We start from the raw sequence: 57671 nt of genomic DNA on the forward strand, positions 1-57671 counted from the left end.
TTGCCTCTCGCTAAAGGTGATCGTTCCGCTGATCCCTGGTACGGCCAACTCTCCGAGGTCGTAACTGGAAGTCATTCCAGTCAATTCATTTCCCCCAATATCTCCCTGGGCCACAATTACACCCAATTGATTTATGGACAAGTGTACGTTCACATATCCGTCGATGGTCAACAAATCTTCATACATAAGGGGAGTACCGTCGTCCAATCCTCGAATGGTCGTTTTACTCATCCCAGAGCTTCCGTCCACCGGATTGAAAGAAACGATAATTCCTCCGCCCTCGGCCGCAGAATTGGCATGAATGTGAGCCGGGTGAATTCCGCCATCCGGAGTATTGTTTAGTTGTATGGTCGCCAGGGTAAAACCATTCATTCGCTCTTCAAAGGTGATCGATCCATCGATGCCAGGAACTGCCCGTTCATTCAAGGAATACATTTTCATTACCCCGGTCAATTCATTTCCACCAATGTCTCCCTGAGCTACAATTACGCCCAGCTGATTCAAGGAAAGATGCACGTTTACATACCCGTCCATCTCCATGATTTGCTCATAAGTAAGCAATTCTCCTGAGTCTTGTGAGCGAATGGTGGTTTTGCTCATTCCACTTGTACCATCAACGGGGTTAAAGGAAACCAAAATTCCTCCGCCTTCAGCAGCGGAATTGGCATGGATATGGGCCGGATGAATCCCTCCATCCGGGGTATTATTTAGCATGATGGTGGCCAAGGAAAATCCATTTTTTCGCTCTTCAAAAGTAATGGACCCATCAATACCGGGAACAGCTAGTTCGTTAAGTGGATACATTTTACTTACTCCTGTTAATTCATTAGCACCTATATCACCCTGGGCTACGATGGTACCTAGTTGGTTCATGGACAGATGCACGTTTACATAACCGTCCAGTTCAAGAATTTGATCATACATTAAAGGTTGTCCGTTGTTTAATGCGCGAATGGTAGTCTGACTCATTCCGGTTGTTCCATCTACAGGGGTAAAGGAAACGATGATTCCACCACCTTCGGCTGCAGAATTTGCATGGATATGGGCCGGATGCGTACCCCCTTCGGGTGTATTTTCCAATTGAATGGTGGCCAGAGTAAATCCATTCATACGTTCTTTAAATGTAATTGAACCCGAGATTCCCGGTACCGCTAATTCATTCAATGAATATTCTTTAAAATTTTCAGTGAGTTCATTACTTCCGATATCACCTTGCGCTACGATCGTTCCCAAGTCATTTGCACTCAGGTGGACGTTGACATATCCGTCTATGTTGAGTATATCTTCATAGCTAATGGGATTTCCCGCATCATCGGTTCGAATAATGGTTCGGCTCATGCCAGTGGTACCATCCACGGGATTGAAGGATACAAGAATTCCTCCTCCTTCGGCTGCAGAATTAGCATGTATATGGGCTGGGTGAGAACCTCCTGAGGGTGTACCTTCTATTTCCAGCGTGGCCACTGTGAACCCACCAACGCTCTTTTCAAATAATATGGTACCGCTGATACCATCTACATCTTTGGTAAGCAAGTTATAGCGTTTGGAATTACCATCCAGCGCGTTTCCGCCAATGTCTCCCTGCGCTACTACCGTTTCCAACTGCCCGTAGGCTAAATGCACATTAACATACCCTTCAAAAGCAATCAGTCGTTCGTAATCGATAAAAGTGCCATCGTCTAACTGATTGACCAGGGTAACACTGGTTCCCGTTGTACCATTTATCGGTTCCAGCGAAATGGCAATATCCCCTCCCTCAGCAGCGGAGTTAAAATGAATGTGAGCCGGGTGGGCTCCCCCATCGGGAGTTCCGCTCAAGTTTATCGTCACTTTGGTATATCCGCCTTCTCCTTCTTCAAAAACCACATTTCCGCTTATTCCGGAACCATCTACAGCATTTAAAGGATACCCCCTGCTACCACTCAATAATTCCAGAGCATCTGTAGGGCTTTGTTCGTCTACACAGGATTGCACGAATAAACTTCCAGCAATGCCCAGCATGAGAATCAAAAATTGATAATACTTTTTCATAACTTGTTTAAGGACTAGGTTAAAATTCGTTTACTTGTTGATTTGTTAACCAATTCTATGGTAATATGTTTTACGTCTGTGAAATTTTTTGGTTGATTTACAATATGATAGCTTTTATATTTTGCTTATTTACCGTTTTCTGGCATCTTTTTTGAAGTTTTGAGGACATTCTTCAACGTCGATATTATGTTCAAAAAAATTATTACATTTCTTTTTATAGGTCTTATTGCCTACAGCTGTGCCACCGTTCCATTTAGCGGCCGAAGACAGTTGAACCTTGTTAGTAATGCCGAAGTGTTGCCGCTTTCCTACGATCAATATGAGAAGGTGCTGGAGGAAAGTGAGGTAATAACCAATAGCACTGAGGGAAAGCAAGTAGTAAATGTGGGGAGGAAGATAGCTGCTGCCGTAGAAAAATACCTGGAAGAGAACGGACAATCCGATATGACTGAGGGATTTTCCTGGGAATTCAATTTGCTGAAAAACGAACAGGTAAATGCCTGGTGCATGCCAGGTGGGAAAGTGGCTTTTTATACAGGGATCTTACCCATATGCCAGGACGAAACAGGAATAGCTGTGGTCATGGGGCACGAAGTAGCGCATGCCATTGCTAACCATGCCCGGGAACGCATGTCGCAAGGAATGGTAGCCAATGGGTTATTGGGAGGAATTCAGGCTGCCATGGGAGAAAACCCTACCCTGACCCAGACTATCTTTTTACAGGCCATTGGTTTTGGTGGGCAAGTGGGTATGTTGAAATTTTCCCGGGATCAGGAATTGGAAGCGGATCAGCTTGGATTGATTTTTATGGCAATCGCTGGATACGACCCTCGGGAAGCACCTGCATTCTGGGAAAGAATGAACGCCCAGGCAGAGGGTCCCAGGCCACCCGAATTTCTTTCCACTCACCCAGGTCCGGAAAGAAGAATTGATCAATTAAACGATCAAATGAACGAGGCTATGGAGTATTACAGAGAAAACCAACCCTAAACCAAATAGCTACTGATTATTCAATTCCTTTTAAAATAATGGTTTGACTGGAGGCGGTGAGTGCTACCGTCACACTGGGAACAGCTGCACAAATCTGGAATTCATGTTCGCCAACGGGCAGGGGATCATATTCAGCTATTTCATCCAGAAAGGCAACGTTGTTACGGTCCATTTTCACCCGATTTCCTTCGATCTCAACCTGGTGGTCTGGGAATCCATGAAAGTATATCTTAGCGGTGCTGTATTCACTTGGAAAATCTCCCTCTTGAGGCCCGATTTTTAAAATTCCATGATCGTGATCCATTTGAATCGTTCGTTTAGCCCAGTACCCATTCTGGTAGGCATTGCTAGTCCCATCATCTTCGTACATGATTTGCTCACGGACTCCTTTCCCCTTGAAAATGTGCCATTTAATCCTGCCATCCGAGACTTCGTCGGAATGCTGCCGGGTGCTTTGCATGGGCAAGACACCTCCAGCAGCCACAAATACAGGGAGGTAGTTCAAGGGACATTCCCAGAAAACTTCATTCCCTCCTTTTAGCTTTTTGCCTGAAAATAGGTGGTACCAGTCGCCTTCCGGAAGGTAGATTTTGGTAATGGTCTTATAGCTCTCTACCGGTACGATCAATAGCTGCTCACAAAAAAGGTACTGGCTGTCGTAAGCGCTATCGTAAATGGTGTCATCAAAAGGATACTCCAGCGCCAGGCTTTTGGCTACCGGCAATCCTGTTTCCTGGCTTTTGAAAAATGCGGAATAAATAGCGGGCATCAGTTTGTACCGAAGCCGAATGTAATTTCTCGCAATGGCTTCAACCTCTTCCCCAAACGACCAGGGTTCGGAAGCATGGCTGTTAACCATGGTGTGTGCACGAAATAGTGGGCAAAAGGCAGCGATACTGATCCACCTGGCAAAGAGTTGAGGGGAGCAATTCCCAACAAATCCGCCGATGTCGTAACCGGAAAAAGGTACTCCGCTCATTCCCATGCTGTTAACAAGCCGGATGCCGGCCATCATGTGCTCATCACTGGATACATTGTCGCCTGTCCAGACGGCCGCATATCGCTGAATTCCCGCAAATCCCGAACGGGTTAAAACAAAGGGTCTTGAATTAGAATGCGCTTTAAGTTGACCTTCCCAGGTGCTTCTAGCCATTTGCATCCCATACATGTTTCTGCCTTTTTTGTGGTTGGCGCCAGCACCTTCGAAGTCAAATTGTACGAGATTAGGCACTGTCTGGCCCCAGGTAGCCGGTTCATTCATATCAGCCCAGAACCCGTCCACTCCCAGGTCGGTATAAAATTGAAGCTTTTCTCCCCACCAATCTCTTGCTTGCGGAAGGGTAAAATCAGGGAAGGTACACCAACCTGGCCAAACCTTTCCCTGGTAATGATCTCCATTTGGGTAGCTTAAAAAAAGGGATTTCGATTTCCCCTCGACATAAATAGGATAGGTTTCATCGGCTTTTATTCCAGGATCAAGAATGACGATTACCCGAAACCCGAGTTGCTTTAAATACTGGATCAACCCTTTCGGGTCGGGAAAGGTCTTGTTGTCAAAAGTGAATACCTTATATTTCTCCATGTAGTGGATATCCAGGTAAATCACATCCCCGGGAATAGCTTTTTCCCGAAAGGTTTGGGCCAGGCGAATCACTTCCTTATCTGGATAATAGGAATAACGGCATTGCTGATAACCAAGGGCCCATTTTGGGGGAAGCGGGGTATTGCCGGTCAACCCGCCATAGGCAGAAAGAACCTGCGAAACCGAATCGTCGTGTATAAAATAATAATCCAAATCACCGTCTTCTGCCGAAAAGTAAGAAAACCGGTTATTCCCTGCCCCGAAGTTAAAGGTGGTTTTGTGGGTATTATCAAAAAATATTCCATAAGCCAGTCCATGATGAAGCCCCATGTAAAAGGGAATGGAAAGATACAAGGGATCGTCATCAACTCCGTAGCCAAAGTGATCTGTATTCCAATGCGTATAGCTTTGGCCGTAGCGGTTCAGTCTGCCCGTCTTTTCTCCCAATCCAATAAACTTCTCCCATTCTTGTAGCTTTTTGTAGGTACTGACTTCCGTGCCCAGCCAATTTATCCCGAAATCGGGATCGTCTTCAGAGATCGTCAAGCCAGAACTAGTTTTGAAGATAAGGGATAAATTTTCCTTGCGTAGAAACAGATGGATTTTACTTGTTTTTAGAATCAAATGCCGATCGTCTTCTTCAAACCCATAACTATTTTCTTTTGGAGAAGCGGTGACCGAATAGGGATTGCCGTCCAATTCCTTTTGCTTTCCAACCCTGATTCGAATGCTGTTTTCCGCAAAAACCTGAATTTCAAAAGTACAAGCGGTAGTGGTTCCGACCAGCCCGGTGGGCGTTAAATGGTAAGAATCAATCTGTCCGGGAACTACTGGTAGGGAGTTGTTTTTTTTCATTTCCTTGGCTACTTTTCTTTTTCAATGTAAGCATGATAAATTGGTTAGAAAAACGCTTTCGCCGATGCAGTCCGAATATGCGGTTTATTTAAATATAAAAGTTACACTTTCCCTAAGATCATAAATTGTGCCGTTAAGAGGAATTCGGTAAATTAGATATATGAAATCGAGCCTGCCTTAGATAGGCATGACGCATGTGGCACACGAAGGGATGATTACAAAGAACCTGCCTACCGGTAGGCAGGTGCGAGATTCTCCCAATTTAACATCGGGGCAGGCTATCCGGACCTTCGGTGCGGGACAAGTTATGACCATCAAAAGAAAACTATAAACAAATGAAAATAACCATTATTATTTTGATGGCATTTCATGGGTTCATTCATTTCTTAGGTTTTTTAAAAGCCTATGAGTGGATGGAATTAAAGGAATTGCCTCTTCAAATCTCCAAAGATACGGGCATGCTTTGGCTGCTTGCTGGCATCGGTATTTTAGTTGTCACCATTGGGTATGCCTGGCAGGTAAACTACTGGTGGTACCTCGGAATGGCTCTGGCTATTTTTTCTCAGGTTTTGATAATCCTGTATTGGGGAGAGGCAAAATTCGGGACGTTACCCAATTTGGTCTTGTTTTTCCTATCCTTGGTGGCCGGAGCTAATGCCAGTTTTGAAAAACAGGTGCATAAGGAAGTAACTGGGTTGTTTAGCCAATCTCCAGAGTCATTCGGAAAGACAGATTCTCAATCGGTTTCTTCCTACCCGGCACCGGTTCAGCGATGGCTTGAACGAACAGGAGCTTTGGATGCACCCTTGCCAGGGCAAGTATTGGTAAAACAGGATTTTCAACTAAAACTCAAACCTAACCAAGGAGACTGGTATCAGGGAACAGCCCGTCAGTATTTTAATCCGGTCAATCCTGGTTTTGTGTGGTCCTTGGATTTAAAACTAAACCCGTTGATTCAGGTAAAGGGAAGGGATAAGTTGAAAGATGGGGAAGGAGAAATGTTGATTAAAATCTGGTCACTCATTTCCATGGTCGATGAAAAAGATAATCCCAGAATAAATGAGGGCACCTTGCAGCGCTTTTTAGGCGAAATAGTTTGGTTTCCCGCTGCTGCCAAGAGCCCCTACCTGATCTGGGAAGCCCTGAATAATAACGAAGCAAAGGCCATTTTAACTGTTCAAGGAACCTCAGTATCCGGAGTTTTTACCTTTGACGAGATCGGTAGATTTGAGAAATTCCGCACCGAAAGGTACATGGGTGGGGAGGCAGATGCCACCCGAAAGCCCTGGATCGTGGAAGCAAGGGAATACAGCAGGTTTGAAGGGGTGGAAGTCCCCTCGCTTTGTGAGGCAAGTTGGATTCTGGAAGAAGGCCCTTGGACCTGGGCGAAAATCCGTATTTTATCAATTGAAAATAAGTCCCGACCTACTCTTTAGGTTTAGTTTCCCTTTTCACCAAATAATGACTGGCAGGTTTTTCATTAAGGTCCTTTCTATCCATTAGTTTCTGACCAATCTCTGCGGGGAGGGTGATTTTTATAATTTTAAAATCGCGGTAGTTGCCCATGGGTGGGCCCGGAACAGGTGATTTTTGGTAGTTCAAATCTTTGGCAAGGAAAGTAGTGGTAGATACTTCATCTGGACTTACAGCTTCAAACTGAAGGGCTTCGAACTCTTGAAAATGATACGTTTTGTCTTTGGTTTTCCGCTCTGTTTCCAATTCCTCCTGAGCTTGCACTTGGATAGTAAATAGAAACGCAATACAGGCAAGTAGTACAAAAGGCTTCATATCATTTCGGTTATTGGTTACGCTATCAAAGTAAACAATTCCCTTTTCAATTCCCAATTTAATTAAAAAAAGAAAGCAAATAATAGTAATCTGACCGGTTAAAATGGAGTACGATTGGTCTACGGGTGATACGAAAGGTTCCGATGTTCATCGGCGGTGATTGCAGATCCCCATTCCGACGAACACGCATCCGGCAGATAGGGGAAAAAAGGCAGCACAAACAGGTGCTGTTTGTCAAAAACGGTGATAGGCCTAATTCTAATGCGCCACCTGTGAGATTCTCCAATCAAATTAATCCCGCTTTATTTTGAATTCATCCATTGGATATAGTTTCTTTATATAAAATAATTGCTTCGGGAGGGCAAAATCCAGTCATTTTGTTGTTTTTAATAATCTATATCCTTACCTGAAAATGAGAATTTTACTTTTTATAGCGGTAGCCGCATTTGTTTTGAATCAGAGCCAGGCACAGGATTTTCCCCTTCGGGTTTATTCAGATAAGGATAGCAGTTCGTATGCCGGTCTCAGGCTTACTGGCCAGGTGTGGATGCGCTATAATGAAAATAATCCGGGTACCCTGATTAATGGAGAGCCTGCTACGTCTTTTTTTGACATATCGGTTAGGAGGCTTCGGTTTCAGGCCTATGCCCGAATCAGAGAGAAAACCAACCTCACGATGACCCTGGGCCAGAACAATATTAACTATCTCTCTGCCCGATCGGGTGAAATTCGGTTGTTGGACTTCTACGTAGATCACCGATTGCATCGGCATTTGACTGTAGGAGGTGGGCAGTCCGGATGGAATGGAACGTCCAGGTATGCAGCACCACTTACTAGCAAGTTGTTGACCCTGGATATTTCTCCATTTTTGATACCCACCGTGAACCAAAGGGATAATATTTTGCGCAAACTGAGTGCATTTATAGCGGGTCAGGCCGGTCCCTGGGACTATCGGGTAGTTTTCAGCAGGCCCTATGCACCGGTTGATAAAAGCCAAATAGGGGTTGATTCAGGCTTTGCCAGTGTCAAGCCGGGTATTCAGACAGCAATGTATTTAAAATACCAGTTTTTTGATCACGAAAGCCTCAGTCCGTTTCATGCCGGGACGTTGGGTGGGCAAAAAAAAGTGTTGGCCCTTGGCCTGGGCATGGAAAGACAAAATGAGGCAATGTGGCACCTTAATAGCGCATCCGACACCCTGACTACGGCTATCACCCTGGTGGCCGCAGATCTATTTGGGGAAATCCCCCTTTCCGGAGAAAAGGCCTGGACCTTTTACCTGGGGTATTTTTACTACGATTTTGGGCCCAATTACCTAAGGGTTATCGGCTTTAATAATGTCGGCAGCGGCTTGAATTCACAAGGTACCTTCAGTGGTACCGGCAATGCCTGGCCTGCCATTGGTACAGGGCAATCTGGGTATTTTCAAGTTGGACATTCCTGGTCGTTGCCAGGAAGAAACGAGCGGATCCAGCCCTTTATCTCCGGACAATATTCCGATTATGACAAATTACAGGAGCCGGTTACTTTTCTGGAAGCAGGGATCAATCTACTAATGGACGGGCAACGGTCTAAGTTGACCTTGGCTTATCAAAATCGCCCCGTTTTTGATGTAGACATGAGTGGGGATCTGGTGCAGCAGCTAAGGAAAAGTTCCCTTGTTCTCCAATACCAGGTTAGACTGGAATAGCCCCCTTATAACAGTTAAGTGGCTGCCTTTTGTAAAGGGCCGGATTTAATAACCCGGCCCTTTACATTACTTAAATTACTTAAAACCTACTCCCTGGTCCAATCATTGTCTCCCCTGTTAATGTCTGCTAGCCTAAGGGAAGGATCAATGGATAGGCTTTGGATAGCTGAAAGGGGTTCATCGAGGATTACTTCAGTACTCGTGCGTGTCCAGGGCCATCGTTGGGTGCGAACCCTTTCTGGAAATCCAGCCTCCTCGGGTTTGTTTCCCCGCATAATGGTTAAGGGCAAATAAATGGTTTCTTGCTTGCCACCGATATAGGTAACTACGAAATCAATGGGCATGGGCATCATACCTTTTCTCTCAAGAATCACCTTGGTCTTACCATTTTCTTCGCTTACGGAGGAAATGGAATAATCTATGGATTTGGTAGTGTATATCCAATATTCCTTAAACCAATCCAATTCCAGCCCACTGGCCTTTTCCATAATTCGGGTAATATCATTGGCATTGGGATGTTTGAACTTCCATTCATTCCAGTATTGCAACATCGCCTCGTCCCTGACTTCTTCTCCAATGATATAGCCCATCTGAGCAAGAAAAAGGGCTCCTTTGGAGTAAGCTGCGACCCCATAGGCCGTATTGGTATGGTAATGGTCAGCATGGGTAGCCATGGGTTCTTCCAGGCCGGATTTCGCCAGCTTTTCGTAACTGGCATAGGCTCCGAACTGTGGAAAACCTGAAGGATCCTCGGAAAAGATAGCGGCCATGCAGCGGTTGCTGGCAAAGGTGGTAAATCCTTCGTCCATCCAGGGATACAAGGACTCGTTGGAACCTAATACTCCCTGAAACCAACTGTGGGCCAGTTCGTGTACCGTTACACCCACCAGACTTCCCAATGTACGTTGGCCGGTAATCAACGTAGACATGGGGTATTCCATTCCTCCATCTCCTCCTTGAATAACCGAAAATTGCTGATAGGGATATTGCCCGTAATGCTCACTAAAAAAGTTCATGGCTTTTCGAGTATATTCCGGTAACGCGGCCCAGTTTTTCTCCGTCTTTGAATTTTTTTCGTACAAAAAATGCAGGGTAATGCCGTTGTCCATAACCAACTTATCATGGGTGAAATCAGGATTCGCAGCCCACATAAAATCATGGACCTGGGGCGCATAAAAATGCCAGGTTAGCCTGGATTCGCTGTTTTGGTTTATGCTTTCTCCGGGTGCTTCATAGCCGTGGCCTATTTCATTGGCATTTTGAAGGTAACCGGTTCCACCCAGTACATAGTCTTTGTCGATGGTTATCTTTACATCAAAATTCCCCCAGGTCCCATAAAATTCCCTTCCAATATAAGGATTAGCATGCCAGCCTTGCTCGTCGTAATTGGCTAATTTTGGATACCATTGGGCCATGCTGTACCGGATGCCTTCTGCATTGTCTCTGCCCGATCGTCTGACCTGTAGAGGCACCTGTGCTTCAAATTCGGATTCAAAGATGACCGTACTGTTTGGTAAAATGGGTTCCTGTAGGCTAACTTCGAGCACCGAACCTACCTCTTCCATAGACACGGGTTGGCCGTTCATCTGCAGGCTGGTCACCCGCATGTAGCCTATTTCTTCAGGGGATAAATTGAAAATCCTTTCCCCAACTCTTCGATCCGGGTCTGCGATGGTTCGGGACCTTTCATCCATCATGCTGTTCGGTTGAAAGGCATTGTAATACAAATGAAAAAATACCTGGTGTAAGGTGTCCGGTGAATGGTTGGAATAAGCGATGATTTGGTTGCCCCGATACCGATTTGTGGAGACATCCATATCCACTTCCATCTGGTAATTGATGGACTGTTGCCATCGGGTAGATTGGGCATGGCTATCGTAGCTGGAAAATGCCAGGAAAAGCCCCCAAATAAAAAAAAAGGTATGTTTTTTCATCTGTTTATATGTTTTTTTCAGCGGTCAGATGGAATCTCGCATGATCGATAATCATCCCACTGTGTGACGTTTTCGTCATGCTCGATTTCATATGATTATAATTGTTTTTTAGCGGCCATATGGAATCTCGCATGCTTTATAATCATCCCTCCGTGTGACGTTTTCGTCATGCTCAATTTCATTTGTTTCTAAATTTTTGCTCTAAAATAAAGCAAATTAAGACGGTCGCCAAACCGTTTATCCTTGTTACCGGTTATTAGTAAATATTGGAAGGGGAAAGGAAATAGAACCATGACTGAACGAAAGGCTTTTTGGAGACTGGTAGGTGCCATCGCACTCACCGTATTTTTTGTTTATAGCTGGGATGGACTGCGATTTAATTATGATTTTGAAAATTTTTTTCAACAAGGGGATGCGGATCTGGAATTTTATCAGGAATACCGGTCCACCTTCGAAAATGACAACGATTACCTTCTCCTGGCTCTGGGAAGGCGACCGGATATCTACGATAGCCTTTTCCTTGAAAAAGCCTTGCAATTGGAAAATAAAATCAGGGAATTCGACGGGGTAGAGGAGGTAAATTCTTTGCTCCGCATGAATGAACCTCGGATCAGCCCCTTTGGGGTTAGCCTCAGACCATTAATGGATTGGTCTTCTCCTGAAGCGCTGTCCCAGACAGCCGAAAAACTTTCTGAGGGCGGACAATGGCAGGGAAGCCTGATTAGCGAAAACCAGAAGTACCTTTTATTGGTGATAAGGAATCAACAACTTATCGGGAAGGAAGCTGGTGATTCCCTTTACCGGTCTATCGAAGATGCGGTGCAGAACGCAGGCCTTCCGGATTATAAAATTGCGGGAAAAATAAGAGCACAGGGAGAATTCGTCAGCTTGCTTCAGGAAGAGTTTACGCTTTTTCTTGGCTTGGCGGTTATCTGGGTGTTGCTATTGTTATGGGCATTGTACCGCAGTTGGTGGGCGGTTCTGCTTCCTTTCATAATCATCGTTATGGGCGTTTTTTGGGCGGGTTCTTTTCTGTTGGCTACTGGAGGGCAACTGGATGTAATGCTGGTCATGCAGCCTCCGATCCTAATGGTCATTGGGTTAAGTGGCCTGGTTCATTTTTTAAATCACTATCAACAATCCCTGCGGGACTCCTTTCCAAAAGAAAAGGCAGTTTTCGCTATGTGTAAGGAGTTAACCCTTCCCGTATTTTTGACGGCGTTGACGACTTCCCTGGGGTTTCTTTCTTTATATTTTACCAATATTTACAGCTTGCGGTGGTTTGGTGTCTACACTGGGTTGGGAGTTCTTTTTATGTTTCTGGCTTTGGTTACCCTTCTGCCTTGGGCCTTGCTGGTATTTCCACCACTTTCATCGCCTAAAAACCAGGTATGGGCCCGACGCTGGGATCGGGTATTGGGCTTGGTTTTCAAAAAAGTGATTACCAAGGGGAGCCGCATTTCCTTGATTTTTGTAGTTATTAGTTTGGTTGCTGGATATTTTATGTCCCAGGTGAAAACCAATGGCTACATCGTGGATAGCTTACCCCAAGATCACCCTCTAAAAGAGGATTTTCGATTTTTTGATCAAACCTTTGACGGGTCGAAGCCTTTGGAAGTTTTTTTGGAAGTAGGGGATCCCGAAAGGGGAATATTTGACTATGCCGTCATGCAGGAAATAAAAAAACTGGAGGATTTTATAAGTAATAATTACGCTACGGGAGCTATATTGTCTCCACTCACTCTTGTGAAGGGAATAAATAAGGCACAAAATAGGGGGAATCCAAATGCCTACACCTTGCCTTCAGAGGCTGGTTATGAACGAATGGTCCCGGTAATGGAGCGATGGATAAATGAAAACGAATGGAAATTGTGGACGGAAAATAAAAAAGCCGGTAGAATTTCGGCTCGTGCCAAGGATGTGGGAAGCTTTATAGGGTACCAGCAGCACGAAAAACTAAGCGCATTTGTAGCCAATGAAGTGGACGAAAATTTGCTACAGGTACGGCTAACCGGTACTTCCTTTCTGATCGATAAAAGTCACGAACAGGTTACTCAGAAAGTTTTTTCAGGATTGGGATTCGCCTTTTTGTTGGTGGTTTTGGTGATAGGCTTGCTTTACAAGTCCTGGAGAGTTGCGCTTATTGCATTGCTTCCGAACGTCATTCCTTTGGTATGGGTTGGCGGTGTAATGTTTTTGTTGGACGTTGATTTCAAATTATCCACGTCCATTGTATTTGCGATTGCTTTTGGAATCGCCGTGGACGACAGCATTCATTTTCTAAGCAGCCTTCGCATGCAACTAGCCAAAGGGCTTTCTTTCGAGAAATCGCTCTGCGTTACCTTTCTTACCACAGGCAAAGCGATCATACTTACGACCATTATCCTTTCTTCCGGATTTTTAGTGTTGGCTTTCAGTAATTTGGAAATCGCTTGGTTTACAGGGGTTTTGGTGGGATTAGCCCTGTTTTTTGCTTTAGTGGCAGATCTATTTTGGCTACCGGTGCTATTGAAATACCTTCAAAAATGGATTCAAAAAAGGACCAGCGCGGTTATTCAGGATAGGCAAAAACTGCCGAAATAGGGTAGTGGTCGGAGTAGTCTACTTCCCTATGTGTACGGAATTGCTGGACTTTGAGAGGAGACTCAAAAAAAATATTGTCTATCCTAAGAAAGAATAGCACTTTGTTATAAGTAAAACCAAACCCTCTTCCCATTTCCTCGAACGCATTTTTCAGAACTTCCTTAAAGCTAAAATAAGTATAACTGTAGGGGAGATCGTTGAAATCTCCCACCAAAATGACGGGATAAGGGCTTTTTTCTATATGGTCTTTTAGAATTCGGGCTTGATAAGCTCGCATTTCTATTCCTTCTTTTAATTTTTTAATGGTGCTACGGTATTGGCTTTTGATTCCTTCCAGGTTATTCAGGTCAGATGCCCGGATATTCATGGACTCCAGGTGGGTGTTGTAAACGCGAATGGTATCTTTCCGGATTTTAATATCTGCAAACATGGCCCCATTGTTTTTTTTGTTGTCAAAAACCTTACCGCTATTGATAATGGGGAATTTGCTAAATATGGCGATACCATAGGCTCTTTTTTTTGGGTTACCGTCAACCGGCAGAAAGGCATGTTCGTAAGCACCTTCCTTACTCAATATTTTAAGGGCATTTTTAGAAGGAGTGGTGAAATCCTGGTAAAATTCCTGGAAACATTTGATATCCGAAGGATTATCCCGGGCCCATTGCACCGAGTTTACGATCAGTTCTTCTTTTTTCGGGCCCCAAGTATTATTAAATAACATCACATTGTAACTCAAAACCGAAAAGCCTTCCGCAGCAGTATCGGGACTGTTCCATTGAAAAGTGACCGAAAGAAACTTCCAACCAATTATCAGAGCAAGGACAGGAAAAAGGATCAATCGAAATCTACCAAATAGCAGCAGTACAATTAAGAAGAGGTTTAGTAAAATAAAAACGGGTATCATCAGGGAAAATAATCCCGTATAATCCCAGCTTTCGGGCGATACGTGAACACTGAAAAAAAGGAGCAGGGAAACAAAAAAGAAAGAAACGATAATGAAACGCATAGGGTAGCTGAAATTTCAACACAAATTGGTAAAAAAAATATACAAGAAACAACAAATTTATTTTTTTTGACGGTCAATTCAAAAATAGACTTTAAGATCCAATCGTATTCTGTTCTATAGCAAAAGTTTGATTTAACAATTGTGCTGCCCTTTCTTCCTTATTAACCGGATACAAAATGGCCGTTGGATTAATTTTTACTGCGTTATTCTAGTGAATGGATGTGGCAGGGCAAAAAAAAATACATAAATTAGAATAAAATTAAACAAGTTCACCCATGCACATGATGACAAAAAATAGTTACTACCTGTCTGGTTTATTTCTGTTATTTTTTATTTGGTCCTGTTCCGGACCTTCAACAAATAACGCCGGATCGGAAGAAGGATCGGAGATGGAATCCGCTTCTGAAGAAGAAAGAGCCAGTCCACTTAAAACAACCTCGGGGGAAATCGGAAATAAGTCCATAACCGTGCAATACGGCTCACCTGGCATTAAGGGCCGTGCAATCTGGGGGGATCTGGTTCCCTACGAGGAGGTGTGGCGGACCGGTGCCAATGAGGCAACCTATATCACGCTGGAAGAGGAGGTACTGATAGAAGGGCAGCCATTGGCTCCTGGCAAATATTCTCTTTTTACCATTCCCAGAGCAAACGACCCCTGGACGGTAATCTTTAACTCTGACTGGGATCTGGAGCACGGGCATTTTCAGTATGACGAGGAGAAAGACGTATTACGTGTTGAGGTTGATCCTACCTGGGTTAACGAAAGCCAGGAGTGGCTGTCCATTGACGTTGTTTCTGATGGTTTGGAAGTAAAATGGGAAAAACTAGTTTTGCCGATCACGATTGAATGAAATACATCGGGTTCTTTATTTCGTTAATGTTTACTTTGCTGGTGGCAGTAGGTTTATCCATAAATCTTGCCGGTTTACCTCCACTCGCTAGTGTTTTTGATCCTTTCAGGGGATTTTGGCAAAATATGTCCAGCGAAGACCGAAATCCGATAGAGGAACTGGACTTGGAAGGCTTAATGGCCCCTGTTCAAGTTAAGTATGACACGAATCTGGTTCCCCATATTTTTGCAGAAAATGAGGCTGATTTGTTTCGGGTACAGGGATACGTGACGGCCGCCCACAGGTTATGGCAAATGGAATTTCAGGTACGCGCGGCCGAAGGAAGACTATCAGAGGTAGTCGGAGAGGTTGCGTTGAATCACGACCGCGAAATGCGAAGGAAGGGGCTGGGGTTTGGTGCTGAAAACAAATTAGCGTTTTTAGAAAAAGCCGATCCGGAGGTGCTTCGTTTCATGCAATCTTACGCCGAAGGAGTAAACGCTTATATCCGTAATTTGTCCCCCGGGGATTTTCCCATTGAATACAAATTGCTGGACTACCACCCAGAACCCTGGAGCCCGTACAAGACCCTTATCTTTTTAATGAATATGGCGGAGACCTTGTCTGGAGACCGGGATTTGGCCTATACCAATTTTAGAAATCTTTTTGGCGAAAGCTGGATGCAGCAGTTGTTTCCGGAGTACCCCGAGGGAACGCTCCCTGTAGTATCGAAGGAAAACTGGGATTTCCAACCGGAAACGGTTCCTGTCCCTGAACAGAACTACCCCGATTCGAGCTTGGTTACTCGCGAACTGCCAGGAAAAGAATCCGGATACGGATCGAATAATTGGGCGGTGTCCGGAAGTAAAACAGAAAGTGGAAATCCGATTCTTGCCAATGATCCCCATTTGGCCCTAAACCTGCCCTCCCTTTGGTATGCGATTCAGTTAAGTACGCCGGAATATTTAGTAAAAGGAGCGAGCCTACCTGGAGCAATGGGTGTTATCATCGGCTTTAATGAACGAATAGCCTGGGGAACGACCAATGCTGACAGAGATGTAAAGGACTGGTATAAAATTACGTTTAAAGACGAATCACGGAAAGAATACCTGTACAACGGGCAGTGGATTCAAAGTACCACCCGGTTGGAAAGCATCCAAATAAAAGGCCAGCCGGATTTTGTTGATACCGTGATTTATACGCATTATGGACCGGTGGTTTATGACAGAAACTTTCTTACAGAGGGAAAACCGATCAATTTTGCCTTGAAATGGACTGCACTTGAGGGTTCCAATGAGCAAAGGACGTTTCTTGATTTGAATCAAGCAGGGAATTACGATGATTTTTTAGAAGCCCTTTCCAGTTACGCCGCTCCTGCCCAGAATTTTGCGTTTGCCGATATTGACGGGAACATCGCCATGGCAGTTCAGGGAAAATTTCCTATTAAATGGAATGGTCAGGGAAAATACCTGATGGATGGCAGTGATCCGGATTTTGAATGGCAGGGCTGGATTCCGCAGGAACATCAAGTAAGGGAATTTAATCCAGATCGTGGCTTCGTCATGTCGGCCAATCAACACCCTGCTTCCGAGAACTATCCCTATTATGTCTTTGCTGATGAATTCGAGTATTTTCGAAACCGGAGGATTCATGCACGTTTATCTGAAATGCAGGCCATTTCGACGGAGGATATGATGGACCTTCAATTGGATAATTTTGACTTGCATGCTTCCGAAATTTTACCTTTTCTCCTGGAAAATCTGGATAGCAGTTACCAAACACCCCGGTACCAAAAATGGATCGCGCCCTTACAGGCCTGGGATTTTGATGCCAATGCGGATATTCCTGCTCCTGCGATTTTTAATTCCTGGTGGAATAACTTGCAAACGGCCTTGTTCAGGTCCTGGAACCCGACTCAACTGCCCCTTGTCTATCCCAATAAGTATGTGCTTTCCCAGTCGCTTCGGCAAGAACCATCCGCTCCTTGGTTTGATGATCCCTCTACAGAGCAGCAAGAACGGGCAGGGCATTGGATTGGTAAGGGATTTGAAGTGATGGTGGAAGAGATGGATGGACTGGGAATTTCTGTGGATTCGCTGACCTGGGCAAATTACAAGGGTACAACCCTGGCTCATATCCTCCCCGATTTAGAGCCGTTTGGAAGAAAAAATTTGCAGGTAGGCGGTGGTAAAAATATAGTAAATGCTACCAGCGAAGACTGGGGGCCTGGCTGGCGAATGGTGGTGGAAATGGGGCCTGAAATTCGCGCCTTTGGTATATATCCTGGTGGTCAATCGGGAAATCCAGGGAGCCGGTTCTACGATCATATGATAGACGAGTGGGCTTCAGGTGACTATTTAAACATGGACCTGAAGAGAGCGCAGGAGGAGGAAGGATTGCTTTTCAAAACACTTTTTAAACCAGAATAAAATGCGCCTATTCGTTCAATTGTTTACAAATGCACTCATCGCCTACGGATTGGGAGGGTTGTTTCCCTATTGGGTAGTCATGATCCTGATTGGAGGGCTGGCCGTAGCCTGGAGGGGCCCGGCGGTCAACGCGTTTATAGCAGGCTCATTGGGGGTTGGCTTGGTTTGGTTGTTGGTTCCTTTAATCAGTTGGTCGGCCACCGATTCGGAGCTTCCGGAAATAATTGCCAGGATCATGGGTATGGAAAATGGAGCACTTTTGGTGGGAATTACCGCATTATTGGGTTTTTTAATCGGAGGGTCAAGTGCCCTTACAGGTAATTTGCTGTGGAAATTATTCCAGCGAAATCAATTTTATTAAATCCGACCAGGGAAAAACCGTCCCGGCTCCAATACCCGGCCTCGTTTTTTTTATAAAGGCATTTTCATTAAATTAGAAGTTGTTAGAAGCGTTTTTAACGAACCTTACCTAAATATCTTTTTATACCAAGCAACCCACAGCCAAACATGTCCAAAACGATTATTGTTTCCAATAGACTGCCCATTAGCTTGCAACATAAAAATGGAAAGTTTGAATTTAAACCCAGTGCAGGTGGATTGGCCACCGGGCTAGGGTCGATTTACAAGGAGGGAGAAAATATATGGGTGGGGTGGCCTGGAAATGATGTCGCCGATGAAGAGCAGCGAAATGAAATAGTAGATGAGTTGAAAAAGCTGAAAATGGCGCCTGTTTTTTTAACCAAAAAGGATGTTGAGCTTTATTACGAAGGATTCAGCAACGAAACCATTTGGCCTGCCTTCCATTATTTCACCCAATATATCAATTACGAAGACTCGTATTGGGAAGCCTATGTACGGGTAAACCAGAAATTTTGTGATACCATACTGGCCAAGGCAAATCCGGAAGATACCATCTGGGTTCATGATTACCAATTACTGCTCCTACCGATGATGCTCCGGAATCACCTTCCGAATGCCACCATTGCCTTTTTTCAACACATACCCTTTCCTTCTTACGAGATCATCCGCATGTTGCCATGGAGAAAGGAAATGCTGGAAGGTATGGTCGGATCCGATTTGATTGGATTTCATACCTATGACGACATGCGCCACTTCCTCAGTTCCGTGGGGCGTATTCTGGGGCTTTCCAATGAAAGTGGTTTTATTCAGGCAGATAACCGGTTGATCAATGTGGATGCTTTTCCTATGGGCATTGATTATGAAAAATTTTCCAAAGCAGCGGAAAGTAAAAAGACGCTGAACCATGTAAAGAAATTTAAAGAAATGCTCGGTGATCAGAAATTATTGATCACCATAGATCGTTTGGACTATTCCAAAGGGATTCCGCAACGGATTAAGGCATTTACCCAACTATTGGAAGACCACCCGGAATTCCATGGCAAGGTTTCCATGATCATGGTGGTAGTGCCTTCCCGGGACAAAGTAAGATCGTATCAGGTACTGAAAGAAGAGATCGATACCCTGGTGGGAGGGATCAACAGCAAGTTCTCAACCTTAAATTGGGTGCCGGTGCATTATTTTTACAGGAGTTTCCCTTTCAACGAATTGAGTGCCTTCTATACCATGTCCGATATTGCCCTTGTCACACCGCTACGAGATGGGATGAATCTGGTATGTAAGGAATTTGTTGCCAGTAAAACGCATAAAAAAGGGGTGTTAATCCTTTCAGAAATGGCCGGTGCGAGTAAGGAGCTGGTGGATGCCATACTGGTCAATCCTAACAATCAGGAAGGTGTGGTTAACGCCATCGTAGAAGCCCTTTCAATGGACGAAGAAGAGCAAGAGCTGCGGATAAGTTCCATGCAATCCAGCCTCAAAAAATACGATATTTTTCAATGGGTGAAGGTGTTTATGGACCGGCTTAAGCACGTTAAGGAAAGGCAAACCGAGTTGGAATCCAAAGCATTGGATCGGAAAATACTAGCGCAATTGGTCGAGTCTTTTAAGGCTGCGAAACGTCCCATCGTATTTCTAGATTATGATGGTACCTTAGTGGGATTCAAAAGTCGCCCTCAGGATGCTTTTCCGGACGAGGAACTCAAGTCCCTGGTAGCCACTCTTTCCAAGATATGCCAGGTGGTAATCATCAGTGGACGGGATAAAGAGACCCTAGGCGAATGGTTTAAAGGTCAGGCCGTGGATATGATTGCCGAGCATGGTGTTTGGCTCAAAAAGAAGGACCAGGAGGAAGACTGGGTCTTGTATGCGGATGTTGACGATAGTTGGAAAGGGGATATCCGGCAAGTGATGGAGTATTACGTATTACGAACACCGGGGGCCTTTATCGAAGAAAAGCACCATTCCCTGGTATGGCACTATCGGAAAGTTGAGAGTGGCTTGGGTGATTTGCGAATGAGGGAATTATTCAGTCACCTCAAATACATGGCCCGAGGCCATAACTTGCAGGTGCTGGAAGGAAACATGGTCCTGGAAATCAAAAGACCCGATATCAATAAAGGCCGCGCCGCTCTATCCATGATGAGAGGAGAAGAATACGATTTTGTGATGGCTCTGGGAGATGACTGGACCGATGAAGACACCTTTAAAGCCATGCCTAAAAGTGCCTATACCATCCGCGTAGGGTACGCGTATACCCAGGCAAATTACAACATCAAAAACCCTAAAGAAGTCCGCAATTTGCTGAATAAGCTAATTGAATAGTCCCTAATTTCAAATGGTGTCCCGAATCAGGGCGCCATTTGCGTTTAGACCCTCATATAATCCCCTTGCCAGTCTTTAATGGATTTTTTTATCTCCCTTGGGCTTAGGTTTTCCTGAATGGCTCTGTCTATCAGTGGGATGAGTTCCTTGCTGCCAGCAAATCGCAGGGCTATGAGCTGCTTCATAGTCAGTTTCCTTTCCAAATGTAAAAATGGTTTGCCGGAAAGCTGGAAATACCGCAACCTCATTTCGAGCCGGATGATGCGGTTTTGATTTTTCAAAGCATAGATCCGTGACATAATGGGGAGCAAAAAAAGGACTAACGCTCCTAAAGACAGGTACAGGCCGTGCAGCCAATCCCCACCTGCCGCAAATGCTTCTGCCAGGTTCCAAAAAGACCAGGAGAGTAAAATCAGCGTAAGAGGAGTAACGACATAATGGTGCAAAGGGTAATATCGGCTATGGTTGGCGTAGTTTTGCATGGTAATGAATTTGGTTAGAGGCCACCTGTTTGATTCATCGCAAAAATAGGAATTCTGTAGGAGGAATCAGTTCGATTTCGTTTTAATAGCATGGTCAGGGGGCAAATGAGCATTTGTTAAACCATGCAAATAGTAGTAAAACAGTACTTTGTAAGAGGTCCCGAGAAAGAAAATTCGCCAAATCTTATAGGTTGTTGAAATAAATGATTTTCTCGTTTAATTGTTTAAAGTTCAGTTGCCCCCCGGTATCCTTTAAATGAGTCATGATGGCTAATGCTTTATTTAATTGGCTTTGCGGATTTTTTACCTTTCCCGCTAGGTAAACCAAACTTCGTTGTTTTCCTTTGGGGAGGGCATAAAAGTGTTTGCTGAATAGTTCGTCCTGCTCCAACAGGAGTTGCAAGGGTTCGGGCATGGAGTGACCAAATTCCGAAACATCTGGCTCCAAACTTACCTGCACGGGCGATTCCGTACTCAAGTGAAGGGTCGTTTTTACTTTTTTGTTGACCAAAACAAACCAATAATCCTTGCATTTCATCAAGGCTGCAGAAAAAGTATGGCTATCATTTAGCGTGCAAATGATTCGTTTGTTCCCTTCCCGGGTAAGCTCACGGACCACTTCCTCCGGAACGGGAAGGTGATATTGCCACAATTCCGAATGAAAATTCTTCAGTTCGCTCTGAAAAGCGTGTTTCATGGGGAAGAGCGTGTTTTATTTGTAGGCTGTTGACGTATCCATGTTGCCAGCTTATCCAGCATCGGTTCGTTCATGGTTTCCTCGATTTCGCCGTATTCGGATACGGCTCCGGTGGGAGCAGATTGAAACAAATGGTTCAGATTTTCAAAACTGTGGATGTCAAAGGAGGCTTTGTCCATTGCCTCGAGGGCTTGTCTATTGATCGCTGCGCTTACTTGCCGGTCCTTTTTTCCAAAAGCAACCCAGGCAGGGATTTGAATAGTTCGAATAAATGCCTCGGGCTCTATTTTAATAAAATGAAAAAACCAGGGAGAGGTCAATGGGGCATATTGCTCGTACAGACGTTTTCTTTCGGCCGCTAGCGCGGAGGTATCCGGATTGGTAGACAGAAAAAGAGTATCCAGTAGCGGTGTTAATTGTGCTTTCGCCTCGGCTTGGTCAGAGGCATTTTTAATCACTTGGTAAAGCTTCCGGTTGGTTTGCATTTGTTCCAACGCTAATTCTTCAGATGCTCCGGAGGCCATGACCAGGTCATAAGTTTGTTGCGCCATTAATTCATCAATCGGAACGACCGGAGGAGCTAGTGCAGCGATAAAAGACAGGTCTTTAGACTGTTCTGCTGCCATCATCCAGGCGATAAGGCCTCCTTCACTGTGTCCGATGACACCCAGTCGCAGGGTATCTACCTTTGGTATGGTTTTTAGTTTCCGCAGAGCGGCCCAGGCATCTGTCATTAAATCACGAGTAGTTGCTTGTTTAAAAACCCCTTCTGATTCGCCCACGCCCCGGTCATCGTAACGCAAAACAGCAATTCCTTTTCGGGTCAGGTAATCCGCCAGTACCCATAGTGGCTGGTGGGAAAAAACTTCTCCATTGCGGTTTTGAGGGCCTGATCCACTTACCAAAATGACTCCAGGGAAGGGCCCCGTTCCTGTTGGGAGGGTAAGGGTTCCCCTTAGCAATATATTCTCAGCCTGATTCAAAAACCCGGTATGAACAATATCGTAAGAGAAAGGACCTTGTGGGGTTTGCGGCCGCTTGAAAGTTTGGGTATCCTCCCCCTTTTGGGGGCGAAAGGAGAGGGGCAATTCCATTCCCGCCTGCTTGAAGGTACCCTGAAGTATCTCACCACTTAAAATTGCTTCGTAGCTTGCCCCGATGGTGTCAATCCGTAGGAAAAGCATGGGATCTTCAAAGCGTATTTCTGAAATGGGTATCCCGGTGGCATTTTGCTGGGGGCTGTCCAGCGTTCCCTCCCAGGCGTCACCTTGGGCCTGAAAATGAAAAACCAGTGGGAGTTTTTGGATACCCAGATCCAATTCTCCTCTCCAGGATCCGCTAATTTTTTGATTTTGGGCAAATAGTCCTGAGGCAACACAGCAAAATAACGCTACATAGAATGAACATAATAATGAACGGCTGCCGGGTGAAAAAGCCCCGTATCCTTCTCCATTACATAAGGAAAATTTATTCCAGAATTGCAGGCATTTCATTTTTGGGGATCAGGTTTAGCATATTTTGACCATTGTCTTTGTAAATGGTCTCGTTTAGCGTATAAAAATAAGCACCTTTTTTCGAAGTAGATTTATCCTTTTCATTTATCTTCTTCAGGATATTACTGGACAACAGTTTCCGGGTAAAATTTCGTTTGTCGATCTTGGTGTCAAAGAGTCCTTCGTATAAAGCCTGCAATTGCGGCAAGGTAAATTTTTCGGGAAGTAATTCAAACAAAATAGGGTGTAGCGATGCTTTGTAGCGAAGTCGATTAAGGGCCATTTGCACCATTTCCTCATGGTCAAAAATCAGTTGGGGTAATTCTTTCATTAAAAACCAGCGGGCATGGAAATCATCGTTGATTTGTTTTTCGTATTTTTCAATATCGATCAGGGCCATGTAAACCACGCCGACCACCCTTTCTACCGGATCCCGGTTCGGGTGGCTAAACGTATGCATTTGGTCCAAATAAACGTTTTCCAACCCCGTTAGCTGTTTTAATATTCGGGTGGCAGCTTGATCAAGTGATTCTGTGGGCTGAAGGAAACCACCCATCAGGCTCCACTTTTCTTTTTCCGGAGCAAATCCCCGCTGAACCAGTAATAATTTGTAGTCTTGACCGTCAAACCCAAAAATAATGCAATCCACTGCTACCAATACTCTGGTCTGACTGGAATATTTAATCATAATTCACCTTTCTATTAATCAATGTCTACCGTTAGTGACTTTTGCTTTAAGTAATATTTACTTTTGAACCAGCAAATAGGCCATTTTGTAGGATTTCTACTGCCTAATTACCTACCCATAAATTATCTATTGGTAATACCCAGGCTTAAGTTTACTTAATTTTTTTCAAATGTCACTCTTACAATTAAAAAAAAAATAGCCGGATTATGGAAATGCCGCCCATAAAATCAAACAATGGTTTTTACAGGGAGAAGCGTTCAGGTCTGTGATAGGGTGACACCCTACGTGTTGTTCAACGACTCTTTTTAATAAGGCAGTTCCACGGTACAGATTGCCTTTGGAGAAGGAGTGTAAATACAAAAAGGCAGCAAAATGCTGGTTTTTAAACCATCTATATTTATAGGCAGAGGCAAAAATCAGCGATCCCTCTTCAACGGTTTCTTTTTTTAAACAAGATTCTTAGTTATAAAAAAAAATCTCGGATAATTTTTTTCTTGATAATAAAATCCATATAATTCGGTAGAATATAAAAGAAATCGCCCCAATAATAGCAGTATCGCTTACGATAAATTATTAATATTGACATTTATCAAAATTTAATTCTATTCATATTCATTATAAACTATAAAAACAAACCGTTATTTTGTTTTTCATGTATTAAATAAACCGTTCATCAACAAAACGAATTGCCTATGAAAAACGAATTCGTGACAAACGAACACAAATCTATTAGGAACTAGCATTCCTGAAAAATCTAACAATTAACAACAATCCATTATGAAAAAACCTTTACTTTATTGTCGCCTGATGAAATCGATGTCATGCCTGGCGGCAATCCTGTTTTACCTGATTTCCGGCAGCTTTGTGGTGCAGGGACAGCAATTGGACAGGAATCTCGAAAATATGGCAGTGAATGTGCCAGACAGAGCCTCCATCAGAAGCGTGGAGAAAACCCAAAAAGAATTTGATATTACCGTATCTGGTACGGTAACCGATGAAAATGGACAGCCCATTCCCGGAGCCACCGTATCGGTGCCAGGAACCACTACTGGTACCGCCACGGATCTGGACGGAAAATATACCATTACCGTTCCTGACGGTTCCACCCTGGTGTTTTCTTTTATTGGCTTTGATAGCCAGACGGTAGAAGTAGGAAACCGGCAAACCATTAATATCACCTTGGTAGAAAGTTTGCAAGCCTTGGATGAGGTGGTAGTTGTAGGCTATGGTACACAGGAGAAGGTAAACCTGACAGGTGCTGTAGGTGTTGCTGACGGGGAGCGGCTCCAGAACCGACCGATCGCCAATGTAGCAGAAGGTTTGCAGGGAGTAATTCCTAACCTGAACATTACTCCACGAAACGGAGATCCGGCCCAAAGTCCGTCTTTTAATATCCGGGGATTTCAGTCCATCAATGGAGGATCTCCTTTGATTTTGGTGGATAATGTTCCCATGGATTTAAACAGGATCAATCCCAATGATATTGAGAGTGTATCCGTATTGAAGGATGCGGCCGCAGCTGCCGTATATGGAGCGAGGGCTGCTTTTGGAGTAGTATTGGTGACTACCAAAAGCGGAAAAGCCGGTAAAACAAGGGTATCCTTAAACAGCCAGTTTTCTCTGGCAAAACCCATCTTCAATATGGATCCAGTTACGGATCCATACGACTTTGTGCAAGCCAGAAATCTGGCTAATATACGAACCAACGGGGTGCCGAGTTACGATGATGACATGGTGGAAGGTACCCGAAGGTGGTCCGAAAACCCCATCCCTGAAAACGAATGGGGTGTAGTCGACGGAAACCTGCGCTTCTACGGATTCAACAATTATCAGAATGATATCATGACTGATTTTGCACCCACGCAGCAGCATGATTTATCCATTTCCGGTGGATCCGAAAATTCCAATTATTTCGTTTCCTTTGGTCACTTGAATAAAGATGGTTACCTGAACTCTGATCGCAACGAAAATTTCAAACGATACAACATTCTGATGAAAGGGGAATTCAAGGTAACAGATTGGATGACCTTAGATGAGAAAATTGTGGTCAATTCCCAACAGAGTGATAAGCCTTATTTCTATAACTGGGATGTGAATATCAACTCTCTGGCCAGGGTGAATCCGATTATGCCCATTCAGTTTCCAGACCTTCCTTTTTATATCGAACCGGGTGACCGGGAGCAGTACGAACAATACATAGGCATGTATTTTGGTGGCACCAATTTTTGGCCCTACCTGGAAGATGGAGGAAGATCTACCTGGACCAATAATGATATCTGGTTGACGCAGGGAGTTACGCTTACGCCTGTAGAAGGCCTTACCATCAAGTCCAATTTCTCGTATAATTTCTTTCACAGAAGTGAGCAGAATGTGGCAAGTAAAATAGAAATTGTTGATAACAACCTGCTGGCAGATAACCTGGTCAGTAATGGTTTCAGTGGTAACGATTTTATTGATGAACAGAGTAATTATAACCAGTATTATGTTTTCAATGCCTATGCAGATTATCAGTTTCCCCTTCCGGAAAGACACAGCCTGAACACCATGGTTGGTTTTAATCAGGAGTGGGGACAAAACAAATATATCCGGGCACAGGCCAACACCTTGCTAACCCCTTTGATTACGGATTTGAATGCCACCATTGGTTTGCAACAGACTTATGGAAGCAGCAGCCATGTTTCGTTAAGGGGTGCTTTCTACCGGGTAAATTATATCTTTGACGAACGATTTCTTGTGGAAGCTAATGGCCGGTATGATGGTACTTCCCGATTTCCTCAAGAAAGCCGATTCGGCTTCTTCCCCTCTTTTTCTGCAGGTTGGAGAATTTCCAATGAAAACTGGATGGCAGGAACCAGCAGTTGGATGGACGAATTAAAGTTAAGAGCATCTTATGGAACTTTAGGTAACCAATTATTAGGTAATAATTATTACCCCTATATTCCTACCCTGGGTACGGGTCAATCCCCTTATATGATGAGTGCCGGGCAGCGTACACCCTATGTGTCTCCTGCTGGATTGGTAAGTCCGACCCTGACCTGGGAAACGGTAGTTTCACAGAACATTGGACTTGATTTTACTTTATTTGGAGGTAAAATTGATGCATCCTTTGATGTCTTTTCAAGGGAAACCAAAGACATGCTGATGAGACAGCAATATCCCTCCATATTGGGAACTGGTGCGCCGCAATCCAATGCGGCTGACCTGAAAACCACAGGATGGGAATTGGCATTAACCTGGAGAGACCAGGTTAGGGATGACTTGAATTATGATGTTACGCTGGCATTGTCAGACTGGACGGCAGAAATCACCAAATTCATTAACCCTGAGGGAGTGATTAACCAATATTATGTAGGTCAACAATTGGGCGAAATTTGGGGATATGAGACCGTTGGTATATTCCAAACGCAGGAAGCGGTGGATAACCATGCCGATCAATCCCGACTGGGAGCCAACTGGAGACCGGGAGACATCCAATACGCTGACCTGAACGGTGATGGCGTGATTTCACCTGGTAATAACACGCTTTCCGAACCTGGAGACAGAAGGGTCATTGGTAATGAAACTCCACGATATAGTTTCGGAATCAATAATAACCTGCAATGGAGGAATTTCAATTTGAATTTGTTCTTTCAGGGCGTAGGAAAAAGAGATCACTTCCCCACTTCCGGTAACTGGACTTGGTTTTTCCCATTCAATGCCGGACATGTAGAGAAGTATTTTATTACCGACTCCTGGACTGAAGACAATAGGGATGCCTATTTTCCACATCCCCATATCTCTACCAATGATAAAAAGAATATCCAGACTCAAACAAGGTTTTTGCAGAATGCCGCTTATATCCGTTTGAAAAATGTCAACCTGAGCTATAATTTACCTGCCAGCTGGATGTCTACAATCGGCTTTCAAAATGCGAACATCTATTTTGCAGGCATGAACCTTTGGGAATATTCTCCTATACGTAAGCCATTGGATCCTGAGTCCATTTATTCAGGAGCAATCGAGTATCCAATGCAACGTGTGTATACACTCGGTGCGAGAATAACCTTCTAATAAAAAAACCGAAAATACTATGAAAAGCAATAAATTTATAGGAAGCATAGGGTGCCTTTTGGTACTGATGCTGTCAGCATGTAACGATGAATTCCTGGAAAGGTATCCTTTAGATGAAGTGAGCAACGAGACGTTCTGGAATACAGAAAATGACCTGGCCACGTATAACAATACCTTTTACCATATGTCATTGAATGACAATACCATTCCTATTATGATGGCTCATGATGGTGGATTTGATAGCCACCGCTATAGTTATTACTTTCAGGATGAATTTACGGATAATTTGGCTCCGAGGCATGAGCGGCACCTGTTTTTCCAACAAGTACGAGCGGGAAAACAAATTGTCCCTAACGACGCGCAATGGTTTGGTTATACTGGCTGGAATTTTGTAAGGGCGCTTAATATAGGTCTTGAAAATTACGGGAAAGCAGCTATATCTGAGGAAGTTAGAAATAAATACATTGGTGAAGCACGCCTTTTCCGAGGTTGGTTCTATGCGGAAAAAGTACAAAAATTTGGCGATGTGCCCTGGGTGGAACAAGAGCTTAATATTGATGATGAGCAATTGTTTGCGGCCAGAACACCGAGAGAAGAGGCGATGGACAATGTGTTGGCTGATTTGGAATTTGCCACCACTCACCTTCCTAATGATTGGGGAGATGGCAACGAACCTGGTCGATTGAACCGTTGGGCCGCTTTGGCGATTATGTCAAGGGTTTGCCTGTTTGAAGGTACCTGGAGAAAATACCATGGAGGTTCCAATCCCGAAATGTGGTTACGTGCGGCTGCCGATGCGGCGAAAGAAGTCATGGATAACGGCCCGTATGCCATTTATAATACTGGAGATCCGGAAAATGACTACAATGCCTTTCATCGAGTGTTGGATTTAAGTGGTAACCCTGAGGTGATGGTATGGAGAAGGTACCAGTTGGGAATCTATACCAACCACGTTCAAAGTTACTTTAGTTATACCGGTGGTGCCACCAAAAGTCTGGTAGAAGATTACCTTACAACAGATGGATTACCGATTTCATTATCCCCCCTTTATCAGGGGGATGAGACTATTGAAGATGTCTTTGTGAATCGGGATCCACGCTTACGACAAACGATCCTTCATCCGGATGATACGGAAAAATATAAGTATCATGTGAATGATGGAAGGGAATACCCTCGAATTGTAGGCATGCCTGGAGGCTATACCACTACCACCGGATACCATATCGTCAAACATTACAATGCGGATGATATGATCGGAAAAGCTTACAATACAGCTGAAACACCAGGTATAATTCTTCGTTATGCTGAAGTTTTGCTGAATTATGCAGAGGCCAAAGCCGAATTGGGTGAAATTACGCAAGCCGACCTGGATATGAGTATCAACCTACTTAGAGACCGGGTGGATATGCCTCACTTGGAGTTAAATCCTCCCATGGATCCCAGATATGCCGATGATGGCATCTCTCCATTACTTGTGGAGATCAGAAGGGAAAGAAGGGTTGAACTGTTTTTGGAAGGATTCCGATACAATGACCTGAAGCGTTGGAAGCAAGGTAAGAAATTGGAAAGTCCTGATTTGGGTATCCGATGGACCCCTGAAGCTGAGGCAAGGTATGCCGGTGCTGCCATACAGACAAGTGTCGATCCTGACAACGGAAATACGTATATCGATGTTTACAAGGGCACCGATTGGGAAAATCCAGTATTTGATGAAGGCAAGCATTATTTATGGCCCCTTCCACTGGATGATTTGGCTCAAAACCCACAATTGGAACAAAATCCAGGCTATAACTAATTGGGTTTTTATTAAGGCGTCAGTAACACTCTGACTACTAAATTAAATGAAACCTGCCAACAATTATCCCGGAGCTTGTGTCCGGATAATTGTTGGCAGGTTTTTTTCTTTATATTACACAAATGGGCTGGTAGAGATAGCATAAAAATGTAAATTACCTTTCATCAGCACCAAAATAAACGGCTAAGTTTGTTTTTTGCTACCCAAAATCACCATTTTGCCTGGACCTTTCCTACCTTAATGAAACCCATGTTGAATGATTGTAAAACCATAAAATGGCTATGAAAAACCCAAAATTACTTTTATTACTTGTTTTGTTTGCAGGGCTTCTGACAGGACCGGTTCCTGCTGTAGAAGCAGCCAATGGATCCATTGTCCGTTTGGAACAAGATCCCCCCAAACTGGAAAACCCCATCACAGTGAGCTACATTAAGCGCAACCTGCGAAAATCCAGCCCTAAACTGGCACTCACACCAGCCTGGGAACGAAACCTGAAACGAGAGATCAAACAGGATCCGATGGTGGCCAATTACTACGAAGCAGTTAAAGCCAATGCCGAATCCGTTTTGGGTGAACCGGTACTTACCCGCAACATGGTGGGGAGAAGGCTGCTGGGGACCTCACGGGACATGCTGCACCGAATGAACGTATTGGGGATCACCTACCGAATCGACGGCGATCAAAAGTACCTGGACAAAATGAACGAAGAACTGCTGGCCGTTTCCAACTTTTCTGACTGGAATCCCTCTCATTTTCTGGATGTTGCAGAAATGGCTACCGCCGTAGCACTTGCGATCGATTGGGTAGGAAAGGACCTGCCCAACGAGACCGTGGATTTGGCAAAAAAGGCATTGATAGAAAAAGGCATTCAGCCCAGTTGGGAAGGAAATCATGGCTGGATAAATGGAACAAACAACTGGAACCAGGTTTGTAACGGAGGCATGATCGCTGCTTCCATAATGATTGCTGACCAGGATCCGGAGTTGGCTGCCAAGACCATTTCGCGGTCACTGGACGGCATGCCCCATGCGCTGGCGGAATATGGCCCGGATGGGGTTTACCCGGAAGGCTCCACCTACTGGGGTTATGGTACTGCCTTTTCGGTTTTAACTTCCGCCATGTTGGAATCGGCGTTTGGAACCGATTTTGGAATCGCCGAATACCCGGCTTTTAAAGCCAGTGCCGATTTTAGAAAATTAAGCATTGCACCCTCTGGCTGGTACTACAATTATGCTGATTGCGGAGACCGACATAGTGAAGCCGGAGATATTATTCTTGCCTGGTTTGGTACCGAGACCGGAAACCCGCTTTACATTGAAAAACAAAAATTCCTGCAGCCAGCAGCGGAGATGGGTAAGTTGCACCGCATAGCCGGTGCCGGGCTGGTCTGGCTGGCACAGTTTGAAGCAACGTCGGAGGAAGGTCTTCCTACTGCCTGGAAAGGCGACGGCTCCAATCCGATAGCCATTTTCCGGGACGATTCAGACTCTCCCAACGCCTATTATTTTGGAGGTAAAGGAGGCAAGGCCACCATCAGCCATGGCAATATGGACGCAGGCTCTTTTATTTGGGAAATAAACGGGGTCCGATGGGTAATTGATCCAGGAAACCAACCCTACAACGAACTGGAAACCACGGGCTTTGACCTTTGGGGAAGGTGCCAGGATTGCGAGCGCTGGACCCTGCTGACCAAGAATAATTACGGACACAGTACCCTTACTGTTAATGGCGAACTTCATGTAAACGAGGGGTTTGCCAGTCTGGAAAATTTCTCCGAGGGACCTCAGCCGGAGGCCTTGTTTGATTTGACACCGGTTTTTGGAGGTGATTTAGACAAGGCTCACCGGAAATTTGTGCGACCTGATGATCGTTCCTTGCTGATAGAGGATCAGCTGGTCATCAATGAAAACACCGAAATGATTACCTGGCAACTGATGACGCAGGCGGAGGTTGAAATCGTTCCTGGCGGAGCAATCCTGACGCAGGACGGAAAACAGGTGAAATTGGAAAACCTATCCCATCCAGATCTAATGGTTTCGGTCGTTTCTCTTGATCCCGCGCCGCTGGCATTGGACAGGCAAATTGATGGATTAAAGCGTATTGAAATCCGAATTCCTGCCTGGGTGCTGGAAAAAGAAACCACCTTGAAAGTGAAGTTAGAGGCTTTGTAAGGAATGGGAGGCTGAGTCGATTTGATACTTAGACACCGAGAATAAAAAAAATAGGGAACCATATAAGTGGTATAAGGGAATATTAGAGCGTACGATACATGCTGTTCGACATTTGCCATGTCGAATCCCAGATAAGCAGGGTTTGTAATCCTGGTTACGTATTCGTCTGGGGATTACAAATCCCCCGATCTGCCCCACGGAATTACAAATTCCGCGGAGCGGTGCTGTTCGGCATTTTCCATGTCGAACCCCAGATACTCAGGATTTGTAATCCTGGTTACGTATCCATCCGGGGATTACAAATCCCCCGATCTGCCCCACGGAATTACAAATTCCGCGCAGCCGAGTTGTTCGACATTTGTAATGTCGAACAACAGATACTCAGGATTTGTAATCCTGGTTACGTATTCGTCTGGGGATTACAAATCCCCCGATCTGCCCCACGGAATTACAAATTCCGCGGAGCCGCGTTGTTCGGCATTTGTCATGTCGAACCCCAGATACTCAGGATTTGTAATCCTGGTTACGTATCCATCCGGGGATTACAAATCCCCCGATCTGCCCCACGGAATTACAAATTCCGCGGAGCGGTGCTGTTCGGCATTTGCCATGTCGAACCCCAGATACTCAGGATTTGCAATCCTGGTTACGTATCCATCCGGGGATTACAAATCCACCATATCTGTCCCACGGAATTACAAATTCCGCGGAGCGGTGCTGTTCGACATTTGTAATGTCGAACAACAGATACTCAGGATTTGCAATCCTGGTTACGTATCCGTCTGGGGATTACAAATCCCCCGATCTGTACCAGGGAATTACAAATTTCGCGGAGCGGTGCTGTTAGGCATTTTCCATGTCGAACCCCAGATACTCAGGATTTGTAATCCTGGTTACGTATCTATCCGGGGATTACAAATTCCCCGATCTGTACCAGGGAATTACAAATTTCGCGGAGCGGTGCTGTTCGGCATTTGCCATGTCGAACCCAGGATACTCAGGATTTGCAATCCTGGTTACGTATTCGCCCGGGGATTACAAATCCCCCGATCTGTCCCACGGAATTACAAATTCCGCGGAGCCGAGCTGTTCGACATTTGTAATGTCGAACAACAGATACTCAGGATTTGCAATCCTGGTTACGTATCCATCCGGGGATTACAAATCCCCGGATCTGTCCCACGGAATTACAAATTCCGCGCAGCCGAGTTGTTCGGCATTTGCCATGTCGAACCCCAGATACGCAGGATTTGCAATCCTGGTTACGTATCCGCCTGGGGATTACAAATCCCCCGATCTGCCCCACGGAATTACAAATTCCGCGGAGCTGAGCTGTTCGACATTTGCAATGTCGAACCACAGATAACCAGGATTTGCAATCCTGATTACGGCCACGTCCGGGGATTACAAATCCCCCGATCTGCCCCACGGAATTACAAATTCCGCGGAGCGGTGCTGTTCGGGCCATGCGGGATGGACCTTTCTTTTTGTTTATTCTCCGTATAAAAACGCATAGGGGCGGGCAATGTGCGCTTGTATATCGGTAATACTCACCAAACCGTTACTTCGCAAAACTTCTTTTCCTTCCATGAAAAGCAAAATTCCTGGAACCGATAGCATCCGCAACTGTGCAGCCACTTTCAGGTGGTGTCCAGCATCCAGCTTCAATAAATCAATTTTCGGAAATTCATCCGTAATTAATTTTTTGATTTTCGGATACAATGCCTGACACACTCCACATCCTTCCCCAAAAAAATATAGGAGAACGGCTGAATTCTCGTTTAGGTACTTTTTCAATGTTAGCTCTTCCATTATTTCCATGGGATGGTATAGTTAAGTATGGCATTGACATGAAATAGGTTGACTTTATTGTACACCCAGGCGGGTCGGAGGTCTTTTTGATCCAGTGCCGTTTTACTCATGAGTATCAAATGTACATTCAGGCCTTCTATCCATTTTTTGGGCGCGTACCGCAGCCCTAGATTTGCCTGTGCGTAGCTTGGAAGGGCATATTTATTTCGTTTGGCATTGGCCGGATCTGGTAAGTAATAGATGCCCAGGTAACTATACGCTTGAAGGGATTTCTCTGGAAAAGCATGTTGAAAATACGTAGTCACCGCATCTACGCTTTCCAATCCTTCGTTTCGCTCTCGTGGAATAAAGGTATAGAATGGATCTTTTCCCCATTCCCGAGGGCTTAAAAAGCGTCCATTTCCCCCCATTTTGGTGTAATTTACATGCCATAGGCTTCTTTTGGATTTGAGGCCGATCCTTCCACTCAGAATCCAATTAAAATCCTCCGGATTTTTGTAGCGAAGCGCAATTTCTTCATTGCCGCCATCTCCTATGCCGTGTTGAACGATACTTTGCAGCCCAGTGATTCCTTTTACCGAGCTGTCCGGCAGCTCCCAGGTTTTGTCCCATTGGGCCAGGTAAGTACTGTAAATATTTTGCACCAGCGTGTGATTCAAAAGTAGTGTGGAACTTGGTTCCAGGTTGATTTTCAGGTCCAATACGTGCGCTAAATCTACTTGGGTATGTCCAAAATAGGCGGAGGGTTGTCCTAGTTCATCCCGGGCAACCGGGTACATGCCGATACTTTCCCCGAGATTAAACCAATTTCCGGTGGATCGGGGAGAAACACCCCAGATCAGGTGGTGGGTGATGGCTATCTCAGGTATCGGCTGAAAATCCCAGCGAAATCCTTCCACAAACGTGGGACTTAAACGGCCATCCTGGACATTAATAAAGGGTGTATTGATCTCCATTCGACCCAACTTGGCCTGGAAGTCGGTATGCAGGTAATCCAAGTGTAAGTTGCCGATTTTGCCAAAAACACGTTTATCCAGATTGTTTACATCAAATAAACCGGCCTCGTAGCGGTTTAAATTCGGGACCCGGGGGTCCAGCGCCTGGAGGTCGGAGCTTAGCACCCTAAGAACCCCCATGTATTCGGCAGTTACCTGAAATCGATGTGGTAGCAAGGTTCGTGCGGACAGTCGCGCCATCTGTCCCCAGGCGTAGTCCTCTTTGTAATCCTCCCAATAGGAGGTGCTCATAAAATAGGAACGAAGGCCGAGACTTAGTTCGGGTTTCCAAAGGGTAGAGTCTTGTTGCCCAAAGCCTGATAACCACATAAAACTACCAATCAGGGTAAAAATGACTTTTTTCATCTGTTTATAATTGTCTTTTAGCGGCCATAAGGAATCTCGCATGCTTTATAATCATCCCACTGTGTGACGTTTTCCGTCATGCTCGATTTCATTTGTTTTCATTTTTTGCCGCCAGAATGGGTTGAAAGGGGCCGTATTTATGTTGTTCTTCTGAAAATGGATCTGCATAGGGCCCAAAAGGGTGGTCCATTGGTTTTTTGGAAATATCCGGCCAATCGCCAGAAAGCTCTTTAGAGGGCCTTTCCATGGAATTGACATAGGCGGCCAGATCCCAGGCCTCTTCGTCGGTAAGTAGTGGCCTTTTGTAGGTGGCGCCCAAAGGCATATTGGCTTTGACGTATCCGGCAAAGCGGGACAAACGGTACAGACCGGCACCCTGATTGTAACTGGCTGGCCCCCAAAGTGGGGGATACAGGTAGGCTGTTCCCGAAGGAGTTTTCAGGCCCTGGCCCTCGGTCCCGTGACAACTCGCACATTGACGCTCGTAGACACTTTTCCCCTGGATCGGATCGGCTGCCCTGTCCAGCAAGGGAATGTCATAAATACCTACTCCCGGAAGCTTATTGCCTTTAGGGACGTCTTTTCCTAGCCACTGCATGTAGGCTACCATCGCCTGCATTTCCTCACTTTCCGGCTCCAACCCCCGACCGTTCAAACTTCTTTCAAAGCAATCGTTGATCCGTTTGGGAATATCCTCGGAAAGCCCGGAACGTCCCCTGATTTTCGGATAGGTGGCGGCAACAGCCCCGAAATTATTTCCCAAAGGCACGGTTCCGGCCTCTAAGTGACAATTCTGGCAATTCATTCCATTGGAAATCCGGAGCACCTTGCCTTCAGGACCCAGGTATTCGGCAGTATGAGCGATCAGTTCCTTACCATACTCGATTTGTTTCGCATTGGGTTCTGAGTCCACTGTGCTCCAGTCTGGAGCCGTCCATATCCCTTCATCTTTAATAAGTCGGGTATCCGGCAGTTGAGGTGTTTTATTCTCAGCTGCCCTTTGTTGGAGATCCTGATCAGGTGTTGACGAACCGGAAAGAGTCCACTGGCTGATAACCAAGGCACCTACGAAAAGGGTCAACATAAATACAAGGAATGACAAGCCGAAAAGGCCTCGTATTAGGGGTAGGATGGATTGAGATGTTTTTTTCACTTTTACTGGTTTTTACCTTTCACAAAATTACCTTTCCCCTAAGCCCTAAAAAGTGATTTGTATCACACAAATGCCTTTCCTGCAACAAAGAAATTTGTATATTAAGATTCCAAATAATAAACATCCATCTAGGGTTTGACCTGGCGTGGATGAACTAAAACCCGATTTGCCTAAACCCAAAGCACGATGAATATTGGTAAAAAATGGTGTCTAACGATACTGGTGGTAATGCTCGCCTTCGGAACTAAGGCTCAGCAACTGATCAGCGGTACCTACACCGAAGAAGAATTGTCTCAAGTATTGATTCCCTTATCCAAATGGCAGCCGTTTCCTTCGCTGGAAGACAGGTCTGCCTGGCAGGAGGCGGATCAGGACTTGTTGCAGCATTACCTGGAGTTTGCCAACGAAAACCTCGATTATGAATGGCCTTACATTCCAGCCACCAAATCCCTGCTGATCGACCGTACCGGTGACAGGAACGAATATCAGGCCATCACCTTCGAAAAGCGCCGGGTTTTGGGCAGCATGATCCTGGCGGAAATTGCCGAAAACGAAGGCCGTTTCATTGACCCCATCATTAATGGTATCTGGTCTATTTGTGAGGAGTCTTTTTGGGGGGTACCGGCTCATTTGCCGAAGACCGAAGAATATTCAGGACTCATGGACGTTTCCAAGCCCTTTGTGGACTTGTTTGTAGCCGAAACGGCCACCTACCTGGCCTGGGCCGACTATTTTCTCGGCGAAAAGTTTGATGAAATCTCTCCGCAGATTCGAAAACGAATTCGGTATGAAACCAACAAACGAGTATTTGAACCGCTGATGAATCAGCACCATGGCTGGATGGCCGCCAATGAAAACGGCCGGCCGCCCAACAACTGGAATCCCTGGATTTGTTCCAACTGGATCAATACCGCCCTGTTACTGGAAGATGATGAAGAAAAACGAGCTGCGCTGGTTTATAAAGCCATGGAGGTACTGGATGAGTTCCTGACTCCCTATCCGGAAGATGGAGGTTGTGACGAGGGACCGAGCTATTGGGGAGCGGCTGCGGCCTCCTTGTTCGACAATATTTCACTACTGAATCTGGCTACGGATGGGTCCTTTCAGTATGTATACGAGGATCAGAAAGTAAAGAACATGGGCAAATTTATCTACCGTGCCCAAATCAGCGAAGACTATTTTCTCAATTTTGCTGATGCCGATCCCCAGCCCGATATGGCAGCATCAATGATTTACCGTTACGGAAAAGCCATAGCAGATCCGGACATGATGCGTTTTGGAGCCTTTTACCGCGAGGAAGATGCAGCCTCCCTACCTCGCTTTCATTATTTCCGGAAATTTTTTGAGCTTTTTATGCAGGAAGAATTCCGGCAAGCGGAAAAAGGGCTTCCATTACCCAAAGACGTTTGGCTTCCGGATACTCAGGTGATGGTAGCCAGGGATACGGAAGGTAGTACGGACGGGTTCTTTTTTGCCGCTAAGGGAGGACACAACGATGAAAGCCACAACCACAATGATATTGGCAATTACGTGGTGTTTTATGATGGGCTTCCTCTGCTGATAGACGTAGGAAGGGGTACCTATACCCGCAAAACCTTTAGTGACGAACGGTACACGATCTGGTACAACCGTTCCGACTACCACAATTTGCCAAGTATAAACGGCCATGCACAATCTCCGGGAAGTCAGTACAGAGCCAGCAACCTCAGCTACGATGCCCGTCAAAACCGAAGTACGTTGGAGATGGATATTTCGAAAGCCTATCCGGAAAATGCCGGAATCGAATCCTGGAATCGGACCTTAAGGCTGGACCGAGGAAAACGGGTGACGGTAACGGATCAATACCAGATGAGTAACAGTGGAAGCCTTACACAACACTTGATGACGGTCTATCCTGCCGTTGTGGTCAGTCCGGGAAAAATCCGCATCCCTTTCAAGAACACGGCCGGTGAGGAACGGCCCTTTCTGGTATCCTACGACCCGGATAAAATGGATGTTACTGTAGAAAAGATAGCCTTAACCGAACCTGAAGACCAAGGCGTGAGACAAAAATGGGGTGACCGTATATACCGGATCAATTTGGAACACAAAAACCCAGAGCAAAATGGCGAAATTGAATTTGAAATTTCCAGGGAATAATATGAAAGAAGATCCTTTCACTGACCATGGTGTGGATAATTCTTGTTTCTGATATCATTAGCTCATTTAAGTTTTCTTAAGATGCCTAAGAGGGTGCTTTTCTTTTTATTGTGCTTTTCGGTTGCCTGCGTTCACTTTGTGGGTATGCCGCCGGACAACCCGGAAACCGAAATCAATGCCTTGAAATTGGACCCCCGGATTCGGTATCAGGAGATGGATCATTTTGGGGCATCCGACGCCTGGTCCGGACAATTTGTAGGAAATTGGCCTGGATACCCAAATAGACATTGCGGAGGCTGGCCAAACTGAGTATTTGTAAAGTGAACACAACCGGTCAGGCAGTTCCAATCAGGTAATAGATTTCTTTGGTAAGGAGGGAGAGAACTACTTAGGGGATTTGAATAACATAAGTCAGACCATCTCTGGCCAAAGTTATTCACTCTGATTTGGTTAACAGCGCAAGCTTCGGCCTTTCTTGATCCGGATACCGGAAATTTGGTCTTTGTCCTCGTAGACGACTCTGATCAGGAATCAAAAGTCGCCTTGCAGGAAGCGGATTCAGCGCATTCTTCCAATCAAAGCACAAAAATCTTACAAACTCGCCTTCAGATTTTCCCAGTCCCAGTCATTGTTGATTTGGGCGATGGCATGATGCGCCGTCATATCAAACTGGCAAGGAACTACGGCAGCGTAATTATTTGCAATGGCCCATTCGTCGTTATCTTCTCCTTTGTCAAAATTCACGAAATTACCAGCCATCCAGAAGTATTTTCTACCATTGGGATCATAGCGTTCTTCGAAATCTTCCTGCCATTTGGCCCTGGCTTGCCGGCATATTTTAATGCCCTTCAGCGGTTCGTTCCTTTTTGGTGGAAAATTGACATTCAGGGCGACCCCTTTGGGTATGCCAAATTCCAGTACTTGTTTGGCAATTTCGTATACGTAATTTTCTACGTGAGAAAAGTCTGCGTTGGAACTGTAATCACAGAGGCTAAACCCAATGGAAGGATACCCTTCGATAGCTCCTTCAATCGCAGCAGACATGGTTCCGGAATACAGCACGCTGATGGAAGTATTGCTGCCATGGTTGATGCCACTGACGATAAGATCAGGCTTCTTATCTTTTAATACATAATGCTTGGCTAATTTAACACAGTCGGCAGGGGTTCCGCTGGACTTGTAAGCTATCACATCCTGAAAAATTTCCTCCTCCGAAAGGCGGAGAGTGTTTCCAATGGTGATGGCATGCCCCATGCCTGATTGTGGACTGTCCGGTGCAACCACTACTACATCCCCAAGTTGCTTCATCACGTCTACCAACACCCGGATACCTCTGGAGGTAATCCCATCATCGTTGGATACTAAAATTAAAGGTTTTGTCATTAAGAATTTCTTTTTATCTGATTGTAGTGGGCCGTTATCCGGAGCAGGTCACCGCGCTTGTCGTGGGAAAGTTTATTTTTACGCATGTAGAGCTTCATTTCGGAAGATTTGTCATCCATAAAATCGTTCAGCAATTCCCGCTTTTTCTCGCTGTATTTATAGATTTTCTGATCCTGAAGGAAATAAAAATCGAAGTCTAGCCGATTAAAGCCCATTCCCATAGGCATTCCCCACATGGGATTCATGTACATTCCCCGCATACCCATCGTGTTGAAATTCCGGTTGTCAACGGTGATAAATTCACGACATAGTAGGGTGATTTCTTCTCCTTCTGTTAGCAACTCAAAGAAAATCGGCGTTTTGTAATCGGAATTTAACGCATAAGGGAGGCTGTAGAAAATACGGATGCCGCCATAGATTTCATCGTAAATCTCAAAATGGCTTATGGAGGCAGAGCTGAAGGTTTCGATGGTATTAGACTGCACCTGGACAATATTCGTTTCCAGATCGTATTTCACCTTTCCTTGATAATTCTCTCCGGTATTTAAAAATACTTGCCCTTCATGCCATACCTGGGAAGGAAACTCCTGGGCAAAACTTACAGAGGACATCAATAGTACAAACAGCAGTGAATAAATTGATTTTTTCATGACCGAGTTGGTTTTGTTTCTATCCCTGATACGTAATTGAAGTCGCTTTTGTTGAATAGGGGGAAACGAAAACGCCGCTAAGGCTTACTTTTTCAGAATCTGATGGCCCATTTTATCCCGTTTGGTTTGCAGGTAACGCTCGTTATGGGGATTCGAATTAATCTCTAACGGTACGGTATCCACGATTTCCAGCCCATATCCCGATAAGCCCACTCTTTTGGTGGGATTATTAGTGATCAGCTTGATTTTCGTGACATTCAGGTCACGCATAATTTGGGCACCTACGCCATAATCTCTCTTGTCCATAGGAAAACCGAGTGCCAGGTTTGCCTGCACGGTATCCATCCCCTCTTCCTGTAATTTATATGCTTTTAATTTGTTAATCAAACCGATGCCGCGGCCTTCCTGATTCATGTATAACACCAGGCCTTTGCCATTTGCTTCCACCATTTTCATGGCCTGATGCAGTTGGGGTCCGCAATCACACCTGCAGGAACCAAAAATGTCCCCGGTAATGCAGGAAGAATGCACGCGTACCATGACCGTTTCGCCCTCTTCCCACTGGCCTTTGATCAGGGCCATGTGGATCTCGTCGGTATTGGTCTGCCGATAAGCAATCAGGTCAAAATCCCCCCACTCGGTGGGCATTTCCACACCTATCTCCCTTTTTATCAGAGACTCGTTTTTTAGCCGGTAGGCAATCAGGTCTTTGATGGAAATTAATTTCAGGTCAAACTTTTTAGCTACCTGCACCAGATCCGGAAGTCGCGCCATGGAACCGTCTTCGTTCATGATTTCTACCAGCACCCCAGCCGGCTGCAGCCCAGCCAGGCGGGCCAGATCAATGGCCGCTTCTGTATGTCCCGTTCTTCGTAGCACGCCTCCTCTTTTGGCTTTCAAGGGAAAAATATGGCCCGGCTTGCCCAACTCTTCGGGCTTGATATCCGGATCAATTAACGCTTTTACGGTTTTGGAGCGGTCGCTGGCGGAAATTCCAGTCGTACAGCCATGCCCAATCAAATCTACCGAAACGGTAAAAGGTGTTTCAAAAGTAGCGGTATTGGTACCAACCATCAGCTCCAGGCCCAGTTCCTCACAGCGGTCCTCTACCAGGGGAGCGCAAATAAGACCCCTTCCATGGGTGGCCATAAAATTGATGATTTCTGGAGTCACCATTTCAGCCGCACAGACAAAATCTCCTTCATTTTCGCGATCCTCGTCGTCAACGACAATCACTATTTCTCCGTTTTTGATGGCATCAATGGCGTCTTCTATTGGATCCAATTGAATAGTATCTTTCATTTTATTCTTTCTAGGCGATAAATCAAGTTGCAAAAATACGATTAATTATCTTCTTAACCGTTTTTCCAAAATTTAAGTTTAGTTTTTAGAGGGAATCACATTTCCCAACTCCTGATCTATTTTGTTCTTCATTTGCGTGATTTCCATATGAATTTGGAGCAATTCTTCCACTTCTGATTCGGGCGCATCTTTGATTTTTCCCATTACCTCTAAGCGCATTTTTTTTAAATAGGCACTTTTTAACCTCAGGGAGGTGCGATAGGTAGTTCCGGATAAATCATCCGTTTCTTTACGGGTAAAAATCTGATGCCTGCTTTCCCAGTTGAGGGATATTTCTCTCCCCTCTGCGATCATATCGACGACCGCTTGTTTGATTTCTGCATCCTGAATTTTTAAAAAATGGTCAAATTTAGGTAGGATCCCCTGCATCAGAGCCTTTTTGTAGCGAACCAGAATTTTTTGGTAGACCGGAGTTTCAAATTGCAATTCCTTTATTTCTTCCAGAAGGTATTCACAGAGGTGCATCTCGTTGGAGACTTTCTCAAATCCGTAATTGATCAGAATTCGTATCAACTCCCGTTCCTCCTTGAGTGTTTTGGCAGGAGGGTTTTCTTCCTTTTCCCTGTCTACAGGCAAAACTTCCTCCAGCGGTGTGGGGGTTTCCCTACTGAACTGCCCCGAGGACTTCTGGTGGGTTTTAAGTATCTGTCGGTTGAGTTCAGTCAGCAGAATGTCTTCCTCCATGGAAAGCAAGTTGGCAGACTCCTTGGCGTAGACTGAGCGAACGATCGGATCGGGAATTTTTGCGATACTCGCTACCACCTGCCGGATGGCTTCGGCTTTTTTGATCGGATCATTGGCAGCATCCCGAGCGAAAAGCGCAATTTTAAACTGTATAAAATCTTTGGCCTCGGTTTGAATAAAACGCTTAAAATCCGCCTGGCCGGATTTTCTAGCAAAACTATCGGGGTCTTCCCCCTCGGGGAAAACCACTGTTTTCACATTTAGCCCCCCCTCCAGGAGCATGTCAATACCTCTCAGCGAAGCTTTGATGCCGGCGTCGTCACCATCGTAAAGTACGGTAACCTGATTGGTAAACCGTTTGATAAGTTTGATTTGGTTTTCGGTCAGAGAGGTGCCCGAAGAGGCCACCACATTTTCAATCCCGGCAAGATGCATGGAAATTACATCCGTATATCCCTCTACCAGGTAGCAGTTATCCTCCTGCCGGATGCCCTGTTTGGCCTGGTAAATACCATAAAGCACATCACTTTTATGATAAATGGCCGTTTCCGGGGAATTGATATACTTGGGTTGCTTTTTGTCCTGGGTTAAGATCCGTGCACCAAAGGCGATGGCTTTCCCGCTGAGGTTGTGGATGGGAAATACCACCCGGCCCCGAAAACGGTCGTAATAGTGTTCGGGATTGTTTTCTCTTTCCAGAATAAGCCCGGCTTTGAGCAGAATGTCCGTTTCAAAGCCTGATTTTTTTGCCTGCACAAGGAGCTGGTCCCAGCTGTCCAGGGCGTACCCTAGCTGAAATTTTTCGATGATAGCAGGATTAAACCCCCGTTCTTTAAAATAACTCAGACCGATGGACTGTCCTTCCTCGGTATTGAGGTTGTTTTGAAAAAATTCCCGCGCAAAATTCAGGGCGATGAACAGGCTTTCTTTTTCATTGTATGCCTGAATGGCCTCTGGATCTTTAGGGGTTTCTTCTTCGATCTCGATGCCATACTTGGTTGCCAGGTGACGAATGGCTTCTATGAAACCGATCCCTTCGATATCCATAATAAACTGTATGGGGTCGCCGGCTTTCCCGCAACCAAAGCACTTGTAAATCTGCTTGGCAGGAGAGACCGAAAATGAAGGCGTTTTTTCCTGATGAAAGGGGCAGCACGCCCAAAGGTTTTGCCCTTTCTTTTTCAGGGTGACATAGTCGTTGACGACTTCTTCTATGTCAACGCGGTCCCTAACTTTTTCGGTAGTCTGATCGGAGATGGCCATGGTTTTTATTCAATTCCCAAAGATACGGTTAATCGATGAAACTCGGTAGTACAGATCTTTTCTGTAAAAGAAACTATTTGAAGCCAGCTAAAGTTGAATTTAACGAACCTTGTATTGCCACGGCCGATTATTTTAAAAAGTGGCAGAATAACTATAGATTGCAGGAAAATTAATTAGAAGGAATGAATATTTCTAAAGAGGAAGTGTTAAAAGCCTTGTCTACCGTAGAGGATCCCGACCTGAAAAAGGACCTGGTAACGCTCGGCATGATTCAGGATCTGGAAATAGCAACCGATCAAACCATTCGGTTCAAAGTAGTGCTGACCACCCCAGCATGTCCTTTGAAGGAATTAATCCGGATGAATTGCTTAGAGGCATTGAAAAAGGCTTTTGGTGACCAAGTTGTTTCGGATATCGTGATGAGCTCCAATGTGACCACTATCCGGGACAATGCACCGCTTTTACCCAAAGTAAAAAATATCATTGCAGTGGCTTCAGGAAAAGGGGGAGTAGGAAAAAGTACCTGCGCTTCCAATCTGGCGGTTTCTCTCGCCCGATCCGGGGCTAAGGTAGGCTTGATCGATGCCGATATTTTTGGTCCTTCTGTTCCGACCATGTTTAATGTGGAAGGGGAACAGCCTGCTGTAAAACAAGAAAACGGAAAGAACGTTATCATACCCATAGAGCAGTATGGAGTAAAGTTAATGTCTATAGGTTTTTTAACGCCGGCAGAGAGTGCCGTGGTATGGAGAGGACCGATGGCGAGTTCTGCATTGAAGCAGTTTATCGGGGATGTGGAATGGGGTGAATTGGATTATTTGTTGATCGATCTGCCTCCGGGAACTTCCGATATTCATCTGACAATGGTTCAGACGGTACCGGTCACGGGGGCGGTGATCGTCACCACTCCCCAAAAGGTAGCCCTGTCAGACGCTACCAAGGCACTTACCATGTTTCGACAAGCCCAGATCAATGTTCCTGTTTTAGGAGTTGTGGAAAATATGGCGTATTTTACACCTGCAGAACTTCCTGATAATAAGTACTATATTTTCGGTGAGGGAGGAGGAAAAAAGCTTGCGGAGAAATACGATACCCCATTTCTTGGCGAAATTCCTTTAGTACAAGGAATTAGGGAAAGTGGAGACAGTGGCTACCCGGCAGTGATGAAAGAGGGACTGATAGCCGAGGCATTTGGCTTGTTTGCAGAGAATGTAGCCAGGCAGATAGCCATCCGCAATGCGGAAATGAGTAAAACAGAGGTAGTACAGGTAAAAGAATAACCCATGTTGGAACAGTATAAAGATCAGATTGAATCGGCTTTGGATACCATTCGGCCCTATCTGGAGGCAGATGGAGGGAATGTAAAGGTAATCGGGCTTACCAAAGATATGGTGTTGCAGTTAGAGTTGATAGGAGCATGTAGTTCCTGTCCCATGTCCACCATGACCTTCAAAGCAGGCGTAGAGGAAGCCATAAAAAAAGCCATTCCAGAGATCACAAAAGTGGAAGCGGTAAATGTTGAAGTCGCCTGATCGTATCGTTTCTATGGTAACTAAAATTAAAGCACTGATGCGGACCACTGTATCAGTGCTATTCTTTTTTCTGGGTTTTTCCATTTTTCTATTAGGGCAGGGCTTGGAACCGTTGGATTCACAGGTTGATATAGAACGTTGTGGAGCTGTTTTTATAGAGAAAAAGCAGGCTGACAAAATGGGATATTTTGGTTCCAGGGAATATTTTGAGGACTGGATCGATGATAAAAAGAAAGAAATTCAAGAACTAAATGCCGGTAGTCGGTTAATGCTCAATGAAATAAGGCAAATTCCAGTAGTCATTCATGTCATTCATCAGGGAGAGGCCATAGGTGAAGGCACGAATATCTCCGAGTTGCAGATACTGGATCAAATCCGTATAATCAACGAAGATTTTCAGCAACGTAACGCAGACTTTTCCAATACACCCACCGAATTCTTAAACGTAGCCTCTAGTCCAAATCTGGAGTTTGTATTGGCCAAACAACGACCTGACGGTCTTCCGACCAACGGTATTAACAGGGTACAGGGCCCAAAAAACGAGTATAGTTCAAGAGATGCCGCCCTGGTTGCGGATATGGTATCCTGGTCACCGGAAGAATACCTCAACATTTGGGTGCTTCCGTTGATTGATGTGCAATTAGGATATTCCAGTTTTCCGGTATCAGACGAGCTTGAGGGCTTGACCAATCCCCCAACTTTCAGAGATTTAGATGGCATTGGGGTAGATACCTATCACTTTGGAAGTATCGGGAATGTAGTTGAAAGTTCAGAAGGTAGGACGGCTACCCATGAATTGGGCCATTTTTTTGGATTAAGGCACATTTGGGGAGACGGCGGCTGTGAAGAAGATGATTTTGTGGAAGATACGCCGCTTCAGGATGGGTTTAATGCGGTTTGCTCTAACACCCCTAGGCAAACCTGTAATTCCCGGGATATGATTGAGAATTACATGGATTACACACCGGATAGGTGCATGAGTTTGTTCACCGAAGGACAGGTAGAACGAATGGATGTGGTGTTGGCCTTTAGTCCGCGAAGAAATTCCCTGCTTAGCAGCAGGGCACTTCAGGAGCCGGAGATGCCCGATCTGGATTTGGCCCTTGAAACCATTCTTTCCCCGGTAGGATTCAATTGCACGGAAGAAGTTCCTACACAGGTAAGAGTAAGGAATACGGGGATGAGTACCGTATCCAATGTCATGCTGGAATTGTCTCTGAATGGAGAAGTAAAAGCGAGTCAATCCTTTGAGGTGAATCTAGCCACTGATGAACATACTGACCTGACCTTTGACCCGGTGGTATTTCCCGGTTTGGAAAACAACCTGGAGCTATCCATTATGGAGGTAAATGGGAGTACGGATGGAAACCCATTTAACAATACCCTTCAAACGATAGCTAGCTTTGTCCGGGAAGAAATGTTACCCTATAATTATCCCGGGCACAGTTCTAATAATGGCTGGGATGTCCTAAACCCGGACAATGCCGTCACCTGGCAAGCCATAAGCCGAATGGTAGATGGGGTACCACAAGACCTGTTTTATGTCAACAGTTTTAATTACAATGGCAGTGGGGAACTGGATTATTTAATCAGTCCCAGATTTGACCTAACAGATATTCCCCGTCCCCAGCTTTCCTTTAATATGGCCTATGCTCCTTACAATAATCCCACCCTGCAGGAAAACCTGTTGGTGGCCATTTCAACGGATTGTGGCAATACATTTGATTTGTTAACTGCTCCCTATAACAAAACAGAGGAAAGTCTGGCTACCCAACCGCCAACATTAAACGAGTTTATACCGGATGCATCCGGGCAATTTAGAAAGGAGGTCATTAATTTATCTCCTTACGCGGGTAATCCGGATGTGCGAATAGCCTTTGTTTCCATAAATGGATTTGGAAATAATCTGTATATCAAAGATATTGAGGTGCAAGAAGAAGAGGTTTTTTCCTATGAGTTTGCATTGACAAGTTTAGAAAACCCACTTCCTATAATCAGCCAGGCTCCTGGAAGGGAACGGTTGCAGATACGGAACCAGGGTAATCTGGATATTGAACAATTTCGAGTGGTCCGAAAGACGAATCTCAGCTTCCGTGACACCTTGGTAGTAGAGGAGTCCCTGGTAGCAGGTACTTCTGCTATGGTTGTCATCGAAAACGAAAACCCGCTGCGTCCAGGCCTAAACCGATTGGATTACATACTGCGTGATCCAAATTTCGATCAAAATCAACCTCCGACGGATGAATTGAGTTATTACCTCTTTGCAGATAACACCCGGATTCCCAGCCCCTGGCGGGCAAATTTTGACAATGACACTGAATTTGATAACTGGGTGAGTTTAAATCCGGAGTCAAACCGCCCTGGATGGGATACGTACCCGGAAAGCAATGGGGAGAGTGACTTGTTGCTGGTAAGCCGAATGGAATCCGACAATTCCTACTGGCTGGCATCACCTGAATTTTCCCTGGAGGGAACCTCCCGGGCAAGTGTGTTTTTCAATTGGGCCGGACTGGGTTTTGACCCGGAATCGTTGGCTACCTTCTCGGTTTGGGTGAGTACCAATGGAGGGTATAGCGGAAACAGGTTATGGGAGGTGACAGGAGTTGAACTGGAAACGCTGGACGGACTTGCGGGCAGTTTGCCCGATTCAAAAGAGCAGTTTGAAGCAGGCTATATCAACCTGTCTTCCTATGCAGGAAGGGAAAACGTCCGGCTCTATTTCAAAGTGGAGGGGGTTACCAAACCGGAGGCGATCGTATACCTGGATGATATCGAATTGTTCTTGTCCGATAATCCGGATCCGGTGGATCCGGGAGCCAATGAGGTGCTTCTTTATCCCAATCCAGCCAACGACCTGTTTAATCTCGTATTTAAACTGGAAGAGTACGAAGATATCCGGATAGAAATATACAATACAACAGGACAAATGGCTTATAAGGAGGATTTCCCAAATACGCTTAACCAAACGTATTCCTTTAGTAAAGCTTTATTAAGTCCAGGCGTGTTTGTCATAAAAATCACGGGAGACCGTTGGTCAGAGGTCAAAAGATTGATCCTGCGTTAATACCAAAAGTTGCTATGACAGCGTTTTATCAGAAAATAACCAGTTTCATTCGGCATCTTCTAAAAATATAACCGTAATTTGCAGGTAAATAGGGAGTCGTTAGAGTGATATTTCAACATCGCAGAAGCATTAGGTTCAACCAACTATGAGTGAATTAAAAACAGGATTAAAGAAAGTAGGCATACACCTTTTGGCAATCATGGGGATTGCATTTGCGCTTTTGTTTGTTTTTTTTAAAATTTATTTGCCGGGATATACCCACCATGGGGAATCGGTGACGGTGCCCGATCTGGAGGGTTTTAATTACGAAGAAGTGAATTCCTACCTGGAAACCAGGGGCTTACTATTGGAAATTACTCCTGACAGTGGGTTTGTTGCCGAGGCGGATCCTTTGGAGGTTCTGAAGCAAAACCCGAAACCCGGTTCGAAGGTCAAGCAAGATCGAAAAATTTACGTAACGCTCAATGCCAAAAACGCTCCCATGGTCCGGATGCCGAACCTGGTGAATACACCGCTAAAAAATGCACAGGAAATCCTGGCTAATTATGGCTTGGTGAGAGGAGATATTGTGTATGTGCCGGATATAGGTCTGAATGCGGTATTGGAGCAAAAATACCGGGGAAGGGAAATCAAGGAAGGTTTTGAGATCCCCAAAGGCTCTCAAATTGATTTGGTCGTCGGAGATGGATTGGGAAATCAAATCGTGGGTATGCCCAATATCATTGGAATGGATGATGTGGAGGCCGAGTTCCTGATCCTCGGTACCGGTCTGAGTATGGGAACCATCAATTATGTAGAAACGGACACGGTCCCAAAAGGAACGGTAATAAAACAGTTGCCGCCTCCTGGCCTTGATATGAAAACCGGAGAGCGCGTAGACGTGTGGGTATCCAAACTATCCGATGAAATAAATTTTTAATGGCCCAAAGAGGAATAGTTGGCTTTTTTTGCTTCCTGCTGATTTGCTTTGCCCTTCAGAATGAATCCAGGGCTCAATTCCGCCAATTACCCGTATCCCTCAGGCAGGCCGAAAAAAAACCAGTTTCTTCTCAGTTAAGGGTGCAACAGGAAACGCCATCCCTACCGTTTTGGGATGATTTCTCTTCTGGTAAAATTTCAGAAAGCAAGTGGCTGTCTAAGGGGGCCATTCACTCGTATACCATAGGCAATAACCCCCCTTCAGTGGGGATGGTTTTCCTCGATGGAATGGATGATGCCGGTAACCCGTATTCCCGAAGCCGCTTGGAGAATGGGGAAGGCGACGAATTGCAATCCCTTCCACTAGACCTTTCCGGATTGGATGCCGAAGATCAAAACAGTGTGTTCATTAGTTTCTTCTGGCAGGCTGGGGGAAAAGGGGAGATGCCCGATTCCCAGGATGCCCTCATACTTTCTTTTTTGGACGGAGAAGGCAACTGGATTTCTGCCTGGACACAGGAAGGGGGGGAGGAGCTTGGCGCAGAAGGCTTTCAACAAGCTATTTTGCCGGTACCGCCTGAATTTCAGCATGCAAATTTTCAATTTAAGTTTACTCATTCAGGCAGGTTGTCGGGGCCCTTTGACACCTGGGTTTTGGATTACATATTGTTAAACAAGGGGCGGGAAGAGCAAGATTTGTTTACCAATGACCGTAGCCTTACCCGACTTCCCGGAAGTCCTTTTTCGCCTTATTATGCCATCCCGTATTTCGAATTTAATCCGGAATTGATTTCCGGAACCATACAAAATCAATTTAATAACCTGGGCAATCGCTTTCGGGCCATGGAATACACGGTGGAGCTAAGGGACCTGACTACCGGAAACTTGGTCGCAAGGCCGGACCAAAATACTCCGGTCAATCCGGTGGCTCAAGCAGGGGAAAGGAGAGATTTTTTCAGTACCCTTCCGGAAGACCTGGACCTGATCGCAGACAATGCTTTTGACCTGGAGGTATTTGTGCAATTACTGGCAGGGGATGATTTTTTGGTGGCATCCGTTGAGGGGCAGGATACCCTGTTTCATGAAGGGGTGGATTTTAGGATAAACGATACCATCAGTACAGTCATTCCTTTCAGGGATTATTATGCCTATGATAACGGCCATGCAGACTATGCAGCCGGCATCAACCAAAGAGGAGGCATGCTGGCCCTGGAGTACCAGGCGCTGAACCCGGGTTACCTGAGCGGAATCAGCATAAACTTTACCAATCTGGCCCAAAGAGGCAATGCTATTGAGTTGATGGTGTGGGATTCCTTAGAAAACGAACCGCTGTTGCGGGAAGAGGTGCTCATTCCAGAAGGTGACGGGTTGGCGTCCTTTGCCTACTTTCCCATTGATACCAATATTTTGGTGCAGGATACCTTTTATGTGGGATTTGCCCAATATTCTAATGAATACTTGTACGTAGGTCTGGATAAGAGTGGGGATACCGGCGAAAGAGTGTACTTCAATGTTCTGGGCTCCTGGCAGCAAAATGAGGAGGTCTCCGGAAACCTGATGATTCGCCCGCACCTAAGCCAAACGCCTGTGCAAGTCGAACCTGAAGAGATAGATTCGCAAGTTCGCATCTATCCAAATCCGGTGGAAGACCGATTGTTGATTAGTGGGCAGGTTAACGGCATTGAGGTCTTTGATTTTCAGGGACGCCTGATAAAAGTCCCTCAGGAAGGAGATAAAAATGGGAAAATGCTTAATTTTACGGGCATTCAGAAAGGAATGTATTTGATTAAATTCACTCAGGCTGGCCGCGCGGTCACCAAAAGAATAATCGTTAGATAGGCAATGGAAGATATAGAAGTAGACGAACTAAAAGAAAGACTGGACAAAAATGAAAAATTTATTTTCATCGATGTACGGGAAGTATACGAATACGAAGAAGATAACCTCGGAGCATGGCTTATCCCATTGGCCCAGTTGCCACACAAATTAACTGAATTGGAAGCCCATAAAGAAGAAGAAATTATCATCCACTGCCGTTCCGGCGCAAGAAGTGGTAATGCCAAGCAATTTCTGGAAAGTAAAGGCTTTCCGAAGGTCAGGAATGTGTTGGGTGGTATTCTGGCTTACCGGGAATTGGAAGAAGAGGACTGAAATTTCGTGAGGTCGCATTCTCTGGTAGCGCAGGGCTGCTACGCTACAACAAGGTCCAGAAACAAATCGCAAAGACAGAAACGTACCTAAAAATCCGACCGTTAGCGAAATCCCCTTTTTTAGAGGGGGCTGGAGGATTTTTTCGATGGCTCCTTTGTTTAATGCGCTTATTTATTGATAGTTACGTAGGTAAATCCCCCTTGCCCCTTATTAAGGGCGATTTGTTCACAATCCAATTAATGTGTACGATATTACGGCTGAATTGGAGAAGGTCAGCACTGCCCACAATGTACGGGAGCTGTCTGGAATTTACGTACCTAGAAATCCAACCGTTAGTGTAATCCCCCTTTTCTAAAGGGGGCAAGGGGGATTTTTTCAAGCATTTTAAATATATAACCATTACTCGATCATGAAAGGTTTGGGGATAAAGCAAAGGATAAAAATCACGATAGCTATCCATCCCAGGATTTTTCTGTTTTGGTCCAAAGGTCGGCCATCCGGTACTTCGGGATGATTAATTCCCAATACCCTACCAATTAGAAATGCAAATAACAGCCAGCCGGAATAACCTTGAATATCCGGATAAAAACTTACCAGGGTGTACTGAATCGCGGCCATTCCCAAAGCGATTATCCATTGGTTGGTATTCGAAATACCTGCTTTTCGAAAACATATGTAAAGAAAGCCGATGTAAAGGGGCAGGGCAAAAATCAGGTAATTCAGGTCCTCGTAGGGGCTGATGACCCCCAATCCGGCAAAAAACAAAAACAAGGTATAGGCCAGCAGCGACAGTTCCTTGTGACGCTTTGGCAAAATTCCAAATACAACGTGTCCGCCGTCCAGTTGCCCGATGGGAAGCAGGTTAAGGGCAGTAAAGAATAAGGCCAGGTAACCGGCGAACAAATAGGGATAATGAATGACCTCTGCCATTTCCGGCATTCGTTCCGGGTCGGCCAGTGTTTCCTTCATGATCCAGAAAAGCAGGTTATAGCCCAGTTGAATATCCATCACGTCTTCATCCGCCTCTTTATTATAGGTAGGGTCCGCATATTCCGGGTGAATTTCATAAATATAGGATGCTTCGGGAAGGGTGGTAAACCCATAGACAAGAACAGCTAATGCCACTACGAAGCCTGCCAAAGGACCGGCTACCCCTATATCAAAGAATTTTTTACGGGAGCCCACCTGGCTTTTCATCTGTATTACCGCTCCAAAGGTTCCGATGGAAGGTGCTCCAATAAATCCAAGCCATGCCGGTATAAAGAAGGGCAGGGAGGAGCGGACTTTATGGTAAATAGAGGTGAACAAATGCCCCATTTCGTGTACAAACAAAATGCCCAGGAACGGAACGGAAAATTGGAACGATAGGAGAAAATACTCCCAAGTGAGCGGCTTTTCATCAGAAAGAACGCTTCTGCCGTACAGCCATTCCCCGCCCGCAAGGGTGGTAGCAATTAAGGTCAAAAATAAAAGTAGTCCGTGCTTAAGGTAGTCCCTGTTACTGTACATCCTGAAAAAAATTGATAAGCGCTTTTGGGTGATTAATATGATGTGTTCTAATGCCAACCTTTTCGGCTCCCAAAAGGTTCTCTTTCAGATCATCAAAAAACAGGCACTGTTCGGGTTTGGCACCCAGCTTTTGAAGTACCGATTGGTAGATAGCTTCTCCGGGTTTGCGAAGTCCCATTTCATGACTTAAAAACAAGTGGTCAAACAAATGGGGCCAGGTATTTTCCGGGAGTTGATTTAGAAAGGCCTGTTCGACTACCTTAAAATGGATGGAATTGGTATTGCTGAGCATAAACAGGGGGTATTTTTGTTTGAGCCTCAGCAGCAGGTCCAGCCTTTCCTGGGGTATAGCCACCAGCAGGCTGTTCCAGGCCTCGTCTATCCAGGCATCTTCCCAATCGGTGGAGAAGTATTCCCGTACGCCATCTCTAAATCCGGCTTCATCTATCGCTCCGGTTTCCAGGTCCATATGGATGGGGGAGACCATAAACTCCTTGACCATGGCGTGCTTTTCGTTGGGCAGTTTGGCATACAACTTATCAAAAGTCCGTTGGTAATCAATATCATAGATGACGTTTCCCAGATCAAAGATCAAAAGTTGGATTTCCGGATGCTTTTTCATAGAGATTTAAGTTGTGAAATTAAAATCAAATATGTAACATTGCAGTCCCAAAAGCAAGGTAAAAAGGCCAAAATGGCGCTTTCAGGTTGGCTAAATGGTTTTGGGAAAAAGAAGCGGTAGTCCGTTTTAAGGTTTGGGCCTATAACTCAGTTGGTTAGAGTATCTGACTCATAATCAGAAAGTCCCTGGTTCGAGCCCAGGTGGGCCCACCAAAAGCCTCTTTACAGACCGTAGAGGGGCTTTTTTATTATATGTAACACCATATGTAACAGTATTGATTTTTAAGTTACCCATTTTCAACAAGGAAAGAAGGTGGTAATTATTTTCCGATAACAGTCTATTCAATTTTACCTTACGCTTGATAATCTTCCTTGAGGTATAGGGTCCATTTTTTGGGATACGATTCTAATTTGGAATACATCCGGTAGCATTAGGGCATCTATGCAACTATAGGACTAGGATGTTTACTCTAGCCTGAACGGCGTTTTTATATCAGAAAAAGTCTCATTTTGATGACCTTTAAAGAAATATTTAGTATTATTAATCCCTGATGGATAGGCAGGTTCGTGAGGGATGATCAACCGTATTTGGTTGTACAACCCTGATTCAATCAGGTTTATATCCGTGGTTTAGCGGTCAGACTAAAACAACACGCCATAGACACAATGACGACCTTCAAAAATAGAAACATATGAAGATAATAATTTTTTACTCATGGCAGACCGAAACTGATACGAAGTACAATAAAAATTTCATCTTGACATGTATTGAGAAAGCTGTAAAAGCTCTGAATAGAAAGCCGGAGTTTAAAGATGTAGAATTTATTATTCAAGAAGGTGTCAGGGGTGAACCTGGCTCACCCGGAGTTGCGTCAAAGATTAATGATGAAAGAATACCTAACTGTGACATCTTCATTGCAGATTTAACGGTCGTGAATCAAATAGGATGGCTTGCAAAATGGATACAAAAGAAATTTGACAACAAAGAGTTTCGGCCATCTCAAAACAATAATGTCATTAAAGAATATGGTGTAGCTTACAATGCTGTTGGAGTTGAAAAAATAATCGGGATTTTAAACAATACTTATGGCTCACCTAATGAAAACCCCAATAATATTCCTTTTGACCTGAGGCATTTAAGATTCCCTATTAGCTATCCTTATTCTTCCAAAACCAATAAAGAAAAATCCCAAAAGGAGTTGCTAGGCGGGTTAACTACTGCAATTAGGGATACAGCGATATTTGCACTTCAGCATCAAAAAAGCAAATACAGTCCTCTCATGAATTGGAGCGACTGGGAAAAGACTATTCCAATTACAGAAAAATTTATTCCTAATGCTAAAGCTGACGAAATAAAGAATGCAGTTAATCAAGTTTTGCCTGACCCAAAACTTTCATTGAGAGTTTTGGGGCTATCTGGTCTGGGAAAAACAAGAATGCTCTTTGAAGTGTTTCGTCCAATTAATGGTGATGACAACTCCATCATACTTTCCAGCCGAGTACTTTATATAAACTGCAATGACAATCCTAACACTGATTATCAAGCTATTTTTTCCAAATTAAACTTAAAAAATGAAGGACGCATTGTAATCTTAGACAATTGCTCTATCGAAACACATCGACTAGCTTTAGGATTTGCAAAACGAACAAATAATAAAATATCTTTCATCTCTTTAGATTCTAATCCAGAAGAAATAATCCACAACAAAATAAATGGCGTCAACTACTTGGTTATTAATAAAGATGACCAATCATCAGTTGTTGATGAGATTTTAAAACGTGATTTTGGCGGACTTGGTGATGAAAATATCAAAACCATAAAAGAGTTTTCTCAAGGCATTCCCTTAATGGCTGTTTTGCTTGGTGAAAGTGTAAAAAACGGTGAAAAGTTTATTGGAAAACTAGAAGACAAATTTTTGCTTGATAAGCTTCTTGGACCCAAAGGCCAAGAAGTTCGGAACAGAACCATACTAAAGGCTTGCTCTATCTTTAACTATTTTGGATTTACTAAAGAACTTGCTTCTCAAGTAGATTTTATATCGAAAAATAAACACATCACAAGCCTTAATGGAGACGATGTAGTAATATTAAATGAGTTTAATGAAGTTTGCGACCATTACTTAAAACGAGGTATTTTTGAGCGAAGAGGTAGATTTATTGGAATGAGACCATTCCCATTAGCCATGTCTCTTGCACAAGAATGGCTAGAACCATGCACACCTACAAGATTAGTTGAAGTAATTGCCTCCATTGCAAAATTAACCGAACCTGACCGTAAAAATTTATCCGAGGCTCTTTCAGAGCAAATGAAGTATTTAGGATATAATGATAAAGCAATAGAAATAGTTGACAGAATAATAGGTCCTGGAAGCCCTTTCGATAATGCGGAAGTTTTAAATACAGAGCTGGGTTCACGCCTCTTCCGCTCTTTTGTAGAAGTGAATCCCATTGCTGTTTCTCAAAATTTTAAACGTCAATTTTTTAATAAACCCACTGAGGAATTATTGAAAATAGAAGCCGGTAGAAGAAACATTGTTTGGACTTTTGAAAAGTTGTGTTTTGACAAAAGAACATTTTCTGATAGTGCTAAAGTTCTTTTACAATTAGCAATTGCAGAAAACGAAACATGGGCAAATAATGCCACAAGCCAGTTTCTTCATCTATTCAATATACATCTTTCTGGAACAGAAGCTGATTTGGGTGAACGGTGGAAAATAATTGAATGGTTGTTGAATAAAGGAGATAGAGCCTATTATGATTTTGCCATTAGAGCGATGAAGATAGGTTTGAATTTTGGACACGCAAGTAGAACGGGCGGGGCAGAACAACAAGGTAGCAGAAGGTTAGTTGACAACAATCCAACTTGGAAAGAAATAGATGAATATTGGAGAAACATTCTCAATAAACTACTTGAAATTATTAAATCAAATAATGAATATTCTGATTTAGCAAGTGAAGCTATTGCTAATAGCACAAGAACTATGTTTCATATAGGTATGGGGAAATTAATATTACCCTATTTGAAAGAAATTTCTGAATTTAAAAACAATGATTGGGATAGTGGTCTAAAAGGATTGAAGTTAGCAAGGAAATATGAAAATCATTTTATCCCTGAAAAACAACTTGAAGAAATAAATAGCTTAGTGGAGTTACTAACTAAGACTGATTTTTCAACTAAGTATTTAACATTATCAAGCTCTTATCATTTGGATAATGACGATACCTACTCAAGTGAAAAAGTAATTGAAGAAATGATCAAATTAGCTGACGAATTTATCGCTAACAATATTTCGTGGAAAGAAACCTTTCCTTCGTTCTATAAGAGTCAACAAGTTTTTTCCTATCATTTTGGTAAACGATTATCGGAATTGCTAAAAGATGACAAAACTAAAATCAATCGTTTTATATATTACTCTTTAGAAGTTATTACACAGATACCACAAGACGAAAGAAATTTCACAGTTCTTGGTGGTTTCATAGCCAATTCCAGTGAAGAGACAAAAAAAGAATTTTATTCAAGATTGTTTCAATCTTTTGAATTTAGCAGTCAATTATTTTACTTTTTGTCTATTGATAAAACGAGTAAAGAATACTTTGATTTATTATTTCAGTTAATTGACAAAAAAGATTATGATGTAAACAGTTTTTACGCTTTTACATACAGCAACGCTTTAACACAATTAACTTTTGAAGAATTAAATTCTTTCAGTGAAAAGCTATTTGCATACGGTGATGAGGGATATGCAGTTGTTTTTGATTTGTTTGCAGACCTTAGCTATGGTGACGAAGCAAAGAAAAAATTACTTACACCAATCTACAAAAAGTGTATTCTAAAATTAGGATTCAACCGAAGATTTAAACATCAATTAGATGACTACAAATGGACAGAAATCATTTCGTTTATAATATCTGACGAAAAAGAAGTTGAATTTGCAAAATTTATAAATAAATCAGTTATAGATTCTATGACTTGGGAAAACTCATATCACCTTGACCATTACATTCAACGAGTCTATGAAATTTTATTAAAAGTGCATTTCAGTTCAATTTGGTCTGACTTGTCAGATGCACTGCTTTCAAGCGAAGACGAATACATTACATTTTATGGACTGAAACATATTTTGGGTTCTCATATTGGTGGAGTTGGTAGAAGTGTTGGTGTTTTATTTGATGGCGAAATTGATGCTATTTTTAATTGGTGTGCAAACAATAAAGCGCTTGCCCCTTCCAGATTAGCTGAATTAACACCAATTTTTGCTAATAACAATACTGACTATACAAAATGGCATCCAA

General features: G+C 44.3%; 38 protein-coding genes and 1 tRNA gene (2 of these 39 cut by a window edge). 21 read left to right on the top strand and 18 right to left on the bottom strand.

The features are described from left to right. A protein-coding gene (locus tag GKS34_RS19250; RefSeq protein ID WP_205602106.1) for a CHRD domain-containing protein crosses the window boundary here: on the bottom strand, positions 1-2031 show its 5' portion. Its footprint begins 300 nt before the window's first position; the window shows 2031 of its 2331 coding nt (coding positions 1-2031); the start codon lies at positions 2029-2031; its stop codon lies off the left edge, out of view. A 186-nt stretch (positions 2032-2217) separates the two neighbouring features. Between GKS34_RS19250 and GKS34_RS19255 the strand changes: the two genes are divergently transcribed. After that, positions 2218-3021 carry a M48 family metallopeptidase gene (locus GKS34_RS19255; protein WP_163386617.1) on the top strand — a complete coding sequence of 268 codons (804 nt, stop codon included), beginning with the start codon at positions 2218-2220 and terminating at the stop codon, positions 3019-3021. A 16-nt stretch (positions 3022-3037) separates the two neighbouring features. Here GKS34_RS19255 and GKS34_RS19260 read toward each other — a convergent pair whose 3' ends face one another. Continuing rightward, positions 3038-5458, bottom strand: coding sequence for a glycoside hydrolase family 31 protein (locus GKS34_RS19260; RefSeq protein ID WP_163386618.1), 2421 nt, complete (start codon positions 5456-5458; stop codon positions 3038-3040). Positions 5459-5793: 335 nt separating this feature from the next. Here GKS34_RS19260 and GKS34_RS19265 point away from each other — a divergent pair, with 335 nt between their 5' ends. Next, on the top strand, positions 5794-6894 hold the full coding sequence (locus tag GKS34_RS19265) for a DUF6920 family protein (RefSeq protein ID WP_163386619.1): 1101 nt from the start codon (positions 5794-5796) through the stop codon (positions 6892-6894). Here the strand turns inward: GKS34_RS19265 and GKS34_RS19270 are convergent. Continuing rightward, the gene (locus tag GKS34_RS19270) at positions 6884-7246 is read right to left on the bottom strand and encodes a hypothetical protein (RefSeq protein WP_163386620.1); all 363 of its coding nucleotides are present in this window, start codon (positions 7244-7246) and stop codon (positions 6884-6886) included. The two genes, GKS34_RS19265 and GKS34_RS19270, sit on opposite strands and share 11 nt — an antisense overlap. A 412-nt stretch (positions 7247-7658) precedes the next feature. Here GKS34_RS19270 and GKS34_RS19275 point away from each other — a divergent pair, with 412 nt between their 5' ends. Continuing rightward, the gene (locus GKS34_RS19275) at positions 7659-8936 is read left to right on the top strand and encodes a hypothetical protein (RefSeq protein ID WP_163386621.1); all 1278 of its coding nucleotides are present in this window, start codon (positions 7659-7661) and stop codon (positions 8934-8936) included. Positions 8937-9022: 86 nt separating this feature from the next. Here GKS34_RS19275 and GKS34_RS19280 read toward each other — a convergent pair whose 3' ends face one another. Beyond that, on the bottom strand, positions 9023-10870 hold the full coding sequence (locus GKS34_RS19280; protein ID WP_163386622.1) for a M1 family metallopeptidase: 1848 nt from the start codon (positions 10868-10870) through the stop codon (positions 9023-9025). Between the two features lie 291 nt (positions 10871-11161). On the opposite strand from GKS34_RS19280, the gene GKS34_RS19285 reads away from it, so the two are divergent. Then, complete coding sequence (locus tag GKS34_RS19285) at positions 11162-13453, top strand: efflux RND transporter permease subunit (RefSeq protein WP_163386623.1); 2292 nt, start codon at positions 11162-11164, stop codon at positions 13451-13453. Here the strand turns inward: GKS34_RS19285 and GKS34_RS19290 are convergent. Then, on the bottom strand, positions 13422-14459 hold the full coding sequence (locus GKS34_RS19290; RefSeq protein WP_163386624.1) for an endonuclease/exonuclease/phosphatase family protein: 1038 nt from the start codon (positions 14457-14459) through the stop codon (positions 13422-13424). The genes GKS34_RS19285 and GKS34_RS19290 overlap by 32 nt on opposite strands. A gap of 281 nt (positions 14460-14740) precedes the next feature. On the opposite strand from GKS34_RS19290, the gene GKS34_RS19295 reads away from it, so the two are divergent. The 4 genes from GKS34_RS19295 to GKS34_RS19310 all read left to right on the top strand — a co-directional run bounded on the left by GKS34_RS19295 (position 14741) and on the right by GKS34_RS19310 (position 20400). Then, the gene (locus GKS34_RS19295; RefSeq protein ID WP_240459373.1) at positions 14741-15310 is read left to right on the top strand and encodes a DUF2911 domain-containing protein; all 570 of its coding nucleotides are present in this window, start codon (positions 14741-14743) and stop codon (positions 15308-15310) included. Further along, positions 15307-17718, top strand: coding sequence for a penicillin acylase family protein (locus GKS34_RS19300; protein ID WP_163386626.1), 2412 nt, complete (start codon positions 15307-15309; stop codon positions 17716-17718). The genes GKS34_RS19295 and GKS34_RS19300 overlap by 4 nt, the downstream gene beginning before the upstream one ends. A gap of 1 nt (position 17719) precedes the next feature. Continuing rightward, on the top strand, positions 17720-18079 hold the full coding sequence (locus tag GKS34_RS19305; RefSeq protein ID WP_163386627.1) for a hypothetical protein: 360 nt from the start codon (positions 17720-17722) through the stop codon (positions 18077-18079). A 146-nt stretch (positions 18080-18225) separates the two neighbouring features. After that, positions 18226-20400, top strand: a complete 2175-nt coding sequence (locus tag GKS34_RS19310) for a bifunctional alpha,alpha-trehalose-phosphate synthase (UDP-forming)/trehalose-phosphatase (RefSeq protein WP_163386628.1) — start codon at positions 18226-18228, stop codon at positions 20398-20400. A gap of 44 nt (positions 20401-20444) precedes the next feature. Here the strand turns inward: GKS34_RS19310 and GKS34_RS19315 are convergent, their stop codons facing one another. From GKS34_RS19315 to GKS34_RS19330, 4 genes are all read right to left on the bottom strand, one after another. Further along, positions 20445-20882: a DUF6526 family protein gene (locus GKS34_RS19315; RefSeq protein ID WP_163386629.1), complete on the bottom strand. Its 438-nt coding sequence runs from the start codon at positions 20880-20882 to the stop codon at positions 20445-20447. Between the two features lie 184 nt (positions 20883-21066). Beyond that, the gene (locus GKS34_RS19320) at positions 21067-21579 is read right to left on the bottom strand and encodes a DUF1905 domain-containing protein (protein WP_163386630.1); all 513 of its coding nucleotides are present in this window, start codon (positions 21577-21579) and stop codon (positions 21067-21069) included. Continuing rightward, entirely contained in the window at positions 21576-23072 is a 1497-nt protein-coding gene (locus tag GKS34_RS19325; RefSeq protein WP_163386631.1) for an alpha/beta hydrolase family protein, read from the bottom strand. Before GKS34_RS19325 ends, GKS34_RS19320 begins: the two co-directional genes overlap by 4 nt. Further along, the gene (locus GKS34_RS19330; protein ID WP_163386632.1) at positions 23047-23760 is read right to left on the bottom strand and encodes an NUDIX hydrolase; all 714 of its coding nucleotides are present in this window, start codon (positions 23758-23760) and stop codon (positions 23047-23049) included. Before GKS34_RS19330 ends, GKS34_RS19325 begins: the two co-directional genes overlap by 26 nt. A gap of 777 nt (positions 23761-24537) precedes the next feature. On the opposite strand from GKS34_RS19330, the gene GKS34_RS19335 reads away from it, so the two are divergent. The 3 genes from GKS34_RS19335 (at position 24538) to GKS34_RS19345 (ending at position 31776) form a co-directional block, all read left to right on the top strand. Beyond that, positions 24538-27810, top strand: coding sequence for a SusC/RagA family TonB-linked outer membrane protein (locus GKS34_RS19335; protein ID WP_163386633.1), 3273 nt, complete (start codon positions 24538-24540; stop codon positions 27808-27810). Between the two features lie 19 nt (positions 27811-27829). Next, positions 27830-29605, top strand: a complete 1776-nt coding sequence (locus tag GKS34_RS19340) for a RagB/SusD family nutrient uptake outer membrane protein (protein ID WP_163386634.1) — start codon at positions 27830-27832, stop codon at positions 29603-29605. Positions 29606-29886: 281 nt separating this feature from the next. Then, positions 29887-31776, top strand: coding sequence for a heparinase II/III domain-containing protein (locus GKS34_RS19345; RefSeq protein ID WP_163386635.1), 1890 nt, complete (start codon positions 29887-29889; stop codon positions 31774-31776). A gap of 1491 nt (positions 31777-33267) precedes the next feature. Here GKS34_RS19345 and GKS34_RS19350 read toward each other — a convergent pair. The 3 genes from GKS34_RS19350 to GKS34_RS19360 all read right to left on the bottom strand — a co-directional run bounded on the left by GKS34_RS19350 (position 33268) and on the right by GKS34_RS19360 (position 36102). Continuing rightward, on the bottom strand, positions 33268-33597 hold the full coding sequence (locus GKS34_RS19350) for a thioredoxin family protein (protein WP_163386636.1): 330 nt from the start codon (positions 33595-33597) through the stop codon (positions 33268-33270). Beyond that, positions 33588-34949, bottom strand: a complete 1362-nt coding sequence (locus GKS34_RS19355) for a hypothetical protein (protein ID WP_163386637.1) — start codon at positions 34947-34949, stop codon at positions 33588-33590. The genes GKS34_RS19350 and GKS34_RS19355 overlap by 10 nt, the downstream gene beginning before the upstream one ends. An 88-nt stretch (positions 34950-35037) precedes the next feature. Continuing rightward, entirely contained in the window at positions 35038-36102 is a 1065-nt protein-coding gene (locus tag GKS34_RS19360; RefSeq protein ID WP_240459374.1) for a c-type cytochrome, read from the bottom strand. Between the two features lie 186 nt (positions 36103-36288). Here GKS34_RS19360 and GKS34_RS19365 point away from each other — a divergent pair, with 186 nt between their 5' ends. Beyond that, positions 36289-38241 carry a heparinase II/III domain-containing protein gene (locus tag GKS34_RS19365; RefSeq protein WP_163386638.1) on the top strand — a complete coding sequence of 651 codons (1953 nt, stop codon included), beginning with the start codon at positions 36289-36291 and terminating at the stop codon, positions 38239-38241. Between the two features lie 81 nt (positions 38242-38322). Further along, positions 38323-38550, top strand: coding sequence for a hypothetical protein (locus tag GKS34_RS19370; protein ID WP_163386639.1), 228 nt, complete (start codon positions 38323-38325; stop codon positions 38548-38550). 282 nt (positions 38551-38832) lie between these two features. On the opposite strand, the gene surE is transcribed toward GKS34_RS19370, so the two are convergent. The 4 genes from surE to dnaG form a co-directional block, all read right to left on the bottom strand. After that, complete coding sequence (gene surE, locus GKS34_RS19375; RefSeq protein ID WP_163386640.1) at positions 38833-39624, bottom strand: 5'/3'-nucleotidase SurE; 792 nt, start codon at positions 39622-39624, stop codon at positions 38833-38835. Beyond that, a complete protein-coding gene (locus GKS34_RS19380; protein ID WP_163386641.1) occupies positions 39624-40274 on the bottom strand; it encodes a hypothetical protein in 651 nt (216 codons plus the stop codon). The genes surE and GKS34_RS19380 overlap by 1 nt, the downstream gene beginning before the upstream one ends. Positions 40275-40358: 84 nt before the next feature. Continuing rightward, entirely contained in the window at positions 40359-41576 is a 1218-nt protein-coding gene (locus tag GKS34_RS19385; RefSeq protein WP_163386642.1) for a bifunctional 3,4-dihydroxy-2-butanone-4-phosphate synthase/GTP cyclohydrolase II, read from the bottom strand. A 78-nt stretch (positions 41577-41654) separates the two neighbouring features. Further along, positions 41655-43583, bottom strand: coding sequence for a DNA primase (dnaG, locus tag GKS34_RS19390; protein ID WP_163386643.1), 1929 nt, complete (start codon positions 43581-43583; stop codon positions 41655-41657). Between the two features lie 182 nt (positions 43584-43765). Between dnaG and GKS34_RS19395 the strand changes: the two genes are divergently transcribed. The 6 genes from GKS34_RS19395 (at position 43766) to GKS34_RS19420 (ending at position 51248) form a co-directional block, all read left to right on the top strand. Next, entirely contained in the window at positions 43766-44863 is a 1098-nt protein-coding gene (locus GKS34_RS19395) for an Mrp/NBP35 family ATP-binding protein (protein WP_163386644.1), read from the top strand. 3 nt (positions 44864-44866) lie between these two features. Further along, entirely contained in the window at positions 44867-45115 is a 249-nt protein-coding gene (locus tag GKS34_RS19400) for a NifU family protein (protein ID WP_163386645.1), read from the top strand. Further along, positions 45099-48179, top strand: a complete 3081-nt coding sequence (locus tag GKS34_RS19405; RefSeq protein ID WP_163386646.1) for a M43 family zinc metalloprotease — start codon at positions 45099-45101, stop codon at positions 48177-48179. The genes GKS34_RS19400 and GKS34_RS19405 overlap by 17 nt, the downstream gene beginning before the upstream one ends. 145 nt (positions 48180-48324) lie before the next feature. Then, positions 48325-49098, top strand: coding sequence for a PASTA domain-containing protein (locus GKS34_RS19410; RefSeq protein WP_163386647.1), 774 nt, complete (start codon positions 48325-48327; stop codon positions 49096-49098). Next, on the top strand, positions 49098-50936 hold the full coding sequence (locus tag GKS34_RS19415) for a T9SS type A sorting domain-containing protein (protein WP_163386648.1): 1839 nt from the start codon (positions 49098-49100) through the stop codon (positions 50934-50936). Before GKS34_RS19410 ends, GKS34_RS19415 begins: the two co-directional genes overlap by 1 nt. A gap of 3 nt (positions 50937-50939) precedes the next feature. Continuing rightward, on the top strand, positions 50940-51248 hold the full coding sequence (locus GKS34_RS19420) for a rhodanese-like domain-containing protein (protein ID WP_163386649.1): 309 nt from the start codon (positions 50940-50942) through the stop codon (positions 51246-51248). Between the two features lie 399 nt (positions 51249-51647). Here GKS34_RS19420 and GKS34_RS19425 read toward each other — a convergent pair whose 3' ends face one another. Then, positions 51648-52757: a site-2 protease family protein gene (locus GKS34_RS19425; RefSeq protein WP_163386650.1), complete on the bottom strand. Its 1110-nt coding sequence runs from the start codon at positions 52755-52757 to the stop codon at positions 51648-51650. Next, a complete protein-coding gene (locus GKS34_RS19430) occupies positions 52747-53379 on the bottom strand; it encodes an HAD family hydrolase (RefSeq protein WP_163386651.1) in 633 nt (210 codons plus the stop codon). The genes GKS34_RS19425 and GKS34_RS19430 overlap by 11 nt, the downstream gene beginning before the upstream one ends. A gap of 135 nt (positions 53380-53514) precedes the next feature. Here GKS34_RS19430 and GKS34_RS19435 point away from each other — a divergent pair. Next, positions 53515-53591, top strand: a tRNA-Ile gene (locus GKS34_RS19435). A gap of 479 nt (positions 53592-54070) precedes the next feature. Further along, positions 54071-57671 carry the 5' portion of a hypothetical protein gene (locus tag GKS34_RS19440; RefSeq protein ID WP_163386652.1) on the top strand. It continues 245 nt past the right edge of the window, so only the first 3601 of its 3846 coding nucleotides appear in the window; its start codon is at positions 54071-54073; its stop codon lies off the right edge, out of view.

Origin of the sequence: Cyclobacterium jeungdonense, assembly GCF_010994275.1 — a bacterium.
GTDB lineage: Bacteria > Bacteroidota > Bacteroidia > Cytophagales > Cyclobacteriaceae > Cyclobacterium > Cyclobacterium jeungdonense.

Bases quoted from the DNA above. Each gene is read 5' to 3' on its own strand.
- GKS34_RS19300 (WP_163386626.1), top strand. From the start codon at position 15,307: ATGAAATACATCGGGTTCTTTATTTCGTTAATGTTTACTTTGCTGGTG.
- GKS34_RS19330 (WP_163386632.1), bottom strand. From the start codon at position 23,760: ATGATTAAATATTCCAGTCAGACCAGAGTATTGGTAGCAGTGGATTGC.
- GKS34_RS19315 (WP_163386629.1), bottom strand. From the start codon at position 20,882: ATGCAAAACTACGCCAACCATAGCCGATATTACCCTTTGCACCATTAT.
- GKS34_RS19270 (WP_163386620.1), bottom strand. From the start codon at position 7,246: ATGAAGCCTTTTGTACTACTTGCCTGTATTGCGTTTCTATTTACTATC.
- surE (WP_163386640.1), bottom strand. From the start codon at position 39,624: ATGACAAAACCTTTAATTTTAGTATCCAACGATGATGGGATTACCTCC.
- GKS34_RS19365 (WP_163386638.1), top strand. From the start codon at position 36,289: ATGAATATTGGTAAAAAATGGTGTCTAACGATACTGGTGGTAATGCTC.
- GKS34_RS19255 (WP_163386617.1), top strand. From the start codon at position 2,218: ATGTTCAAAAAAATTATTACATTTCTTTTTATAGGTCTTATTGCCTAC.
- dnaG (WP_163386643.1), bottom strand. From the start codon at position 43,583: ATGGCCATCTCCGATCAGACTACCGAAAAAGTTAGGGACCGCGTTGAC.
- GKS34_RS19355 (WP_163386637.1), bottom strand. From the start codon at position 34,949: ATGAAAAAAGTCATTTTTACCCTGATTGGTAGTTTTATGTGGTTATCA.
- GKS34_RS19430 (WP_163386651.1), bottom strand. From the start codon at position 53,379: ATGAAAAAGCATCCGGAAATCCAACTTTTGATCTTTGATCTGGGAAAC.
- GKS34_RS19260 (WP_163386618.1), bottom strand. From the start codon at position 5,458: ATGAAAAAAAACAACTCCCTACCAGTAGTTCCCGGACAGATTGATTCT.
- GKS34_RS19415 (WP_163386648.1), top strand. From the start codon at position 49,098: ATGGCCCAAAGAGGAATAGTTGGCTTTTTTTGCTTCCTGCTGATTTGC.
- GKS34_RS19290 (WP_163386624.1), bottom strand. From the start codon at position 14,459: ATGCGTTTCATTATCGTTTCTTTCTTTTTTGTTTCCCTGCTCCTTTTT.
- GKS34_RS19320 (WP_163386630.1), bottom strand. From the start codon at position 21,579: ATGAAACACGCTTTTCAGAGCGAACTGAAGAATTTTCATTCGGAATTG.
- GKS34_RS19325 (WP_163386631.1), bottom strand. From the start codon at position 23,072: ATGAAATGCCTGCAATTCTGGAATAAATTTTCCTTATGTAATGGAGAA.
- GKS34_RS19380 (WP_163386641.1), bottom strand. From the start codon at position 40,274: ATGAAAAAATCAATTTATTCACTGCTGTTTGTACTATTGATGTCCTCT.
- GKS34_RS19340 (WP_163386634.1), top strand. From the start codon at position 27,830: ATGAAAAGCAATAAATTTATAGGAAGCATAGGGTGCCTTTTGGTACTG.
- GKS34_RS19410 (WP_163386647.1), top strand. From the start codon at position 48,325: ATGAGTGAATTAAAAACAGGATTAAAGAAAGTAGGCATACACCTTTTG.
- GKS34_RS19425 (WP_163386650.1), bottom strand. From the start codon at position 52,757: ATGTACAGTAACAGGGACTACCTTAAGCACGGACTACTTTTATTTTTG.
- GKS34_RS19295 (WP_240459373.1), top strand. From the start codon at position 14,741: ATGATGACAAAAAATAGTTACTACCTGTCTGGTTTATTTCTGTTATTT.
- GKS34_RS19405 (WP_163386646.1), top strand. From the start codon at position 45,099: ATGTTGAAGTCGCCTGATCGTATCGTTTCTATGGTAACTAAAATTAAA.
- GKS34_RS19335 (WP_163386633.1), top strand. From the start codon at position 24,538: ATGAAAAAACCTTTACTTTATTGTCGCCTGATGAAATCGATGTCATGC.
- GKS34_RS19395 (WP_163386644.1), top strand. From the start codon at position 43,766: ATGAATATTTCTAAAGAGGAAGTGTTAAAAGCCTTGTCTACCGTAGAG.
- GKS34_RS19350 (WP_163386636.1), bottom strand. From the start codon at position 33,597: ATGGAAATAATGGAAGAGCTAACATTGAAAAAGTACCTAAACGAGAAT.
- GKS34_RS19305 (WP_163386627.1), top strand. From the start codon at position 17,720: ATGCGCCTATTCGTTCAATTGTTTACAAATGCACTCATCGCCTACGGA.
- GKS34_RS19275 (WP_163386621.1), top strand. From the start codon at position 7,659: ATGAGAATTTTACTTTTTATAGCGGTAGCCGCATTTGTTTTGAATCAG.
- GKS34_RS19345 (WP_163386635.1), top strand. From the start codon at position 29,887: ATGAAAAACCCAAAATTACTTTTATTACTTGTTTTGTTTGCAGGGCTT.
- GKS34_RS19285 (WP_163386623.1), top strand. From the start codon at position 11,162: ATGACTGAACGAAAGGCTTTTTGGAGACTGGTAGGTGCCATCGCACTC.
- GKS34_RS19310 (WP_163386628.1), top strand. From the start codon at position 18,226: ATGTCCAAAACGATTATTGTTTCCAATAGACTGCCCATTAGCTTGCAA.
- GKS34_RS19385 (WP_163386642.1), bottom strand. From the start codon at position 41,576: ATGAAAGATACTATTCAATTGGATCCAATAGAAGACGCCATTGATGCC.
- GKS34_RS19370 (WP_163386639.1), top strand. From the start codon at position 38,323: ATGCCTAAGAGGGTGCTTTTCTTTTTATTGTGCTTTTCGGTTGCCTGC.
- GKS34_RS19280 (WP_163386622.1), bottom strand. From the start codon at position 10,870: ATGAAAAAACATACCTTTTTTTTTATTTGGGGGCTTTTCCTGGCATTT.
- GKS34_RS19265 (WP_163386619.1), top strand. From the start codon at position 5,794: ATGAAAATAACCATTATTATTTTGATGGCATTTCATGGGTTCATTCAT.
- GKS34_RS19400 (WP_163386645.1), top strand. From the start codon at position 44,867: ATGTTGGAACAGTATAAAGATCAGATTGAATCGGCTTTGGATACCATT.
- GKS34_RS19420 (WP_163386649.1), top strand. From the start codon at position 50,940: ATGGAAGATATAGAAGTAGACGAACTAAAAGAAAGACTGGACAAAAAT.